At 47.4% G+C, this 55,332-nt stretch carries 59 protein-coding genes and 2 pseudogenes (1 of these 61 only partly in view); 20 read left to right on the forward strand and 41 right to left on the reverse strand.

What is annotated here, in order from left to right:
* Window positions 1-76: 76 nt before the first annotated feature.
* Window positions 77-754, reverse strand: a complete 678-nt coding sequence (locus ACIQZ3_RS02845; protein WP_397390153.1) for an MBL fold metallo-hydrolase — start codon at window positions 752-754, stop codon at window positions 77-79.
* A gap of 62 nt (window positions 755-816) precedes the next feature.
* Here ACIQZ3_RS02845 and ACIQZ3_RS02850 point away from each other — a divergent pair, with 62 nt between their 5' ends.
* Both ACIQZ3_RS02850 and ACIQZ3_RS02855 read left to right on the forward strand, forming a co-directional pair.
* A complete protein-coding gene (locus tag ACIQZ3_RS02850) occupies window positions 817-1,698 on the forward strand; it encodes an NAD(P)H-hydrate dehydratase (RefSeq protein ID WP_397390155.1) in 882 nt (293 codons plus the stop codon).
* A 6-nt stretch (window positions 1,699-1,704) separates the two neighbouring features.
* The gene (locus ACIQZ3_RS02855) at window positions 1,705-2,685 is read left to right on the forward strand and encodes a DMT family transporter (protein WP_397390157.1); all 981 of its coding nucleotides are present in this window, start codon (window positions 1,705-1,707) and stop codon (window positions 2,683-2,685) included.
* Between the two features lie 11 nt (window positions 2,686-2,696).
* Here ACIQZ3_RS02855 and ACIQZ3_RS02860 read toward each other — a convergent pair whose 3' ends face one another.
* Entirely contained in the window at window positions 2,697-2,978 is a 282-nt protein-coding gene (locus tag ACIQZ3_RS02860; RefSeq protein WP_397390159.1) for a protein tyrosine phosphatase, read from the reverse strand.
* Window positions 2,979-3,059: 81 nt separating this feature from the next.
* Here ACIQZ3_RS02860 and ACIQZ3_RS02865 point away from each other — a divergent pair.
* Window positions 3,060-3,710 (forward strand): annotated as a pseudogene (locus ACIQZ3_RS02865) (FABP family protein).
* Window positions 3,711-3,741: 31 nt separating this feature from the next.
* On the opposite strand, the pseudogene ACIQZ3_RS02870 reads toward ACIQZ3_RS02865, so the two are convergent.
* Both ACIQZ3_RS02870 and ACIQZ3_RS02875 read right to left on the reverse strand, forming a co-directional pair.
* Window positions 3,742-4,890: pseudogene (locus ACIQZ3_RS02870) on the reverse strand (aminotransferase class V-fold PLP-dependent enzyme).
* Between the two features lie 103 nt (window positions 4,891-4,993).
* Complete coding sequence (locus tag ACIQZ3_RS02875; protein ID WP_397390161.1) at window positions 4,994-5,902, reverse strand: DMT family transporter; 909 nt, start codon at window positions 5,900-5,902, stop codon at window positions 4,994-4,996.
* A gap of 147 nt (window positions 5,903-6,049) precedes the next feature.
* Here ACIQZ3_RS02875 and ACIQZ3_RS02880 point away from each other — a divergent pair, with 147 nt between their 5' ends.
* From ACIQZ3_RS02880 to ACIQZ3_RS02895, 4 genes are read left to right on the forward strand one after another with little or no spacing between them, the layout of a single operon-like run.
* Window positions 6,050-7,195 (forward strand): L-lactate dehydrogenase, encoded by a 1,146-nt coding sequence (locus ACIQZ3_RS02880; RefSeq protein ID WP_397390319.1) that lies wholly within the window; start codon window positions 6,050-6,052, stop codon window positions 7,193-7,195.
* Window positions 7,196-7,223: 28 nt separating this feature from the next.
* Entirely contained in the window at window positions 7,224-7,997 is a 774-nt protein-coding gene (locus ACIQZ3_RS02885; RefSeq protein ID WP_397390163.1) for a hypothetical protein, read from the forward strand.
* Window positions 7,994-8,185: a hypothetical protein gene (locus tag ACIQZ3_RS02890; protein ID WP_216274444.1), complete on the forward strand. Its 192-nt coding sequence runs from the start codon at window positions 7,994-7,996 to the stop codon at window positions 8,183-8,185. The genes ACIQZ3_RS02885 and ACIQZ3_RS02890 overlap by 4 nt, the downstream gene beginning before the upstream one ends.
* 21 nt (window positions 8,186-8,206) lie before the next feature.
* Window positions 8,207-8,383 carry a hypothetical protein gene (locus ACIQZ3_RS02895; protein ID WP_216180771.1) on the forward strand — a complete coding sequence of 59 codons (177 nt, stop codon included), beginning with the start codon at window positions 8,207-8,209 and terminating at the stop codon, window positions 8,381-8,383.
* Between the two features lie 43 nt (window positions 8,384-8,426).
* Here ACIQZ3_RS02895 and ACIQZ3_RS02900 read toward each other — a convergent pair whose 3' ends face one another.
* A complete protein-coding gene (locus ACIQZ3_RS02900) occupies window positions 8,427-9,527 on the reverse strand; it encodes an alkene reductase (protein WP_397390165.1) in 1,101 nt (366 codons plus the stop codon).
* A gap of 77 nt (window positions 9,528-9,604) precedes the next feature.
* Window positions 9,605-10,552: a hydrogen peroxide-inducible genes activator gene (locus ACIQZ3_RS02905; RefSeq protein WP_397390167.1), complete on the reverse strand. Its 948-nt coding sequence runs from the start codon at window positions 10,550-10,552 to the stop codon at window positions 9,605-9,607.
* 167 nt (window positions 10,553-10,719) lie between these two features.
* Here ACIQZ3_RS02905 and ACIQZ3_RS02910 point away from each other — a divergent pair, with 167 nt between their 5' ends.
* Entirely contained in the window at window positions 10,720-10,887 is a 168-nt protein-coding gene (locus ACIQZ3_RS02910; protein ID WP_216180761.1) for a rubredoxin, read from the forward strand.
* A 72-nt stretch (window positions 10,888-10,959) separates the two neighbouring features.
* A complete protein-coding gene (locus ACIQZ3_RS02915; protein WP_397390169.1) occupies window positions 10,960-12,129 on the forward strand; it encodes an NAD(P)/FAD-dependent oxidoreductase in 1,170 nt (389 codons plus the stop codon).
* Window positions 12,130-12,229: 100 nt separating this feature from the next.
* On the opposite strand, the gene ACIQZ3_RS02920 is transcribed toward ACIQZ3_RS02915, so the two are convergent.
* The 4 genes from ACIQZ3_RS02920 to ACIQZ3_RS02935 form a co-directional block, all read right to left on the reverse strand.
* The gene (locus ACIQZ3_RS02920; protein WP_397390171.1) at window positions 12,230-12,823 is read right to left on the reverse strand and encodes a urate hydroxylase PuuD; all 594 of its coding nucleotides are present in this window, start codon (window positions 12,821-12,823) and stop codon (window positions 12,230-12,232) included.
* Window positions 12,824-12,860: 37 nt separating this feature from the next.
* Window positions 12,861-13,439, reverse strand: a complete 579-nt coding sequence (gene sodB, locus ACIQZ3_RS02925) for a superoxide dismutase [Fe] (RefSeq protein WP_397390173.1) — start codon at window positions 13,437-13,439, stop codon at window positions 12,861-12,863.
* Between the two features lie 128 nt (window positions 13,440-13,567).
* Window positions 13,568-14,344 (reverse strand): 3-hydroxybutyrate dehydrogenase, encoded by a 777-nt coding sequence (locus ACIQZ3_RS02930; protein WP_397390175.1) that lies wholly within the window; start codon window positions 14,342-14,344, stop codon window positions 13,568-13,570.
* 52 nt (window positions 14,345-14,396) lie between these two features.
* The gene (locus ACIQZ3_RS02935) at window positions 14,397-14,900 is read right to left on the reverse strand and encodes a YqaA family protein (protein ID WP_397390177.1); all 504 of its coding nucleotides are present in this window, start codon (window positions 14,898-14,900) and stop codon (window positions 14,397-14,399) included.
* 228 nt (window positions 14,901-15,128) lie between these two features.
* Between ACIQZ3_RS02935 and ACIQZ3_RS02940 the strand changes: the two genes are divergently transcribed.
* Window positions 15,129-16,259, forward strand: coding sequence for an acyl-CoA dehydrogenase family protein (locus ACIQZ3_RS02940; RefSeq protein ID WP_397390321.1), 1,131 nt, complete (start codon window positions 15,129-15,131; stop codon window positions 16,257-16,259).
* A 42-nt stretch (window positions 16,260-16,301) separates the two neighbouring features.
* On the forward strand, window positions 16,302-17,486 hold the full coding sequence (locus tag ACIQZ3_RS02945) for a CaiB/BaiF CoA transferase family protein (protein WP_397390179.1): 1,185 nt from the start codon (window positions 16,302-16,304) through the stop codon (window positions 17,484-17,486).
* Here ACIQZ3_RS02945 and cls read toward each other — a convergent pair.
* From cls to ACIQZ3_RS02960, 3 genes are read right to left on the reverse strand one after another with little or no spacing between them, the layout of a single operon-like run.
* Window positions 17,483-18,958: a cardiolipin synthase gene (gene cls / locus ACIQZ3_RS02950; RefSeq protein WP_397390181.1), complete on the reverse strand. Its 1,476-nt coding sequence runs from the start codon at window positions 18,956-18,958 to the stop codon at window positions 17,483-17,485. The genes ACIQZ3_RS02945 and cls overlap by 4 nt on opposite strands.
* Window positions 18,955-19,707, reverse strand: coding sequence for an endonuclease/exonuclease/phosphatase family protein (locus ACIQZ3_RS02955; RefSeq protein WP_397390183.1), 753 nt, complete (start codon window positions 19,705-19,707; stop codon window positions 18,955-18,957). Before ACIQZ3_RS02955 ends, cls begins: the two co-directional genes overlap by 4 nt.
* Window positions 19,707-19,907 (reverse strand): hypothetical protein, encoded by a 201-nt coding sequence (locus tag ACIQZ3_RS02960; protein ID WP_397390185.1) that lies wholly within the window; start codon window positions 19,905-19,907, stop codon window positions 19,707-19,709. The genes ACIQZ3_RS02955 and ACIQZ3_RS02960 overlap by 1 nt, the downstream gene beginning before the upstream one ends.
* A 65-nt stretch (window positions 19,908-19,972) precedes the next feature.
* Between ACIQZ3_RS02960 and ACIQZ3_RS02965 the strand changes: the two genes are divergently transcribed.
* Both ACIQZ3_RS02965 and ACIQZ3_RS02970 read left to right on the forward strand, forming a co-directional pair.
* The gene (locus ACIQZ3_RS02965) at window positions 19,973-20,668 is read left to right on the forward strand and encodes an ABC transporter permease (RefSeq protein ID WP_397390187.1); all 696 of its coding nucleotides are present in this window, start codon (window positions 19,973-19,975) and stop codon (window positions 20,666-20,668) included.
* Complete coding sequence (locus ACIQZ3_RS02970) at window positions 20,661-21,371, forward strand: ATP-binding cassette domain-containing protein (RefSeq protein ID WP_397390189.1); 711 nt, start codon at window positions 20,661-20,663, stop codon at window positions 21,369-21,371. The genes ACIQZ3_RS02965 and ACIQZ3_RS02970 overlap by 8 nt, the downstream gene beginning before the upstream one ends.
* Here ACIQZ3_RS02970 and ACIQZ3_RS02975 read toward each other — a convergent pair whose 3' ends face one another.
* The 12 genes from ACIQZ3_RS02975 to ACIQZ3_RS03030 form a co-directional block, all read right to left on the reverse strand.
* The gene (locus ACIQZ3_RS02975) at window positions 21,372-21,665 is read right to left on the reverse strand and encodes a hypothetical protein (RefSeq protein WP_397390191.1); all 294 of its coding nucleotides are present in this window, start codon (window positions 21,663-21,665) and stop codon (window positions 21,372-21,374) included.
* 10 nt (window positions 21,666-21,675) lie between these two features.
* The gene (locus ACIQZ3_RS02980) at window positions 21,676-22,731 is read right to left on the reverse strand and encodes a formate dehydrogenase subunit gamma (RefSeq protein WP_397390193.1); all 1,056 of its coding nucleotides are present in this window, start codon (window positions 22,729-22,731) and stop codon (window positions 21,676-21,678) included.
* A 47-nt stretch (window positions 22,732-22,778) separates the two neighbouring features.
* Complete coding sequence (locus ACIQZ3_RS02985; protein WP_397390195.1) at window positions 22,779-23,015, reverse strand: hypothetical protein; 237 nt, start codon at window positions 23,013-23,015, stop codon at window positions 22,779-22,781.
* Complete coding sequence (gene fdh3B, locus ACIQZ3_RS02990; RefSeq protein ID WP_397390197.1) at window positions 23,012-23,671, reverse strand: formate dehydrogenase FDH3 subunit beta; 660 nt, start codon at window positions 23,669-23,671, stop codon at window positions 23,012-23,014. Before fdh3B ends, ACIQZ3_RS02985 begins: the two co-directional genes overlap by 4 nt.
* Window positions 23,672-23,698: 27 nt before the next feature.
* A complete protein-coding gene (locus ACIQZ3_RS02995; protein ID WP_397390199.1) occupies window positions 23,699-26,683 on the reverse strand; it encodes a formate dehydrogenase subunit alpha in 2,985 nt (994 codons plus the stop codon).
* Between the two features lie 62 nt (window positions 26,684-26,745).
* Complete coding sequence (locus ACIQZ3_RS03000; RefSeq protein WP_397390201.1) at window positions 26,746-26,967, reverse strand: formate dehydrogenase; 222 nt, start codon at window positions 26,965-26,967, stop codon at window positions 26,746-26,748.
* A gap of 117 nt (window positions 26,968-27,084) precedes the next feature.
* Window positions 27,085-27,729 (reverse strand): molecular chaperone, encoded by a 645-nt coding sequence (locus tag ACIQZ3_RS03005; RefSeq protein WP_397390203.1) that lies wholly within the window; start codon window positions 27,727-27,729, stop codon window positions 27,085-27,087.
* A complete protein-coding gene (locus ACIQZ3_RS03010) occupies window positions 27,726-29,816 on the reverse strand; it encodes a 4Fe-4S binding protein (protein ID WP_397390205.1) in 2,091 nt (696 codons plus the stop codon). Before ACIQZ3_RS03010 ends, ACIQZ3_RS03005 begins: the two co-directional genes overlap by 4 nt.
* Window positions 29,817-29,826: 10 nt before the next feature.
* Complete coding sequence (locus tag ACIQZ3_RS03015; protein WP_397390207.1) at window positions 29,827-30,387, reverse strand: DUF3306 domain-containing protein; 561 nt, start codon at window positions 30,385-30,387, stop codon at window positions 29,827-29,829.
* Window positions 30,387-30,908 carry a DUF3305 domain-containing protein gene (locus ACIQZ3_RS03020; RefSeq protein ID WP_397390208.1) on the reverse strand — a complete coding sequence of 174 codons (522 nt, stop codon included), beginning with the start codon at window positions 30,906-30,908 and terminating at the stop codon, window positions 30,387-30,389. Before ACIQZ3_RS03020 ends, ACIQZ3_RS03015 begins: the two co-directional genes overlap by 1 nt.
* Before the next feature lie 24 nt (window positions 30,909-30,932).
* Window positions 30,933-32,021 (reverse strand): iron-sulfur cluster carrier protein ApbC, encoded by a 1,089-nt coding sequence (gene apbC, locus ACIQZ3_RS03025; protein WP_397390210.1) that lies wholly within the window; start codon window positions 32,019-32,021, stop codon window positions 30,933-30,935.
* Between the two features lie 127 nt (window positions 32,022-32,148).
* Complete coding sequence (locus tag ACIQZ3_RS03030; protein ID WP_397390212.1) at window positions 32,149-32,343, reverse strand: heavy-metal-associated domain-containing protein; 195 nt, start codon at window positions 32,341-32,343, stop codon at window positions 32,149-32,151.
* A 73-nt stretch (window positions 32,344-32,416) separates the two neighbouring features.
* On the opposite strand from ACIQZ3_RS03030, the gene ACIQZ3_RS03035 reads away from it, so the two are divergent.
* A complete protein-coding gene (locus tag ACIQZ3_RS03035; RefSeq protein WP_397390214.1) occupies window positions 32,417-34,705 on the forward strand; it encodes a heavy metal translocating P-type ATPase in 2,289 nt (762 codons plus the stop codon).
* Between the two features lies 1 nt (window position 34,706).
* On the opposite strand, the gene ACIQZ3_RS03040 is transcribed toward ACIQZ3_RS03035, so the two are convergent.
* Window positions 34,707-35,513: a DUF3047 domain-containing protein gene (locus tag ACIQZ3_RS03040; protein ID WP_397390216.1), complete on the reverse strand. Its 807-nt coding sequence runs from the start codon at window positions 35,511-35,513 to the stop codon at window positions 34,707-34,709.
* A gap of 44 nt (window positions 35,514-35,557) precedes the next feature.
* Between ACIQZ3_RS03040 and ACIQZ3_RS03045 the strand changes: the two genes are divergently transcribed.
* Genes ACIQZ3_RS03045 through ACIQZ3_RS03065 form a run of 5 tightly spaced genes read left to right on the forward strand, consistent with a single transcriptional unit; the run spans window position 35,558 to window position 41,099 of the window.
* Window positions 35,558-37,057, forward strand: coding sequence for a glycosyltransferase family 39 protein (locus ACIQZ3_RS03045; protein ID WP_397390218.1), 1,500 nt, complete (start codon window positions 35,558-35,560; stop codon window positions 37,055-37,057).
* A 48-nt stretch (window positions 37,058-37,105) separates the two neighbouring features.
* Window positions 37,106-38,149: a lysylphosphatidylglycerol synthase transmembrane domain-containing protein gene (locus ACIQZ3_RS03050; RefSeq protein WP_397390220.1), complete on the forward strand. Its 1,044-nt coding sequence runs from the start codon at window positions 37,106-37,108 to the stop codon at window positions 38,147-38,149.
* 18 nt (window positions 38,150-38,167) lie between these two features.
* Window positions 38,168-39,427 (forward strand): glycosyltransferase family 9 protein, encoded by a 1,260-nt coding sequence (locus ACIQZ3_RS03055; protein ID WP_397390222.1) that lies wholly within the window; start codon window positions 38,168-38,170, stop codon window positions 39,425-39,427.
* Window positions 39,428-39,432: 5 nt separating this feature from the next.
* A complete protein-coding gene (locus ACIQZ3_RS03060; protein WP_397390224.1) occupies window positions 39,433-40,230 on the forward strand; it encodes a phosphatase PAP2 family protein in 798 nt (265 codons plus the stop codon).
* Between the two features lie 2 nt (window positions 40,231-40,232).
* Window positions 40,233-41,099: a 23S rRNA (adenine(2030)-N(6))-methyltransferase RlmJ gene (locus ACIQZ3_RS03065; RefSeq protein WP_397390226.1), complete on the forward strand. Its 867-nt coding sequence runs from the start codon at window positions 40,233-40,235 to the stop codon at window positions 41,097-41,099.
* On the opposite strand, the gene ACIQZ3_RS03070 is transcribed toward ACIQZ3_RS03065, so the two are convergent.
* From ACIQZ3_RS03070 to ACIQZ3_RS03135, 14 genes are read right to left on the reverse strand one after another with little or no spacing between them, the layout of a single operon-like run.
* Window positions 41,096-41,731, reverse strand: a complete 636-nt coding sequence (locus ACIQZ3_RS03070) for an SOUL family heme-binding protein (protein ID WP_397390228.1) — start codon at window positions 41,729-41,731, stop codon at window positions 41,096-41,098. The two genes, ACIQZ3_RS03065 and ACIQZ3_RS03070, sit on opposite strands and share 4 nt — an antisense overlap.
* A 24-nt stretch (window positions 41,732-41,755) precedes the next feature.
* Complete coding sequence (locus tag ACIQZ3_RS03075; protein WP_397390230.1) at window positions 41,756-42,700, reverse strand: LD-carboxypeptidase; 945 nt, start codon at window positions 42,698-42,700, stop codon at window positions 41,756-41,758.
* Complete coding sequence (tadA, locus tag ACIQZ3_RS03080) at window positions 42,697-43,152, reverse strand: tRNA adenosine(34) deaminase TadA (protein WP_397390232.1); 456 nt, start codon at window positions 43,150-43,152, stop codon at window positions 42,697-42,699. Before tadA ends, ACIQZ3_RS03075 begins: the two co-directional genes overlap by 4 nt.
* Window positions 43,153-43,160: 8 nt before the next feature.
* Entirely contained in the window at window positions 43,161-43,625 is a 465-nt protein-coding gene (queD, locus tag ACIQZ3_RS03085) for a 6-carboxytetrahydropterin synthase QueD (protein ID WP_397390234.1), read from the reverse strand.
* A gap of 41 nt (window positions 43,626-43,666) precedes the next feature.
* The gene (gene queE, locus ACIQZ3_RS03090) at window positions 43,667-44,320 is read right to left on the reverse strand and encodes a 7-carboxy-7-deazaguanine synthase (RefSeq protein WP_397390323.1); all 654 of its coding nucleotides are present in this window, start codon (window positions 44,318-44,320) and stop codon (window positions 43,667-43,669) included.
* Between the two features lie 28 nt (window positions 44,321-44,348).
* Window positions 44,349-45,077 carry a hypothetical protein gene (locus ACIQZ3_RS03095; protein WP_397390236.1) on the reverse strand — a complete coding sequence of 243 codons (729 nt, stop codon included), beginning with the start codon at window positions 45,075-45,077 and terminating at the stop codon, window positions 44,349-44,351.
* Window positions 45,053-45,325, reverse strand: a complete 273-nt coding sequence (locus tag ACIQZ3_RS03100; protein ID WP_397390238.1) for a hypothetical protein — start codon at window positions 45,323-45,325, stop codon at window positions 45,053-45,055. Before ACIQZ3_RS03100 ends, ACIQZ3_RS03095 begins: the two co-directional genes overlap by 25 nt.
* 42 nt (window positions 45,326-45,367) lie before the next feature.
* The gene (locus tag ACIQZ3_RS03105) at window positions 45,368-45,751 is read right to left on the reverse strand and encodes a hypothetical protein (protein ID WP_397390240.1); all 384 of its coding nucleotides are present in this window, start codon (window positions 45,749-45,751) and stop codon (window positions 45,368-45,370) included.
* 46 nt (window positions 45,752-45,797) lie between these two features.
* Window positions 45,798-47,693: a B12-binding domain-containing radical SAM protein gene (locus ACIQZ3_RS03110; RefSeq protein WP_397390242.1), complete on the reverse strand. Its 1,896-nt coding sequence runs from the start codon at window positions 47,691-47,693 to the stop codon at window positions 45,798-45,800.
* On the reverse strand, window positions 47,690-48,514 hold the full coding sequence (locus tag ACIQZ3_RS03115) for a ferritin-like domain-containing protein (protein ID WP_397390244.1): 825 nt from the start codon (window positions 48,512-48,514) through the stop codon (window positions 47,690-47,692). The genes ACIQZ3_RS03110 and ACIQZ3_RS03115 overlap by 4 nt, the downstream gene beginning before the upstream one ends.
* A gap of 29 nt (window positions 48,515-48,543) precedes the next feature.
* Window positions 48,544-50,151 (reverse strand): glutamine-hydrolyzing GMP synthase, encoded by a 1,608-nt coding sequence (gene guaA, locus ACIQZ3_RS03120; RefSeq protein ID WP_397390246.1) that lies wholly within the window; start codon window positions 50,149-50,151, stop codon window positions 48,544-48,546.
* A gap of 36 nt (window positions 50,152-50,187) precedes the next feature.
* Window positions 50,188-51,654 (reverse strand): IMP dehydrogenase, encoded by a 1,467-nt coding sequence (guaB, locus tag ACIQZ3_RS03125; protein ID WP_397390249.1) that lies wholly within the window; start codon window positions 51,652-51,654, stop codon window positions 50,188-50,190.
* 26 nt (window positions 51,655-51,680) lie between these two features.
* Complete coding sequence (locus ACIQZ3_RS03130) at window positions 51,681-52,031, reverse strand: RnfH family protein (RefSeq protein ID WP_397390251.1); 351 nt, start codon at window positions 52,029-52,031, stop codon at window positions 51,681-51,683.
* Entirely contained in the window at window positions 52,024-52,455 is a 432-nt protein-coding gene (locus ACIQZ3_RS03135) for a type II toxin-antitoxin system RatA family toxin (RefSeq protein ID WP_397390253.1), read from the reverse strand. The genes ACIQZ3_RS03130 and ACIQZ3_RS03135 overlap by 8 nt, the downstream gene beginning before the upstream one ends.
* A 26-nt stretch (window positions 52,456-52,481) precedes the next feature.
* Between ACIQZ3_RS03135 and smpB the strand changes: the two genes are divergently transcribed.
* Window positions 52,482-52,934 carry an SsrA-binding protein SmpB gene (gene smpB / locus ACIQZ3_RS03140; RefSeq protein WP_397390255.1) on the forward strand — a complete coding sequence of 151 codons (453 nt, stop codon included), beginning with the start codon at window positions 52,482-52,484 and terminating at the stop codon, window positions 52,932-52,934.
* A 121-nt stretch (window positions 52,935-53,055) separates the two neighbouring features.
* Here the strand turns inward: smpB and ppsA are convergent, their stop codons facing one another.
* Window positions 53,056-55,332, reverse strand: partial view of a phosphoenolpyruvate synthase gene (gene ppsA / locus ACIQZ3_RS03145; RefSeq protein WP_397390257.1) — the 3' portion only. The gene runs 126 nt beyond the window's last position; only the last 2,277 of its 2,403 coding nucleotides appear in the window; the start codon falls outside the window, past its right edge; it ends in the stop codon at window positions 53,056-53,058.

The raw sequence follows: 55,332 nt of genomic DNA on the forward strand, positions 1-55,332 counted from the left end.
TTTTAAAACCCTGCCGCCCGCATTAAAGGCGGCTTAAGCAGAGTAGAGAATCCACTTATAAATCGAGGGAAACTGTTCAAAGGAATGGGGCCACTTCTGACTCCACTACCACCACGTCTGCCTGTTCAATCCTGGAGGGATCTGGCATCAATAACTTACCCTTCATGCCAATATCCCCAGAAAATACACAGCGCTTTTTCTTGGCATGGTCTTCAGTAACATCGATCACGGCAATTGCCGACCCTAGAATATGGCCCGCATTCTGAAACTCGAGATGAATGCCTTGACCCAGCTCTAGCGTTTTTCCATAAGGGAGTATTTCGCATTGCCCAAGAGCAAGCTCAGCCTCCTCCATGGAGTACAAAGCCACTGGTAGCTCACCGCGCCACTTTCCCGCCTTTTTTCTACGCTCTGCCCGCTCTACATCGGAGCGTTGCAAATGCGCGCTATCGGGAAGCATAATTTTTAGCAATTCAAATGTCGCATCAGTGCAATAAATGGGGCCGGAAAAACCTTGTGCACAGAGTCTGGGTAATAAACCGCTATGGTCTATATGCGCATGCGTTAGTACGACGAAATCAATTTCTTTAGGGGGAAACGGTAAAGGCTCGAGATTCTTTGCGGTAGCTTCGCGCCCACCCTGAAACATGCCAAAGTCCACCATGAAGCGAATTTCACGCCCACCCACAAGAGCCTCAACAGAATGCCTCGAGCCGGTAACCTCACCTGCAGCACCAAGAAATTGTATTTTCATTCCCACAGGATACTCCCGATAAAATCCATTGTTAAGCCACTCATTAGAGCGATACTATTCAAATGAATTCCCCTATTGAACTGAGATCTCTCGAGCTCATCACGCGTCTTAAGCGAGCACCCTCAGAACACAAAGGGAATGCTGGCAAGGTGCTATTAATTGGTGGTGCGCCGGGCATGGCTGGCGCTCTGATGCTATCTGGTAGCGCGGCACTTCACTTAGGAGCCGGCTGGACTATTTTGGAGATGCTGGATCCAACAGCAGCTCATGCCATACCAGAACAGGCCGAGCTCATGGTTCGCTTAGCCAGCTTCAATGCCCAAGAACAATTAGAGGCTACCGCACCTGATGTGATTGCGATTGGACCAGGCTTAGGTTTTTCTGAGTTAGCTAGGGATTGGCTGATGGCTGCACTGCGCTATCCAAAAGTTCCACTAGTCATCGATGCCGATGCACTCAATTTAATGGCCGATACACCTGAATATTTAGATCTGCTGAAGGAGCGAAATATAGTGCTTCCTGGTATGAGTATACTGACTCCACACCCTGGTGAAGCCGCAAATCTTCTCAATACGACGGCTGCAGACGTACAAGCAAACCGCCTTGATGCACTATCTGACTTAGTGAGGCTCACCAACTCCATTGTCGTTCTCAAAGGCCAACATACGCTCATTGCCTCCCCTACTCATTTTGCAGTGCAATGCGCTGAAGGTAATCCGGGCATGGCTGTCGGCGGAATGGGCGACGTGTTAACCGGCACTATTGCAGCGATCGCTGCACAAGGGCTACATCACAATCTCAATCTGTGGGAAGCGGGCTGTATTGGGGTACAACTCCATGCATCCGCTGCAGATAGTTTAGTAGCCAAGGACATTGGTCCGATTGGACTCACTCCATCAGAGGTCATTTTGGAGATGCGGAGTCTTCTAAATAAGCTGTTATAAAACAGCATGCAATCAGCCAGCGGAATTCTCCAACATCGTCGTTACGTGTACGGCCTCTTTATGGCCGGCTTGGGCTCAGTTCTCTTTTCCGGAAAAGCCATTCTGATCAAGCTTGCATTTGCTTATGGTGCAAATGCGGAGACATTAATTGCTTTGCGGATGCTGATGGCCCTTCCCCTTTTCTGGGGGATCTATTGGTGGCAAGCACGTAGGCAGGCCATGAGCCCGCTATCCTGGAGGGATAAAGTAAAGATATTTGCCCTGGGATTTATGGGTTACTTTCTCTCAAGCTATCTAGACTTTCTAGGACTGCAATATATTTCTGTTGGCTTAGAACGAATTGTTCTTTACCTCACTCCAACTATCGTGTTGTTGATTTCTTATTTTGTATTGAATAAATCCATTAGTCGTTTGCAATGGTACGCACTGATTGTTGGGTATCTTGGTGTGATTGTGGTGTTCGTTCAGGACGCCAGTTCGACTGGTTCTTTAGCAGTGCTTGGCATGTTGCTAGTATTCGCTAGCGCATGCTCATATGCAATCTACATGATTGGTTCCGGAGAAATGGTCAAGCGTGTGGGTAGCGTACGCTTAGTGGTCTACGCCAGTTCCGCGTCTGCGCTTCTGAGCGTTATTCAAATTCTGATTTACGATCCCGCAGCTGTATTTGTACAGGTGCATCAGATCTATTGGCTCAGCCTACTCAATGCCAGTCTGTGCACTGTCATTCCGATGCTGTTAATCATGATTGCGATTAATCGCATCGGCTCACCCCTCGTTGCGCAAGCCGGAATACTGGGTCCTGTCTCAACCCTATTTATGGGCTGGATCGTATTGTCTGAACCCATTACCTGGATTCAGGTAGGCGGGATGAGTTTAGTGATGGGGGCAATGTGGCTGCTGGTGCGCAACAATGCACCAGACAAGCAAAAGGGGTTGAATTCCACAAAGCTCTTAGACCTTGAGGGATCCGACCCCCCAACTTAATTACTACGAATTTATTGTTGAGCTGATGCAGGCTCTTGCGCTGCTTTTGCTTTTTTCTTAGCTTTTTTCTTAGACTTCTTCTCTGCTTTTTTATCTTTCTTCGCCTGCTTCTTAGACTTCTTAGAAGCCTTCTCTGGCTGAGCTGCAGGTGCTGGAGTAGCAGGCACTGCTGCTGGAGCTGCCGCTGGTGCAAGAGCTGGCGCTGGATCAGCTGCCATCACAGTCAGTGGTGATAAACCAATAGAGGCGGAAATGAGTGCGGCCAAAGTGAGTTTTGCAAAACGAGTATTCATTTGAGACTCCGTAAGGTTTGTGGATAATTTAATAATACTCAATTATTTGCCATAAATGCTTCATTTAACCAAGGCGTCAGCATGAACTCTTTTCCCACTGATATTTATACAGAGCCCCAGGGATACTCAATTAACACTCTAGAAAACCTAGGACCCCTTACCCGCCTTGCTGGGATCTGGGAAGGTCAACGGGGCTTAGACATCAAGCCCAAAGCCGAAGGCCCAAAGAAGCAGGTTTACACCGAACGTATTGAGATGCAGCCAATTGATCCACAAACCAATGGACCACAGTTGTTTTATGGCTTGCGCTATCACCTCCACATCACCAAGCCCGATCAAGTCAAAACCTATCATGATCAAGTTGGCTATTGGCTATAGGAGCCTGCGACTGGTTCCATTTTTCACACCCTCACGATTCCTCGCGGCATGATCACGATGGCAACAGGCAAAGCCTCTGCTACCGCAACCCAATTTGAATGCGTTGCCAAAATTGATGATCCAACTGCTGGGATCTCTTCGAGCCCTTTTTTGGACTACGCATTTAAAACCATTGAGTACCGCATCATGGTGACCATTTTGGAAGATGGTACTTGGTCTTACGAGCAAGACACAGTGATGATGATCAAAGGCCAGGATGCACCCTTTCACCATCTTGATACCAATGTATTAACGAAGGTTGGAGAAGCAACCCCCAACCCTCTCGCGCTTGAGTCAATGAAAAAGCCGCCCTAAGACGGCTTGTTCATTTGCATCTTTCCGCTACTTAAGCTGGCTGGGCTTCAGTCTCAGTAATTTTTTCTAGAGCTGCTGCAAGATGACCAACAGCGCGGTCAACATGAGCCAACTTCTCTAAACCAAATAAACCAATTCGGAAAGTGCGGAAGTCTGGACGCTCATCACACTGCAATGGCACACCGGCAGCAGTTTGCAAGCCCAACGCAATAAATTTCTTACCTGATTGAATTTCTGGATCTTTGGTGTAGCTCACTACTACGCCAGGAGACTGAAAGCCTTTTGCTGAAACTGAGTGATAGCCATTCGATACCAATAAAGCACGAACCTTGTCACCCAACTCTTGTTGCTTCGCTTTCAGTGCGGCAAAGCCCAAGGCCTGAGTTTCTTTCATTACATTGCGCAAGATTTTGAGTGCGTCTGTTGGCATAGTGGTGTGATACACGTGACCACCCTTTTCATAGGCTTCCATAATTTGGAGCCACTTCTTGAGATCCATTGAGAAGCTGCTGCTTTGAGTAGACTCAATACGCTCGCGCGCTCTATCACCCATAGCAATCAAGGCACAGCAAGGAGAACTGCTCCAACCTTTTTGAGGTGCAGTAATCAATACGTCAACATTACAAGTCTTCATATCCACCCACATTGCGCCTGAAGCGATGCAATCGAGAACAAATAAACCATTCACCGAGCGAACCGCTTCGCCAACTGCTTTGAGGTAGTCGTCAGGCAAAATAATTCCGGCAGAAGTTTCTATGTGAGGAGCAAAAACAACTGCTGGCTTTTCTTTCTTAATGAAGGCCATCACTTCTTCAATTGGCGCCGGAGCAAAAACACCCTGCGCAGTATCTTCTAATTGCTTGCCCTTGATAACAGTAACGTCCTGAGTAATATTAGCAAGATCAAAAATCTGAGTCCAACGATAGCTAAACTAACCGTTGCGCAATACAAGACACTTCTCATTATTGGCAAATTGGCGAGCAACTGCTTCCATACCGAAAGTACCGCTACCTGGAACGATGACAGCTGAGCTAGCGTTATAAGCATCCTTCAGGACACTAGAGATATCCACCATGACTTTTTTGAATTCTTCAGACATGTGGTTCAGCGAGCGGTCTGTGTAAACAACCGAAAACTCCAATAAACCGTCTGGATCAACATTCGGGAGTAAGCCTGGCATAGTAATTTCCTAGTAAATCGTGTGATTAGCCCTAAATGATACTGATTTAGCGCTGTTTGGGTACTCAGCCTCTGAAAACGGGCTTTTTAGGCAAATGAGTGGGTTAGCTACTTTTTTTAGCCGTAGAGGAGACCAGTATTCCGACAACAATGAGGGCAAAAGCAAGGCCATGAAAAAGCTGGGGTGGATCACCCAAAATAGCCGCTGAGAATAAGGCGGTGAATAAGGGGATGAGGTTGGCAAAGAATGCCGCTACGGCTGGACCTGCACCATTGACCCCCAAGCCCCAGCATCGATAAGCAATTAATGATGGCCCAATTGCCACAAAAATGATCAATGCCCCAGTCCAGTAATTGAGATCAATAAAAGCATACCCCGTCGCAATCTCTGCACTTTCAAACAGCATCGTCCACATGAAGCCAATTAAAACCTGGGCCATTAAAAACTCCGCCCAGGGCCACTGCCGCTCCGTGCTTTCCCCTGGACGACTAATCATCCAGCTATAAAAAGCCCAAAGAATCGTAGCCAACATAATGAGCAAATCACCCATCACCACTTCCATGCTAAGTAGGCTGGTAGGCTCACCACGCGTTAGGACTACGGTAACGCCTATTAAGGAAACAACTGCGCCCACAAGCTGCAGAAGCGTTGGCCGCACCTTATAAAAGACGGCGCCGATAAATAGCATCCAGATCGGCATGCTGGCGCCGATGAGGGTGACATTAATTGCAGTTGAGGTTTGTAAGGCAAGATAGAGTAATACGTTATAGCTACCCACACCCAAAAGACCCAAGACCAAGAAGCGGCCTTTGTTTTTCCATAGAGCACTACCGGGCCTAAAGATCTTCCACCCAAAAGGTAGCAACATGAGGGCCGCCAACCCCCAACGAACTGCGCTCAAGCTGATTGGTGAAATACTCCCCACCAACACTCGCCCAGCTATCGCATTACCCGCCCAAAGAATGGTGGCTAGCGTTAAATAGAAGACGGTCGATAGGGGTAATTGAGGCATTCAGAAGGATTTAGGTAAATAAATAGGCATTTTGAGCCCCAAGAAGGGCTTTGCCTACGCATTGTAGAAACAAATGCCTGGTATTGCTAAGATAGAGCTTAAATGAGCGCCAGACGTCTGGCATTGGCAATACACAAAGGGGGTTTAGTGGCAATCATCACCAATATTGAAGATTTACGAGTTCTGCACCAAAAACGCACCCCTAAGATGTTCTATGACTATGCAGACTCTGGGTCATGGACTGAATCCACCTACCGAGCCAACGAATCCGATTTTCAGAAGATCAAACTACGCCAGCGCGTTGCTGTAGATATGACTAATCGCACCACCAAAACAACGATGGTGGGTCAAGAGGTTGCAATGCCTGTAGCGCTTGCACCAACGGGTTTAACCGGCATGCAACATGCCGACGGTGAAATTCTGGCTGCCCGTGCTGCAGAAAAGTTTGGTGCTCCCTTCTGCTTATCCACCATGAGCATTTGCTCGATTGAAGATGTGGCAGAACGCACTACGAAACCGTTTTGGTTTCAGCTCTATGTCATGAAAGACCGTGGCTTTATTGAGCGCCTCATTGAGCGCGCCAAAGCTGCCAAATGCTCTGCCCTAGTTCTCACTTTAGATTTACAAATTTTGGGACAGCGTCATAAAGATTTAAAAAATGGTTTGTCTGCGCCACCAAAGCTAACCATTGCCAACATAATCAACATGATGACCAAGCCCCGCTGGTGCATGGGCATGGCAATGACTCCCCGGAGAACCTTTCGCAATATTGTTGGTCACGCCACTGGCGTTGGCAATATGTCATCCCTCTCATCTTGGACCGCTGAGCAGTTTGATCCAGGCCTGAGTTGGGATGATGTGGAATGGATCAAAAAACTCTGGGGTGGTAAGTTAATCATTAAAGGCATCTTGGATGAAGAGGATGCTCGCTTTGCTGCTAACTCCGGCGCAGATGCCTTGATTGTTTCTAATCATGGTGGCCGTCAACTAGATGGCGCCATCTCCAGCATCAAGGCTTTGCCTGGCATCGTCAATGCGGTTGGCAAGGATATTGAAGTTTGGATGGATGGCGGTATTCGGTCTGGACAAGACGTATTGAAAGCATGGGCACTCGGTGCGCGCGGTACGATGATTGGCCGCCCTTTCCTCTATGGTTTGGGTGCCATGGGCGAAGCTGGTGTTACCAAATGCCTCGATATTATTCATAATGAATTGGATATCACTATGGCGTTTACAGGACACCGTGACATTCAGAATGTGACTAAAGATATTTTGTATCCAGGAACTTTTTAATATTTCATACTTAGCCAACTTCCCTGAATTGGTATTTGCTATTTCCGCCGTAGCCCTTTCGGGCTCAGTGTGGTTTGGCAATGCCGTATTTAGTAAGTACCGCACCAAGGATACTGAGACCTCTACGGATTTAGGAATCATTCAGACCGCTACGCTCACTCTGCTTGGCTTGATCATTGGCTTTATATTCTCCATGGCCATTGCTCGATATGACTTGAGGCAGACTTATGAAGAGGCCGAGGCAAATGCCATTGGCACGGAGTTTTTAAGGGCGGACCTTCTGCCCAGCAAAGCATCTGAGAACGTCAAAGGGCTACTGAATGAATATTTGGATCAGCGCATCTTGTTCTATTCAAAGCAAGATCATGAGACTGCTAGGCAAATTAATCAGCGCACGATTGCACTTGAAAACGCCATGTGGAATGAATTACTCCCTGTCGCGCGAACACAATCCACCCCTACTATTGCGCTAGTGATCTCTGGAATGAATGACGTGATTAACTCCCAAGGCTACACTCAGGCCGCCTGGTGGAATCGCATCCCAACAGCTGCCTGGTGGCTTATGGCAGCAATTGCAATCGGTGCCAATATATTGGTGGGCTTTGGCGCAAGAAACCTTAAGCACAATGTCGGCCTCTTTATGATTTTTCCAATGATGATTGCCATCTCCTTCTTTTTGATTGCAGACATCGATAGCCCTCGTGGTGGCGTGATTCGCATCGATCCACGAAATTTGATTGATTTAAAACACAATATGAACACCGTGCATAGCTCGGCAGTCCCCACAGGTGGTAAAAAATGAAACGTGTTGTAGATGTATATAAAGATAGAGGCCGTGAATTGGTATGGACTTACGTTATTCACCTTGGCAATATTGAATTTCATCCAGCTCAAATTGATTTTGAGCAAGAGGCTCTTAGACTTTCTCAGATCGATAAACGCGGAGCTCCAAATGAGCTAAGCGCCAAAGCTAGGCTCTCCGTTAGATAATTTTTACTTGAATTCCGATATATGAAACCCTTAACTAAAAAAGCCAAGATGGCTGTTGGCTGGACCATCCTGATGACAGTAATCGGTACTGCCATGTTGCATCAATGGCAATTCTTTGCCATGGGTTGCGCATCGATTGCATTGCTACTCGTTGCGAACCACTACGATCTATTGAAAGATCCTGAAGACAAAAAATAAGGCCCCCATCTTTCGATAGAAGCCCTATAAATGGCTGTATAGATTAGAGCGTTGGGTAGTCGGTGTACCCTACCTCTGCCCCACCGTAGAACGTTGCGCGGTTATAAGCATTGAGTGCCGCACCTTGCTCAAAGCGCTCAGCCAAATCCGGGTTAGAAATATATAAACGACCATAAGCAACTGCATCAGCTAAGCCTGCCTCAAGAACAGCCTCTCCCATGGCTTGGTCATATCCACCAGCACTAATAAATTGACCTTTATATGCATTTCGGAAAATCTCTGAAGTGATTGGCGCACCTGCGTCAATCTGATCATTGCCACCTGCAGTTGTAGATCGTGGCTCAATCATGTGCACATAGGACAACTGGCAGCCATTGAGCTTTTGAATTACGGCATTAAACAAAGCGATAGGGTCACTATCAGCCATATCGTTAAAACTACCATAAGGTGATAGGCGAACACCGATGCGCTCGCTTGAGAATACCTTAGCAACGGACTCAATCACCTCACCTAATAGGCGCACACGGTTTTCGACAGAGCCACCATACTCATCGGTACGTTGATTGGTTTTGTCTTGTAAAAATTGATCAAGTAAATAACCATTGGCAGAGTGAATTTCTACACCATCAAAACCTGCTGCTTTTGCATTAGCTGCAGCCAACTCAAAATTCTTTAACAAGCGTGCAATGTCTTCAGTCGTCATTGCCCTAGGGGTTTCATAGTCATGCAACTTCCAATCAGCGCCGTAGGTTTGACCGGTGGGCGTAATCGCGGAAGGCGCCTCAGGAACACCCTGCTCAGGATGCAATGAGGAATGAGAAATGCGACCTACATGCCAGAGTTGGGCAACCATCTTGCCACCCTTGGCGTGAACAGCATTCACGATTTCTTTCCACGCAGCAGTTTGCTCAGCAGAATAAATTCCGGGGGTTGCTGGATAACCTTTTCCAATTGGGGAAATTTGCGTTGCCTCGCTGATGATGAGGCCAGCACTTGCTCTTTGCTCATAGTATGTTTTTGCCAAAGGATGTGGCACATCCCCATCGATAGCACGCATTCTTGTTAGCGGTGCCATCACCAATCGATTCTTTAACTCAATAGAGCCAAGCTTAACGGGGGTAAACATGATTTCTTTTCCGGACATGAGACTCTTTCTTTTTTACTGATAAATTATTTAATGATCGACTGTAGCAAGAATGGTGCAATCTTGCTGAGCCCAGCTTAATCCTTGTGTAGGCCCTTCACCGCACCACGACTGCTCTTGGCGCCCTTCTTGAATCTGTCTTGGATGCAATCTGAGAATGCTTGGAACTCTTCTACGTGAGCGGTAGAGGAGCGGGCTACTAAGGCAATCACTCGCTTAGGCGCTGGGGGCGCTAATGGACGAGCTTCCAAGCTAGTGCCATTTAATAAGCCACCCCTCACCGCCATCTCTGGCAGTAATGCAATTCCCATTCCAGAGTCCACCATCTGTAACAGCGTTAGCAAGCTCGTAGCTTCCATGCCGTCGGCTTTGCGAATATCAGAGCGCCTGCAAGCCTGCAATGTGTGTTCGCGCAAACAGTGCCCCTCTTCTAAAAGCAGCAGTCTCTCAGCCATTTTTGCCGGTAGATGAATCTCCTTCCCCTTAAGGGCTGGGTCATCCTCCCTGGCAACCAACCAAAACTCGTCATCAAATAATTCTTTAACCAATAAACCTGAGGTTTCATATGGCAATGCAATCAGGATGAAATCCAGTTGATGCTCAGCCAATCTAGTTAAGAGATTTGCTGTCAGGTCCTCGCGCAATGCAATCTTCAGACTTGGAAAGCGGGTTCGAATATCTGGCATCACATTTGGGAGTAAGAATGGCGCAATGGTTGGGATTATACCAAAGCGGATAGCCCCAGCCATGGGCTTACCTGCAGCATCTGCGTATTCCACCAAATCTTGAGACGAAGCTAAGATCGACTTCGCCCTCTCCAGAATCTCGAGGCCAATGGGGGTAATTGCCACATTTTGACGGTCTCGCTCCACCAAGCGGATCCCCAAGCCATCCTCAAGCTCTTTTAAGCCTGCACTCAAGGTGGATTGGCCCACGAAACAGACTTCTGCTGCTCGGGTGAAATTAAGTTCTTGGGCAATTGCCACAAAATAGCGAAGCTGACGTAATGAAGGTAGAGCAGCCATAATTTGTAGATGTCCCTATAATCAATTTATTAGATAAATAATATCATTCCTATTCAACATATAAATCATTATTTAGCGACTTCATCCAATATAGCTTGACCCTGACTTGCAGCTATATTTGATAATAAATTTAAACTGCTCGTAATCTCTTTTAGTAAAGAACCCTTATGAAAACTTGGCAATGTATCGTGTGCGGCTTTAACTATGACGAAGCAAAAGGCTTACCTGAAGAAGGCATTCCCCCTGGCACCGCTTGGGCTGATATTCCAGATGATTGGGAGTGCCCTGACTGCGGCGTAGCTAAATCTGATTTTGAAATGGTTCAGACCTCGTAAATTACTCAAAGCTTTAGTAGCTTTGAAGTTCATCAACTAACGTAATACAGCATATCAATAGGAAACTCCGCCTTGGATCATCAGAACAATTTATCTCAATCGGGCATTGTCATCATCGGCAGTGGTTTAGCGGGGTTTACCGTTATTCGCGAGCTACGTAAGCTAGATAAAACAGTCCCTGTGACTTTGGTAACTCGGGAGCCAGGCTACTTCTATTCGAAGCCCATGCTCTCAACTGCGCTTGCCAGCAATAAATCAGCAGGGCAATTGGTTTCCACAAATGCTGAAGGCATGGCAGCCCAACTAGAAATGACGATTGTGAGTGATGCTGATGTCGCTGCAATTGATACTGTCGCCCAGACAATTACCACCTCTAAAGGAAGCATTCCTTACGGCAAGTTGGTACTGGGCTTAGGTGCAGATCAAATTCGCTTACCTTTACAAGGCAATGCGGCCAATGAAGTCATCACCGTTAACGATCTAGAGGAATATGCCCAATTTCGTAAAACGATTGAAGGTAAAAAACGCATTGCCATTTTAGGAGCGGGATTGATTGGCTGTGAGTTTGCCAACGATCTGGTCTTGGGGTCCTACGAAGTTGATGTGATTGATTTGGCACCGCAAGCTTTGGGTCGACTACTTCCCGAAGCTGCAGCACTAGCTCTACAAGAGAAGTTAAGTGATGCCGGAGTTCGCTGGCACTTTGCCACGACTGTGGCATCGATCGATCGCATTGCCGACTCCCTCACAATCACACTCGCTAATGGATCAATCATTACTAGCGATGTATTTCTATCAGCAGTTGGACTGAAGCCGCGACTGGATTTAGCTAAGGCTGCTGGAATTGCCACAGGCACGGGTATTACTGTTAATCGCCAATTAGAAACTAGCGCTAAAAATGTATTTGCTATTGGTGACTGCGCTGAAGTGGATGGTTTGGTTTTACCTTATGTCATGCCTATCATGCAGGCAGCACGGGCTTTGGCACCAAGCCTGCTTGGACAGGCAGCCGCCCTGACCTACCCTGCTATGCCAGTGATGGTGAAGACCCCTTCACTACCGACTATTGTTTCACCACCAGCAAAGGGTGCGGTTGGCGATTGGAAGATTATTCCAGTAGAAGGCGGCCTTGAAGCTCGCTTTGAGTCAAGCGATGGAAAATTACTTGGCTTTGCTTTGCTTGGAACTGCAACAGCACAACGTGGCGCCCTCACAAAAGAGCTGCCCCCAATATTGCAATAAAGACAAGTCTTCGTGGGCTATTCTCAATAATTCAAACTAGATTTAGCAATAAGAAAAGGCCCGCATCTGCGGGCCTTTTTCATCATCTACAGCGGTCTGTTTATGAAACGATAACAAACCAAGTTGAGTTATGTGATTGAGCAACCATCAAAAACAACATTGGTACAGAAAGCATTGTGTTGAAGCGTGAAGTCAACATCGCAATACGTGCTGACTTTGCTTTAACGTCCGACTCAACAGCAACAATGCCTAGAGCACGTTTTTGATTTGGCCAAATAATGAACCAAACGTTGAAGGCCATTACCAAGGCAATCCACATACCCAAACCAATAGCGCGGAATGGAGCTTGCAAGGTAAACGCTTGATGAGCGTAACCATTCAACACGGACAAGAATAAACCGCTAACAACAGTAAATAAGGCTGCCCAGCGGAACCAAAACAAAGCTGTTGGAGCAATTACCTTTCCAATTGCAGGTTTTTGCTCATCTGGAATTTTTGGCATGGAGGGAATCTGTACAAAATTGAAGTACCAAAGCAAGCCAATCCACATCACGCCAACCATCACGTGAATCCAGCGGAACAAGAATGGCAATTCAATAGAGCTGAGGTTTGCACCTAAAGCCAAAACAATTAAAACGAGGAGCACAAAACCAGCTAAAACTGTACGTCCTAATGAGGTAAAGATAGAAGACATAAATACTTTCTAATAGAAATGAATATCTCAGAGGTAATTAAGCAAAATTCTTGCTAGCAAAATCCCAGTTCACTACATTCCAGAAGTTTTCTACGTACTTTGGACGAGCATTGCGAGTATCAATGTAATAAGCGTGTTCCCAAACGTCACAAGTCATCAAAGCCTTGGCATCGGTAGTCAGTGGTGTAGCTGCATTGCTGGTTGAAACTAAATCAAGTGAGCCATCAGCCTTCTTAACCAACCAAGCCCAACCAGATCCAAAAGTACCTACTGCGCACTTTGCGAACTCTTCTTTGAACTTATCAAAAGAGCCCCACTTAGCATTAATAGCATCAGCCAATGGGCCAGTTGGAGTGCCGCCGCCATTTGGCTTCATGCTATTCCAATAAAAAGTATGGTTCCATACTTGAGCAGCATTATTGAAAACACCGCCAGCAGATTTTTTAACGATGTCTTCTAGGGAAGCATTTTCAAACTCAGTGCCTTTAACCAAATTATTTAAATTGGTTACGTATGTTTGATGATGTTTGCCATAGTGAAACTCGAGGGTTTCTTTTGAGATAAATGGTGCGAGCGCATCTAATGCGTAAGGTAACTGAGGTAATGTATGTTCCATTATTTCTTCCTTGTAAATCGAGTTAACAAATAGCTCTAGAAGCTATATTTGCACTAACTATAGACGATTCTGGCGATTTTGTTTGGGTGCTAAGCCGGGGATTGCCTTGAATCACCCCATTCCGAGGATTACTGGGCTGCCCAGCCGCCATCCATGTTCCAGGCCACTCCGCGCACTTCAGAGGCATCAGGACCGCATAGGAAAACAGCTAATGCCGCCAATTGCTCTGGAGCTACGAATTCACCTGAAGGCTGCTTCTCAGAAACCAAGGCTTTTTTAGCCTCTTCATTAGAAATCCCATCGCGTTCTGCGCGTGCATCAACTTGCTTTTGAACCAGAGGGGTAAGGACCCAGCCTGGGCATATTGCATTACAGGTAATGCCGGATTTTGCATTCTCGAGCGCGGTTACTTTTGTTAATCCAACAATGCCATGCTTAGCAGCTACATACGCAGATTTTTGGGTGGATCCAACCATACCATGAACGGAGGCAATATTAATAATGCGACCCCAATTACGCTTCTTCATTCCAGGCAAAGCATGGTGAGATGTGTAGAACGCTGAGCTTAAGTTAATCGCAATAATTGATTCCCACTTATCAACTGGAAAGTCTTCAACGTTAGCCGTGTACTGAATGCCCGCGTTGTTTACCAATATATCGAGTGAGCCAAAGCGTTTTTCAGTCTGCCCAATCAAATCTTCAATCTCAGCTGGTTTGCTCATGTCGGCACCGTGATATTCAACCTCAACACCACAAGCTTTGATAGCAGCAATAGCAGCATCTTTCTCGCCAAAGCCATTCACCATAATGTTGACGCCCTGCTTTGCCAATCCAATCGCCATTGCTAAACCAATACCGCTAGTTGAGCCAGTGACCAGGGCTGTTCTGCCTTTTAAGTGAGACATGATTGTCCTCTCGGGTTATTTACAAGAAAAATATAGGATACAACGGAAGAATTTAGATTAGATGAAGCCAATGCCCTAATTGATGCCAAACGCTTGTGGGCACCAAGGTTAACAGCCAAGTCAGCGTTAAATAGCGCAGCAACTTGCCAATAAACATATAAATCAGGCAAGGCACCCAAGGTAGCCTGAGCCATCCTGCAGCCAAACAAAGGGGGTCGCCAAAGCCAGGCAACCACGACAAAACCAGCATCCTCGGCCCGCGCTCTTCCAGCCAACGCTGCATTCTGCTATTGGAAGGTCCCTTAAGCGACTCGAAGCTATTGCGGCTAAGTAATCCAAGCCACCAGTCGAACATACCCCCTAAGGTGTTGCCAATAGTGGCCACCATGATGGCGACCCAATATAAATGGGGGTTGACTGAAACATAGCCAAAAAGTATCGGCTCAGATCCCACGGGCAGCAAGGTTGCAGAAACAAAGGCGCTGATAAATACAGCCGGCAAACCAACCGATGGCACCCCAAAGAAGTCGAAAAACTGACTCAGCATTTGCTCCATTAAGCAAAGACTCCAAGTGGGCTAGAAAGTAAGGATACGACCATTCCTCAAGTATGCCCCAATAGGCATTGAGATCAGCTATGTAGGTGAAGATAAGACCCTTCTTGAGTTGCCCACACTTTTAGATTCTTGCTTAAACTGTAGGGATTCACATATTCGATAACCCCTTTTTTATTGTTAGATCGCCAAATCAATCACCCTATCCCCAAGCCAGACCAATACCAAGATATGCGCGAAGCCTTGCGCGACCTTTGCGGCAGTTTTGACTCCGCTTATTGGCAAAAAGTAGATCATGAAAGAGGCTATCCAGAGGTCTTTGTTGATGCTATGGCACAGGCAGGTTGGCTGGCAGCCTTGATCCCAGAAGAATTCGGTGGCTCCGGCTTAGGTCTAGCTGAAGCCTCGGTCATCATGGAAGAGATTAATTTCTCGGGCGGTAATGCAGGCTCATGTCACGGCCAGATGTACAACATGGGCACCTTATTGCGCCATGGCTCCGATATTCAGAAGAGGCTTTATCTCCCCAAAATCGCCACAGGTGAATTGCGCCTTCAGGCTACGGCAGTCACCGAGCCCACTACCGGTACCGACACCACCAAACTCAAAACTACCGCTGTCAAAAAGGGTGATAAGTACGTGGTGAATGGTCAGAAGGTTTGGATCTCTCGCATTCAGCATTCGGATTTGATGATTCTGCTGGCACGCACTACCCCGCTCGCAGAGGTGAAGGAAAAATCAGAGGGTATGTCGATCTTTATCATTGATCTCAAAGATGCGATTGGCAAAGGTATGGCAATCCAGCCAATTGCCAATATGGTGAACCATGAAACCAACGAAGTCTTCTTTGATAACCTAGAAATTCCCGCCGAGAATTTAATCGGCGAAGAGGGTCAAGGATTTAAATACATTCTTGATGGGCTCAATGCTGAGCGCACGCTCATCGCCGCGGAATGTATTGGCGATGCTTACTGGTTTGTGGATAAAGCACGTCGCTATGCAAATGAGCGCGTGGTATTTGATCGTCTGATTGGCAAGAACCAAGGTATTCAGTTTCCGATTGCTGATTGTTATATTGAAACGGAAGCGGCTAACCTGATGCGCTTTAAGGCCTGTGAGCTTTTTGATGCCAAGCAAGCTTGTGGCGCTGAATCTAATATGGCTAAGTATCTAGCTGCAAAAGCTTCATGGGAGGCAGCTAACGTTTGCCTGCAAACCCATGGCGGCTTTGGCCTTGCCAATGAATACGATGTTGAGCGTAAGTTCCGAGAAACCCGCCTCTACCAAGTGGCACCCATTTCGACCAACTTAATTTATTCCTATGTGGCTGAGCATGTCCTTGGTCTCCCCCGCTCCTTCTAAGAAGCTAGGTCTTTTCATTCATTCAGTTGGGTAAGTCATTACATGAGTATTCGCCCTTTAGATGGCATCACTGTGGTTTCTCTGGAGCATGCCATTGCTGCTCCTTTTTGTACGCGCCAATTAGCAGACTTAGGTGCACGCGTGATTAAGGTTGAACGTCCTGGCGCTGGTGACTTCGCGCGTGCGTACGATGAGCGCGTTAACGGCATGTCATCCCACTTCACCTGGGTGAATCGCTCTAAAGAAAGCTTGACCTTAGATCTCAAACAAGAATCTACACTTACAGCACTCAAGACACTTCTAAAAACAGCTGACGTGCTGGTACAGAACTTGGCACCTGGTGCAGCAGCACGGATGGGGCTGACTGCAGAACTCCTGCAGAAAGACAATCCAGGCTTAATTTTGTGTGACATCTCCGGCTATGGAAATAATGGGCCTTATCGCGATAAAAAAGCATACGACTTGCTGATTCAAAGTGAGGCTGGATTCTTATCTGTTACTGGTACTCCAGAAGCCCCTAGCAAAGCAGGAAACTCTATTGCTGATATTGCCGCAGGTATGTATGCCTATACCAACGTTCTGGCAGCCCTCTTACAAAGAGGCAAGACTGGCAAGGGATCTTCGATCGACGTATCGATGCTTGAATCACTAGGTGAATGGATGAGCTACCCGCTCTACTATGCCTATGAAGGTGCCACCCCTCCTCCTCGCAATGGTGCATCTCATGCCACGATCTACCCATATGGGCCGTTTAAGGCAGGTGATGGCGGCACCGTCATGTTGGGCCTCCAAAACGACCGTGAGTGGGTTTTATTCTGTGAGGTCGTGCTTGAGAATCAGACGCTTGCCAAAGACGAGCGTTTTGATAAAAACTTCAAACGCAATGAGAAGCGAGATGAATTACTCTCGATCATTGATGCCTGTTTTAGCAAGCTGACTTCCGAACAAGTGATTGCAAAATTGGATCAAGCTCAAATTGCCAATGCTCGTCTCAATGATATGCAGGGCTTATGGACTCACGATCAACTCAAGGCGCGAGATCGTTGGGTGCAAGTTGGTTCGCCCGTAGGCCCTATTCCAGCTATGCTACCCCCAGATAGCAATAACAGCTTCGCCTACCGTATGGATGAAATCCCATCAGTAGGTCAGCACACCAATGCAATCCTTGATGAGCTTGGTATTGCTGCGAGCGAGATTGAGGCTATGCGCGCGCAAGGAGCAATCTAAAGCAAGGGTGAAGCTAAGTGCGCTGCGTTCTCTAGCAAGACACGCCAACGTGGTCGCTTAGCCCAGCTTACTGGATTCACCATATCGGATTGAGCCAAGTAGGAGTCAATCAAAGTTTCGAGTTTGGCGCAAAACTCATCGTTGTATACGATTAAGCTAATTTCAAAATTAAGACGCAAGCTGCGTTGATCAAAATTGACCGAACCGAATATCGCTACACGCTTATCAATCAATAAGCTTTTCGTATGCAATAGGCCACCATGAAATTCAGCAATATTGACACCAGCATTCATGAGGTCGCTATAGAAGCTGCGGCTACTCCAAGCGACTAATGTGGAATCGTTTAATTTGGGAACAATGAGAGTGACATTAACGCCCCGCCCCGCTGCTGCCATCAGCGCCTGAATCAACCCATCATCCGGACCAAAGTAAGGCGTAGTAACGGTCAACTCTTTGCGGGCATCCATGATGGCGGATAACAGTACTTGATACAAGATATCGTCGCGGTATACCGGACCAGAGGAAAACTCTTGGGCCAGCGCTCGACCCTCTGTCGGAGTGGCTGCTGGCGCAACATCATTGAAATGCGTAATCTTGGGATTGTCCACGCTCCAGTCAAATGAGAAGGTCAGTTCAAATTGAGATGCAACCGGCCCCTCAATTCTGACCATCGCATCAACCCATTCACCAACTCCTGAATCTTGCTTAAAGCTACGTGGATCAACCATATTCATGCTGCCAGTCCAAGCGATGGCGTTATCAATCACAAATATTTTTCGATGAAGCCGAAGATCAGCACGGCGAAATTGGAAACGGCCAATCTGAATTGGCAAGGCTTCCGTCACTTCAATTCCAGCATCTCTGAAACGATTTGGCCAAGTGGACTTAAACCAGTCTTTACTGCCTAAGGAATCTAATAGCACTTTACAAGCTACACCACGCTTAGCGGCAGCAATTAAGGCCTCGCCAACACGATCAGCATCACCACCCAGGGCCCATATATAGAATTCCAAATGAAGTGTGTTTTTCGCTTGATTAATTTCATCGATAAATAGCTGCAAAATCTTAAGAGAGCTCGTAAATAATTCAATCTTATTGCCAGCAATTACCGGAGAGCCATTATTCGACTCCGCCAACAGGCTTAGTGCCCTGCCCTCAATCGGCAGTAACTGCTTATCAGCCCGATAGCGCTGACGCATATTTTCAGTGATGGCCGCATATTCCTTATCCATGCGAATGATTTTTCGAGTCAGCTTACGACCTACAGGACGCTCACCAATCAAAATATATAAACCAACCCCAAGTAGCGGAACGAGAACCACAATCAGGAACCATGCAAGGACAACACCTACCGGTCTCCTTACAGAGATTAATCTGAACCCAAAGAGAAACACAATGACAATGTGTAGTAGTGGAACCCAGATTAAAGAGAAACCAAAGATAGTTCCCAATAGATAATTTAAAAAGCTCATACGATTTCCAGTTCCGCGGTAATACCTAGGTGATCAGATAATTTCAGCCATTCATACAAGACTTCTGCAGAATGGATTTTTAGACCTCGCACATAAATCCGATCCATCGGAAGCATTGGCTTCACGCTAGGAAAAGTTTTTGCAGGAGAGCCGGTAAGAACTTCAAATACTTCATTAAAGCCGGCAGCCTGCATTGGCGCGCTCACACGATTGCGCCAATCATTAAAGTCGCCCGCCACAATGGTTGGACCGCCACCAGCAAGAGTATCAATGTAACGAATAATCTTATCTAATTGACGCTCCCGACCTCTTTCAAATAAAGCCAGGTGCACACAAAAACAATGGATGGGTGTTGGCACGCCCTCTAATTGAGTAATGCTGTGAAGTAAACCACGCCGCTCAAATCGATAGGCTGAAATATCGTAGTTTTCACCCTTGTGCAATGGTCTCTTAGAAAGAATGGCATTGCCATGGTGACCATCGGGATACTCGACATTTTTACCGTAGTGCCAATCATGCCAAAAATCTTCCGACAGAAAATGGGTTAACTCCATTAAGGGCCATTGACCAAATCGCCTAATCCGCCCTCGATGCTCCTGTTGAAGCTCTTGCAGGAAAAGTAAATCAGGATGATGACTACGCATTTTTTGACGCAGCTCGTAGATGGTAGATTTTCTATGCAAGGGAGATAAGCCTTTATGCACATTCATCGTCATGACGCTAAAGCGACCTAAATGGAGCTGGGTCATTAAAACTGTCCTTCAGCACGTTGTCGTCTTACACGTGCCAAGTAGATTTCACCCTCAACTAAGTCCTGGCATTGCATGCACTTATTGCAAATGGAGGCCTGCTCACGCAGCTCATCAATGGAGTCGATCGGATGCTCGTTGAGATATTCACGAAGATCGACATCGAGGACCTCATTACAGAGGCAAATGACTTCAGCCATGAGTTAAAAAAGGGAAATTGTTTGCATTTATGCCATTTTGCCACCGCCTTGCTAGAATCGAGCCCATGCTTACGACCTTTCAGGATGCCTTCGGACTGCTTGTGCATTTAGATGCCGGAGTGATGGGCATCGTACTGGTCTCACTGCAGGTGAGTTTGAGCGCCCTGCTACTGGGCACCTTGCTTGGCCTGCCGATTGGTGCCCTACTAGCTACTGAAGAATTTAAGGGCAAACAGTCAATAACCGTCGGCTTAAATAGCCTCATGGGCGTACCAACAGTCATCGTTGGCGTAGTGGTCTACCTTTTACTCTCCCGAACAGGGCCATTAGGAGTGTGGGGATGGCTTTTTACACCCAAGGGCATGATCCTAGCCCAAACACTGCTGACAACCCCTCTCATTGCCGCCCTAAGCCGCCAAATCCTAGAGGATTCCTGGAGAATTCATCGGGATTCATTTAGAGCGCTTCGACTGCCCAGACTTTCTGCCCTGAAATGGTTTATTTGGGACTGCCGTTTCTCCCTGACGATTGCCATTCTGGCTGGACTAGCCCGGGCAATATCTGAGGTAGGCGCCGTCATGATCGTAGGTGGCAACATTGATCACTCAACCCGCACCATGACTACCGCAATTGCGCTGGAGACCAGCAAGGGAGACCTACCATTGGCTCTCGCCTTGGGGATTGTATTGCTCGGCATTGTGTTGCTTGCAAACCTATTTACATTCGCAGTTCGCCAAGTTGCGGAGCGTCGCTATGGTTAAGTTAGTAACTAAATTCAACCGCTACATAGAGCTTAAGGATGTCATCGTCAAAAGTGATGGGCGCATCATCTTAGACATTCCGCATGCAGTCATTCCAGCAGATCGAATTTGCGCCTGCATTGGCCCTAATGGCGCTGGAAAGACGACGCTACTAAAGCTACTTGATGGATTAATTGGGCCTGACATAGGGGCGGTAACTTATTCAACTGCAGGTGTCCGCTCATCCCTAGTGCTCCACCACACACCAATGATCAAAGCCTCTGCAAGAACCAATCTTGCCATGGTCAAAGATTCAGACTCTTCGATTGATTCAATCCAGATTGATGCAGTTATTGAGCAGATCGGCTTAAGCCATCTTGCGAACAGCCCCGCCCATAAACTATCGGCAGGTGAAAGACAAAAGCTTTGCTTGGGCAGAGCCATTTTGCAAAAGCCTAATTTGGTTTTGCTCGATGAGCCTACAGCCAATCTCGATCCCAATACAACGGAGCAAGTTGAAGAAATGATTCGTCAATTCAAGCTTCAAGGCTCAGATGTGATCTTCACATCCCATCAGCTTGCACAAGTACAAAGGCTGGCGGAGTACATCATCTTTATTGATCAGGGCCAGATAAAAGAAAAAGGACCCGTAGGTCCTTTCTTTGCTGATCCTCAAACACTAGCAGCTAAACGCTACTTACATCAAGAATTGCTCAGCGACTAATTACTTTGCTGCTGTTGGTGCCACTGGTGCTGGAGCTGCCGCTGCAGCGCCTGGAGCAACAAAGGGGGGTGGCGCTACACAGGCTGCTGGTGCCGGAGTACCAGATACCCTATATTGATCAGCCACTTTATTTTGCGCCTGGCACAACTTAAAAGCCCCAACCTTATCGCCGTAAGCTGTCTTAGCTTTTGCTAAGGTTGCAGCCTCTTGCGCTTCAGGCGTTAATGGTGGCAAGGCAGCAAATGCAACTGCAGTTGCAAATGAACAGAGTGTGAAAGCAATGATTTTTTTCATGGCCATGTCCTTATTTATTAACCTTGTCGTACCAGATCTCATGGTGCTCTTTGGCCCAGGTTGCATCTACGTAACCATTCTTCATGCCATCGATAGAGCCTTGCATACCAATCGTACCAATGTAAATGTGACCCATTGCCATAGCTGTCATCAAGATAGCTGCTGAGCTATGAATAATATTGGCTAACTGCATAGTGCCGCGAAGATACTGGACATCCATGAACGGCACGATCATATCGAGCACGAAGCCAGAAGCTGAAATGGTGAGGCCCAAAATAACCATGCCAAACCAGAACCAGATTTTCTCACCCATATTGAAGAATCCTGCAGGAGGATGCTTGCCGGTCAATGCCCCGCCAAGCGTCATCAACCAAGTCAGATCACCCTTACCTGGAATGTTACGAGTAGCAAAGAGCAGGAAGAAAATCGCAACGCTCAAAGTAAACAATGGTCCAGAGTAGTTATGGATATTCTTGCAAACCATCAAGAAAGATCCATAAGCAACGCCACCCATTAATGGGAGCGCGAAATACTTGCCCCATAAAATCAACATGCCGGTCAAAGCAAGACCAATAAAGCTGGCTGCCATTACCCAGTGTGTCAGGCGCTCAAAGCCATTAAAACGCTTGATCTTTACACCAGACATCGGGGCATGAAGTTTAATTGGGCCTTTAATTAGGAAGAGAGCAGCAATGCCAAAGAAAGCGATTGCCAACAGCCAAGCGCCGTAAACGGTGATGATGCCATTACGAATCAAGCGCCATTGCTGACCAGCACGCTGAATCAAAACGCTCGCCTCTTTATCGGGGATGCTGACAAAGTTGTAAGGGTCGCCATTAGCCGTATCCCAAATTGCACCCTCTTTAGGCGCAGTATTTGCTGGCTGAGATTCAGCCTGCGTGCCATTTGGAATGGAATTGAGATTTTTTGGAAAATCAATACCACTTGGGGATGGCAGAGGTTGCATTGGCGCGCGGTCTGCAAGACAGACACCGCTAAGCAAACTTAGCGATACGCCTAGGGCCAGAACCCATGAGCGACTAACACTAGAGAATGATCGATTCATACAAATATCCTTAAACGTTTTCGTTTTATTTATTGTTGTTTAACTGATCACTTAACGCGTGAGTATTCAGATTGCTTCTGATTGCGCTTGTTAATCGCTTCCGTCCAACTTGCCTGATCGCCTGGAGTCCAACCTTTAGTCATAAATCCATTGTCAGCTCCCATATAAGGGGCTACATCAGGACGCTTTGCAGCTTTAGCTGCAATCTCAGGAGGTTCGGAGCAAGCAGCTAGCAAAGCGCCAGCTGCTAAATACAAACCGAGAGTTTTGAAATTCAATTTCATGACTTTGCTCCTGGAATTTTGTCAGCAGGTGTTGGTGTTGGCGCTGGTGATCCTGATGGACCATAAGCAGTCGACCAACCAAAAATCTCATTGCTTGGATATCGACCATTAGCTTCGCGCACTGCAACACGCTTCGCGTAGATTGAAGAGATAACTTCACTATCACCACCAATCAATGCTTTGGTTGAGCACATTTCTGCGCACAATGGCAACTTACCTTCTGCCAAGCGATTACGGCCATACTTCTCGAACTCGGCAACACTACCATTTATCTCAGGACCGCCGCTACAGAACGTGCACTTGTCCATTTTGCTGCGGGAACCAAAAGCGCCCTTGCTTAAGAACTGAGGTGCGCCAAATGGGCATGCGAATGAACAGTAGCCGCAACCGATGCAGATGTCTTTGTCATGCAAGACAACGCCTTCATCAGTGCGATAGAAGCAATCTACTGGACATACCGCCATGCAAGGCGCATCCGAACAGTGCATACAGGCAACTGAGATTGATTTTTCTTTGCCAACAATACCGTCATTGACCGTAACTACACGGCGACGAGTAATGCCCCAAGGTACTTCGTTATCATTTTTACAGGCAGTGACACAGCCGTTGCACTCAATGCATCGCTCTGTATCACAAATAAATTTCATTCTTGCCATGGTGTTCTCCTGACTATATTTTTTAACTTAGGCAAATTTTTCGATTTGGCACATGGTGGTTTTAGTTTCTTGCATCATCGTTACCTGGTCATAGCCGTAGGTTGTTGCAGTGTTCACCGCCTCACCTAGGACTACTGGGGCTGCGCCCTCAGGATAGTATTTACGCAAGTCATTGCCCTGCCACCAGCCAGCAAAGTGGAATGGTACAAACGCAGTACCTTGATCGACGCGCTCAGTAACCATTGCACGAACTTTGATCTTAGCTCCCGTTGGGGATTTAACCCACACATAATCCCAATTCTTAATGCCACGAGCTTCTGCGGCCTTAGGATTGATCTCCACAAAGTTTTCTTGCTGTAACTCAGCCAACCATGGGTTAGAACGTGTCTCATCTCCCCCGCCCTCGTACTCAACCAAACGACCTGAAGTCAGAATGATTGGGAACTTTTCGTAGAGCTTCTCATTCAAGTTCTTATCCTGAACTGTTTTATAGAGAGTCGGCAAGCGCCAGAAATTCTTCTTGTCCGCAGATGTTGGGTACTTACGCATCATTGGCTCATTGGTACTGTAGAGCGCCTCGCGGTGAGTTGGAATAGCATCCGGGAAGTTCCAAACCACTGCACGGGCTTTGGCATTGCCAAATGGATGACAACCATTCTTCATTACCACGCGCTGGATACCGCCAGATAAGTCGGTCTTCCAGTTCTTGCCTTCAGCAAGCTTTTGCTCTTCTTCAGTTAATTGATTCCACCAACCGAGCTTCTTCACTAAGACGTGGTCAAACTCTGGGTAACCGGTCTTAATGGCGGAACCTTTGGAGTAAGAACCATCTTCGGCAAGCAAATTAACACCATCTTTTTCTACGCCAAAGTTAGCGCGGAAGTTACCACCCCCCTCCATCACACTCTTGCTAGTGTCATAGAGATTTGGTGAACCAGGGTGCTTGATGGAGGCGGTGCCGTAGCAAGGCCAAGGCAAGCCATAGTAGTCGCCTGTTGTGTCGTAACCAGTAACCGGATCAACTCCGCCACGTGACTTCAAAGTTTTCGGATCAAAGGTGCCAACCATTCTCATGTGCGCCTTCAAGCGCTCAGGAGTTTGACCGGTGTAACCAATCGTCCAGCAAGAGCGGTTGATTTCACGCAAGATGTCTTCAATCTGCGGCTCTCTCCACTGCTTGCCGGCAAACTTTGAACTCTGCATCTTGTAGTTCTTAGATAACTCTTCACCGAAGCCCAGGCGATCAGCAAATGCTTGCATGATGACGTGGTCAGGTACAGACTCAAACAAAGGATCGATGACTTTCTCACGCCACTGCAATGAGCGGTTTGAGGCAGTTGCTGAACCCGTTGTTTCAAACTGAGTTGTCGCTGGTAAGAGGTAAACATTACGGTTCTTGTTTACTACATCACCTTCGGCAGGCGGCATCGCTGCCATTGCTGCTGTAGCACTTGGATACGGATCAACAACAACCAATAAATCCAATTTATTCATCGCGCGCTTCATATCCAAGCCGCGAGTTTGTGAGTTAGGAGCATGACCCCAGAAGAACAAACCTTTTACATTGGTTTGTTGATCGATCATGTCATTTTTCTCAAGGACTGCATCGACCCAACGAGAAACCGTAGTACCCGATTTCTCCATCATGTCAGGCGCATAGCGACCTTTGATCCACTCGTAGTCAACACCCCATACTGTTGAGAAGTGTTTCCATGATCCTGCTGCCAGACCATAGTAACCAGGTAATGAATCCGGATTAGGTCCAACGTCTGTTGCCCCTTGAACGTTATCGTGACCACGGAAGATGTTTGTACCACCACCAGATTTACCAACGTTTCCTAGGGCGAGCTGCACGATACAAGATGCACGCACCATGGCATTACCAATGGTGTGTTGTGTTTGACCCATACACCAGACTAAGGTGCTTGGACGATTCTTGGCCATAGTCTCAGCCACTTTGTAAACCTGAGCTTCTGGAACACCGCAAGCCTCTTCTACATTCTTTGGAGCCCACTTTTCCATCACTTCTTTGCGGATCTCATCCATACCGTAGACGCGGTCATTGATGTACTTCTTATCTTCCCAACCATTGTTGAATATGTGATACAGAACACCAAATAGGAATGGGATATCAGAACCGGAACGAATGCGAACGTACTGATCAGACTTAGCAGCAGTACGGGTGTAGCGTGGATCAACCACGATCACTTTGCAACCGTTTTCCTTTGCATGCAACAAGCTGAGCATCGACACTGGATGGGCTTCTGCAGCATTGGAGCCAATGTACAAAGCAGCCTTGGCATTCATCATGTCGTTATAGCTATTGGTCATTGCACCATAGCCCCAGGTGTTTGCAACACCGGCTACTGTAGTGGAGTGACAGATACGAGCTTGATGGTCTGTATTGTTGGTTCCGAAGAAAGAAACCCACTTACGTAATAAATAGGCTTGCTCGTTATTGTGCTTTGATGAACCAATAAAGAACAGTGAATCTGGGCTGTACTTGCTACGCAAGTCTTTCATCTGCGCAGTAATCTCGGTTAAAGCTTGGTCCCAAGAAATACGTTGATATTTGCCGTCCACCAACTTCATTGGGTAACGCAACCGGAAGTCGCCGTGTCCGTGCTCGCGTAAGGCGGCACCTTTGGCACAGTAAGAACCCATGTTGATTGGAGAATCGAACACAGAGTCCTGACGAACCCAAACACCATTCTCAACAGTAGCGTCAGTTGCGCAACCTACGGAACAGTGGGTACAAATGGTTCTCTTGACTTCAATCTTGTCCCTCCCGTCCAACATCGCCTTGCTTGGTTCAGCAACAGCTTTTTGCACCAAGGTCAATTGGCTTGCTGCAATCCCAGCACCAACACCTACTCCAGAGCGCTTGAGGAAAGTACGACGATCCATCGTTGGCACCGCAGATTGAAGTCCGCGTGACAGGCTGCCGATGAGACGTGATGCGGGCGTAGCACGGCCGCTTTGTGGGGTATTGGATTTACGAGTCAGACTCATATGTTGTCCCTGAGAAATATTTTTATTTAATTATTTGGAAACGACTTCATTAACAACTGGGTTTAAAGCATGGTGGTTTCGTAGTACTTACGAATGTGCGCAGACAACTGATAGCCGTCATCTTTACCTTGAACAGCGCTGCCAATTTCTTGAATAACTGCTTTGCCTAGTGGCGTTTGGGAAGCTACGGCTACAGCACCAACAGTGGCACCTGCTCCGATGAAAAACTTTCTGCGTGAGGGCTTGCTTTCTTCGTTTACTGCTGTTGCGGATTTAGTAGTCATCGCATGCTCCTAGTTAGCGCAAATTTGATATTTCACAGAGTTTAGTTGGTAATTGTATTTTTTGCATATTTGAAAATTAATTCTTTTCTAGGGGTTTTCCTCTTGTGCAATGCAACATCAAATCATGTCAAAACTCTGCCCCTCGATAGCCAGGAATTCTCGAGTTAAGGCGGCTACCGGATGGTAGAGATGCATGTTTGGAATACCTTCTATTGCATCGCACAATACGTCATACCAAGGACGAATATGGTCATTGAAAAAAATCCTTTGATTTGTAAGGTTTGAAATTTCAATATCGTCCCCAGCTATGAGGTAACGCATCACCTCACAGAGTGCAGATATATGATCCTCGGTCTCCGTAACCTCTTCAGCCGACTCCAAACCAAAACCCTCTAACGAGCGACGGATTTCCACCAATGGCCTCTCATTTAAATGGCCGGCCATATAAAAGGAGCCATTCAAAATCACATTGGGACGCCCTACGCTAATGAAATTACGATCAAACTCCTCATGCCAGGCTTTGGCAGGGTTATTTTTAGCAACCTCAACTACGCTATGCCACACCTTGGCTAGCGGTGCAGCTTCTGCCTGGCCTTCCTGACCATCTGGGATGGAGGCGGCTATTTGATCCAGTAATTCTTGATCAGGCGGCTGATGAAGGAGCCTCGCAATCAAACCATATAGATCCGCCCTCGCCAAATCCTCCGGCAGACCTACATCACCCACCTCGGTTGAGGCGCCCTCTTTTATCTGCTCGCTCATATTTCTTTTTTCACCATATCGACAACACGACAATCGCCGCACATCTTGAGTCTATCTAGCGCCGCGCCAGCAAAGGCACCGTGCGCACCTAACTTGATCAACATCAAATCCACCATCTTGGCGGTTCCAAATACCTTGCCACAGCTGATGCAATGAAACGGCTTAGTCTCGTTGATCTCCACTTTTTGCTTACGCTCTTCTACGGTCTGTAAACGAGGTGCCAAAGCCAAGGCTTGCTCTGGACAAGTTTTTACACAGATGCCGCATTGAACGCACTGCTTTTCAATAAAGGAAAGCTTGGGTTCATCCAAGTTATCTAGTAAAGCGCCCTCAGGGCAACTGCCCACACAAGACATACAGAGCGTGCAGGCATCTTGATTAATATTCAATCCACCCAAGAAGGAAGATTTCGGCAAAGCCACCCCACCTGCTGGAAGCGGTGTTCTGGCTTGCTTTTCCAAATGCTCCAATACCATCTCAATGGTTTCGCGTTTTTGATTGCCTAGACCAAAGCTGGCAGACGAACAAAGCGCTGCTTGAGCACCGTGCTGTCGGAGCTTACCCATGGCAGCTGATACTGGTTGCAGCTCCTCTGGAGATTCAATTTGTATCAGAGAGAGTCTGGCATCAAATCCATAAGCTGCCAAGATGGCGTTACCTAACTCGCTTTGCGTTTCAAGTGCGGCACGATAGGCCGGATCTTCATCTCCTGCCAGCAGCAGAATTACCTCACCAAAACCATAGCTGAGTGCACCAAGCCACAAATCTAAGCCAGTGGAGGCAATGTGTTCAATACCGTAGGGCAATACAAAGGAAGGCAATCCTTCAAACTGCTTTGGTCTTAAGTGAGCTGAGCGCCCTAAAGAATCTAGAGTCTGAGTTCCAGTCTTGAGTGTATGCAATAGCAGAACAGGTGCTTGCGATTGTTTTGCCTTAGAACTCTCCGAAGTAAATACATTGGCAAGAGTTTTAATCTCTTTACCCTGATGAGTCACGCTTGGATAGTTGTAGCGCATTGCGCCCGACGGACACACTGTCGAGCAAGCTCCACAACCCATACATAAATTGGGATTTACCTCTACGGTACCCTGCCCATTTTTAAATAAGGAAGAAATTGCACCCGTTGAACACACGTCGATACAGGCATTGCAACCTACCTTACCGTTACGGCCGTGAGCACAGACCTTCTCGTTATAGACAAAGTATTTAGGCTTTTCAAATTCGCCAACTAAACCAAGCAATTGGTTTGCAACCAGTGATTGCTCAAATGGATCTCCACCAGGCGCAAAGTAACCTTTCGGCGTTTGACTCATACGCATCTGCGGATCAGCGCGCAGATCCATGATGAGATCAAATTCAGAACTGCGTTGACGCTCTATTCGATCGAAATTAATCGCACCAATACCAGCACAAGCTGTGACGCAAGCGCGATGGGATTTACATTTATCTAAATCGATCTGGAACGAATCATCAATTGCACCTTCAGGGCAAACCTCAACACAGGCGCCGCAACGAGTGCACATCTCTGGATCAATCGGGTTTTGCAAATCCCAATCCACGCTGAAGTTACCCAGATAACCGTCTAACTTAGTGACATTACCTGTATAGATCGGGAAGTTTCTTGTGATTGGCAATGTACCTGGCTCAGTACATAAAACAGAAACGTCGAGGGAGTCGCTCAGTTTTTCAGCCCAAGGCAATGCTTGATCACCAGGTCCAGCTATTAACAAGCGGCCGTGGCTTTCATAATTCACAGCAGGTACGGGCTCCGCCTCAGGCATATCAGCTAAGGCGAGTAGTGCAGCGATCTTTGGCGTGGAAGCTTTAGCCTCTTGAGTCCAGCCAGCTAGCTCACGAATATTCACAAAACGTAATGGTGCCACCAAAGGCTTTGCTGATTGCTCGGCCAGCTCACCAAATAAAGCGCGCTCTTGAGTACAAGCAATCACAATCGAGTCGCTGCCATCAAACGCTTTAATGACCGTGCCAACTTCCTGTCTACATAAAGAGGTATGGATAGTGAGGCCTAAAGCCTTTGCATCCAAAGGCATCGTTCCATTGCAATTACATACTAATTTTTGACTCATTGATTTCTTCTTAACCGGTTTTCTTATCCACAGGCACAGGGTCTTTATCCCCAGCCTCCTGAATTGGTGCTGGTGTGGATGTTAAATCAGCCTGTGAACTTAGGGGTAAAGCCTGCTCTTCCGGTTCAGATTCTGTATTGGCAGCAGTTTGGGTGCTTGGGGTTTCCTCCTCGCTATCTTTACGGAAAATGTTGAGCATGTCGGATTGCACCATGCGCTTGAGCATTTCTAGTGGAATTGGGTCCGGCTTAGAGTAATCATCAATATAGATATCGAGGCCATCCATTACATTAAAGTGCGGATCAGAGAACATCTTTTTCATGGCCGCCTGCTGAACTGCAGGATCTACATCCGGCTTCATAAAAGCGGAGAAGTCTGGAGCAAGACGATCTATCTTCTCTACATCATCCAGGGTTGCAGCTGGGGGAGCATCTTGAATGTCTGTATTGGGCTGTTTTGCCTCTGGGCTTGATGCTAATTCTTGCTTCGTTTGATCAGCCGTTTTTTGTGCGGGCTCGATCTGCTCTCCAGACTTGAGGCGCGACCAACGATTTAGAAATCCGCCAGCCATTAGTCTTCCGTCCCGCGGTTAGCGCCCTTGAATGATTCAGGGCGATGACGCTTTTTAGGCTCAGGGCGATAGTTCTCGTTAACATACTCTTGCAACCAAGAGGCATGTTCTGAAGACAGGGGGGTGTTATCCACTGACTCACCGCCATCTAATAAACGCCCTGCTTCGTTGTAGCTAACACTAATACGATGGGGAACGGCCATAGTTGATTCAGATCTGGCTAGCTCGATAGACTGAGCATCAATGTAGCGCTCGATATCTTCCTCTAAGCGCCACATCACAAACCAACAGGGTTGAGTAGCCGAGAGGTTTAGGTAATAGCCTTCACCCTCGTCAGGAAAAAGACTGAGTTCATAGCCGGTAAATAACCAAGACTCACCTTGATCATTGCGCCCCAGAAACTGACCAATAATTTTGCCCTTTTCACTGGGGGCATTATTAAATTGCCCAAAATCCGGCAACACCTCCTGCGGCGCCCACCGATATGAAATCCAGGGGCTATCAATAAACTGCTTACGCATGAGAACTGCAAAACGCATAAGGCCTTAAGTGTTCTGAACCACGATGTTAGGAAATTTACTGCTCATGTCTTTTGAAAGCGCCGCAACTTTGATAGCCACTCGCCTTGCAATCGTCTTATAAATTGCACTGATAGCGCCATCAGGATCAGCCACAACAGTTGGACGACCCGCATCTGCCTGCTCACGAATAGATAAATTCAGCGGCAAGTCACCCAAGAAATCAACACCGTATTCTTTGCACATCTTTTGGCCGCCACCGGTACCGAACACATGCTCTTCATGACCGCAACTTGGGCAGACATAGGTGCTCATATTTTCGATGATGCCCACGATCGGCACTCCAACCTTCTCAAACATTTTTAAGCCCTTGCGCGCATCCAGCAAAGCAATATCTTGCGGAGTGGTCACAATGATCGCGCCAGTAACGGGTACCTTTTGAGCTAGTGTCAACTGAATATCACCAGTGCCGGGGGGCATATCCACAACTAGGTAATCGAGATCGCGCCAACGTGTTTGACGCAGCAATTGCTCCAAAGCAGATGTCACCATAGGGCCACGCCACACCATCGGCGCATCATCATCGATCAAGAAACCGATTGAGCTTGCTTGAAGGCCGTGGCCTTCCATTGGCTCCATAGTGTTTTCTTCTATTGATTCTGGTCTGCCAGTAATGCCCAGCATCATTGGTTGACTTGGGCCGTAGATATCTGCATCCAACATACCGACTTGTGCACCTTCAGCCGCTAAAGCCAAAGCCAGGTTGACTGCAGTAGTGGATTTTCCAACACCACCTTTACCGCTAGCTACCGCAATAATATTTTTTACATTCGGCAATAGCTTGACACCGCGTTGCACAGCATGCGCAACGATTTGACTGCTGACATTGACGCTAACATTTTTCACATCAGGCAATTCGCGGAGCACAGTAATCACGGATTTACGAATGGAGTCGAACTGACTTTTTGCTGGATAACCCAGAACAATGTCCAGACTAATATCGCCGCCATCTACTTTGAGATTTTTGACGCTCTTTGCCGACACAAAGTCGATTTGTGTATTTGGGTCAATTAAACCCTTTAATGCTGCTTGCACAGCCTCTACAGTAAGTGCCACAACTTCCTCCTATGAAGAGCTACCCCGCTAGTGGGTGCTCAATCTTTTATTTAGTCTTATTGCGAAAAATGGGATAGCGGGTAGATTAACCGCACATGCAAAAAATTGCTAAAGCCGGATTTTAGGCTTATTCAGATATCGGAAATCCAGCTTCTGTTATGAGCCCAGCAGCTAATTCGGGAGAAAGGGTTGTTTCAAGCGTCACCAGCTGGGTCGCCAAGTCCGCCTGCACCTGAGCCTGGGGATCCTGGGCCTGCACAGCTCGCGTCACGGCATTAATGCAGCCACCACAAGTCATTCCTGATACCTTCAACGTATACATAGCTACCCCTTAAAAACTGTCAAAATACGGTTGATGATGGCCTTTTTTCACCATACGGTAGATTATCTTCTACATGACTCCCTCACAATCCAGTAATTCAGAATTTTTTAACCTCGATATCGGCGGAATGACCTGTGCCTCGTGCGTCAGCCGTGTAGAAAAGGCTTTGGATAAGATTCCCGGGGTTGAGGCAGCCAGCGTCAATTTGGCTACCGAGCAGGCGAGAGTTCGGATAAAAAGCGGCTCATCCAGTCTGGCTGAGATCATCGCCCTGGTTCAAAAGACGGGATACGAGGCAAAAGAGAGCTCGGCTCGAGGTAATTTAGATCAGAAGATGAGCAAGTCATTTTGGGCTACTGACGGCTTGGGTCGTGTTGTCCTGAGCTTCCTGCTTTCCGCCCCCCTCTTCTTGCCGATGTTCTTGATGCCCTTTGGCATTCATTGGTCTTTATCTGGCTGGTGGCAGCTGGCTTTGGCGACGCCAGTGCAATTTATCTTGGGATGGCGCTTTTACAAGGCAGGTTACAAATCCCTGCTGGCTGGCGCCGGCAACATGGATCTACTAGTGGCTCTCGGTACTAGTGCTGCCTATGGACTGAGTCTCTACATCTTACTCACCTCTAGTCACGCACATGAACTTTACTTTGAGGGATCGGCAGTCATTATTTGCATGGTCTTATTGGGCAAGTGGTTAGAGGCACGTGCCAAGCAACAGACCAGCGAAGCCATTCGCGCCCTGCAAAAGCTCTGGCCCGAGCATGCAAAAGTTTTAAATGCGGATGTTAATCTCGAAATTAATCAAGGTGTTGGCACTGATCAATACCGCGACTTACCTTTGGCTCAAGTACTTCCAGGCGATCGGGTTTTGATACTCCCCGGTGAACGCATTCCGGTTGATGGCGTGATTCTGTTTGGTGCTAGCCACGTAGATGAATCTCTACTTACTGGCGAGAGCGAGCCCGTTAAGAAGGCATTGGACTCAAAAGTCATTGGAGGCGCCTTAAATGGTGAAGGTGTCCTTGTTGTAAGGGCCGAAGCAGTTGGTGTTGAAAGCGTACTCTCACAAATCATTAACTTAGTAGAAGAAGCGCAAACTCAAAAGGCACCGATTCAAAAGTTAGTTGATCGGGTGAGTGCAATCTTTGTTCCTACCGTGATTATTCTTGCGCTCATCACTGGCATCGGCAACTGGCTTTACTTCGATTCCACCTCCATCGCTATCTTGCGTGCCGTATCCGTTCTGGTGATTGCCTGCCCTTGCGCACTTGGCTTGGCCACTCCAGCTGCAATCATGGCGGGCACTGGCATAGCTGCACGCTTTGGCATTCTGATTAAAGATCCGCAGGTATTGGAGTTAGCGCACCAACTCGATGTCATTGCTTTTGATAAGACCGGGACATTAACCATTGGCAAGCCACGCATGCTTGCCCTACTTACTTTTGATCAATCATTTGCCGACGAGGGTCAAATCCTTGCTACCGCTGCGGGCTTGCAATTGGGAAGTGAGCACCACTTGGCTAAAGCTCTGATTGATTCCGCCAAAGCAAAAGGTGTCCCACCCATTGCTACTTCTTTGAACAAAGGATTGCCCGGCATTGGCATTGAAGGCGTTCCAAGTGGCGGTCCTTTTGCCGGCCAGATGCTGCGCTTGCAGAGCGTAGCGTCTCTCGAGGGAAGCTCTCAGCACAATATTGTTTTACAAAAAGCCCAGGCCTGTTTCGAGCAGGGTCAGACTGTTTCGGTTTTGATGAGCTTAGGCATTAAGGATGGAGATGTGCCGACCCCAATTGCCGTCATTGCTTTTGGGGATGAGCTTAAGGCAAATGCTCAATCAGCAGTCGATGCACTTCACGCATTGCACATTCGGACAGTGATGCTATCTGGTGATAATTTGGCCGCAGCCAGCCGAGTAGGAAAAACAATCGGCATTGATGAAGTCTTTGCCCAAATCATGCCAAGCAATAAAGCGGAGATCATTCAAAAACTGCAGGGCACGGCTACTGGTAAAAAACACTTTGTAGCAATGGTTGGTGATGGTGTTAACGACGCTCCAGCCTTAGCGACGGCAGATGTTGGTATGGCGATGTCCACTGGTACCGATGTAGCAATGCAAGCTGCTGGCATTACATTAATGCGCGGCGATCCCACTTTAGTTGCAGATGCAATTGATATCTCCAAAAAGACTTGGAGCAAGATTCGTCAAAATTTATTTTGGGCGTTTGCATTTAATACGATTGGCATCCCAATGGCGGCCTTGGGTTATTTATCACCCATGTTAGCTGGCAGTGCAATGGCGCTTTCTAGCTTCTGCGTCTTGAGTAACGCCCTGCTTCTAAAGCGTTGGCGCCCTAATCACCCCTAAGTTATTTTAGGTTCTTGCGCACCAATTCAATATCGCCATAAAGGGCGCGAGTTTCTGATTTAGTGTTATCGGTATCAGTCAACAGTGCAATGCCAATGACATTGCCTGGCACCTCTCCATAAGCCAACTTGTAGTCCGCTGCTAAATCTCGCTCGTGCTTGCGCCACTCATCCAAGCTATCCCAGCCTGAGTCAACCACAATCATTTTGACGCGTGAGGTGTGAGCATTGTTTAAAACAGTGTTGACTGAATTTTTTCCCGACCAGATATACATCACCGTGGCATACGGCATTTCTTGACCGCTAATCAAGCTGGCCATCTCAAAGGTGAGCTTTTCTTTTACAGGAAGTTTGGATTTGTTGCCATCAAAGGCTACCAAGATACGAAGCGGTGCATCATCACTCCGACTATCTGCATTGTCCGCTTGCGGCATTGCACCTACCGCCTTCCATTCCCACTGAAGCCATAAGTTTTGCGCTGAGCGCGGGCGAAGCTTTACTGCCAGACCAGATGCTGATGCTTTGGAATTAGCGGCTAGTACCGTACGGCCTTGATATTTCTCAAGACGGTAAATGGTGTTCTTCTTATAAGGAGCAATGTGATAAAAGTTCCAACCATCTGGCATGCCATCTCGCGGCTTCTCCGCAGAGAATTTTGGCAAATCTTCTTGGGCGGGTAACTGATCGGCATTAAATGCTTGACCCGCCTCGTTCTCAATCGAGTTCCCAGTCAAGCCAGCACAGCCTGACAATAAGGTGGCTATAGCCGTCAATAGCAACAGGGATCGAAAGCAGTTTTTTGTAAACATCACTTGAATTGTCCCAAAGAATGAGGTCCTAAGTCTAAAATCGGATGATGCGCCATCAATCACCCTCTAGCTGGGCCGCTATCAGCATCTGTATTGCTGCAGTGGTGCATTTTGCCCTCGGCTTCTCGATTGAATTCTCAGTCGATGAAGCCCATTACGCTTTATATGCCAAACACCTTGCTTGGAGTTACTTTGATCACCCACCTCTAGTGGGTTGGATACAGTGGCCACTGGTTGCCCTGACCTCATCCGAGGGGATCATTCGCCTGATTCCGGAATTGCTATGGGCTCTTTCTGCTCTCTTGGTATATCAAGTCACACTAGAAATTCATCGCTTCATTCAGGGGTGCAATGCAGGCTATTTAACTGCTACGCTTCCCTCAGCCAACCTGTGTGGACTCATGGCCGTTTTAGCAATAATTGCAGCGCCACTACCCCATGTTTTAGCAATTGGTCTTTTGCCTGATACCCTTCTTACCCCCTTAAGCCTTGGCCTGCTATTGATGGCCTTACGTTGGACCCGCAAAGATCACTTCTCCATTGCGGACTGGGTCATCACCGGCTTGCTAGTAGGCTTAGCAGGGCTGAGCAAATACACCGCAGCATTTACTGCATTTGCTTTGCTCTTCGTTTTCTTAGCCTCTCCCAAAAAGACCTGGGTCACCAAAGCTGGTTTCTGGATAGCTGCGGTCATCGCCTTGATCGTGATTAGCCCAGTCCTGTATTGGAACTGGGTCAATAATTGGATCTCATTCAAATATCAAATTGCCCATGGCAGTGGTGGCGCTTGGGCATGGCGCAGAGTTGTAGCTTTTCTGGGTATTCAAATTGCGTGCTTTGGGCCTCTATTGCTTTTAGGTAGCTATACATTTCTGAAGAATTGCCTCCAATCACAGAAGCTAGTTCTCATGGCTTTACTCAGCTTCTTCGCGATCCCCTTCATCATTTTTACCGCACTATCCGGGGGCGGCAGCCTGCCACACTGGACTACACCAGCTTGGTTTTGTCTGGCGCCATTCGCCGGCATTGGGCTAGCGAAGGCTTGGGCTATGCAACACCGCATGGCAATTCGCATTTTGCTTATTGGGCAGATACTGGTTTGCTTGTTAGGTTTTGGGTATGTTTTGGCTGGAGGCATTAGTACTGCTGCCATCAAATCCAATCCAATTGCCGATCTTTATGGGTGGAAGCTTGCTGGTCAGAAGGCATCTGAATTGGCAGCAGCTACTAAAGTAAGTGGTATCGCAGTACAAAACTGGACGCTGGGTAGCAGAGCAGCCTGGTATGCCAGCCCACTACCCACCTTTATCTTGGACCAACGCCAAGATCAATTTGATCTCTGGTTTGGGCAATTGCCAGCTGGTGCAAGCGTCTTACTAATCAACTGGTCAGGAATGGCATTTAAGCCACCAATAGGAGGCAATCTGGCCTTTGAGGCATGTGAGCCCTTAGATAGCCTAGAAATCATCCGCTTTGGGCAGGTTTTGTCCAAATTTGACTATAGCCTTTGCCGTAATTGGCGGGATGCTGGGTTGTCGCGTTAATTCCCCAAATTCAAGACCTTAGGCCCTCAAGGCATTATCCTTACGCCTATGAGTTCACAACCCCAAACCACCCCAAAAGCCACATCTGGGTGGAAAGCAATTCTCAAGCGGGCTTGGCCCACGATTCGCATTTTGCTGTCGGTCGCCCTCCTTTGGAAAGCTACCAGCGGAATTGATTGGCACACACTCCTAGATTCTGAAATTCAGATGCAGCCTTGGTGGTTTTTGGCAGCAGGATTAACCATGGTCTTGGCATTTATTTGCGGTGGACTGCGCTGGGGATTTTTAATGCGCAAAGTGGGGTTTCAAGGAGGCTTCACCAACTTTGTAGCCCTCTACTTTGCCGGCGGACTAATTAACCAAGGATTGCCGAGCACGCTTGGTGGCGACAGCTATCGCGCTATTACCGCAACCCATTTAAATAGCAGCGGCAAGCTAACTGAAGCAAAAGAACTCGATGCAGAACTTCACCACTCTGTTGACTTGGAGCATGCCACCCCTAAGCTACGCTTGAGTTTTTCCATGGTGTTAGTAGATCGTCTGCTTGGTTTAGCAGGAAATAATTTGCTCGGTGGGCTTGGACTCATTTTGGGTGGCGCCACCTTAGCCGCCTGGGGAACAGACTTGGGTTATGCCGTCACTGGCATCATGATTTTGGCGGGCTTGTTACTTGCAGCAATTTTGGCCTGGGGGCCTAGTTGCAATCTCTTGCAAAAGTTATTGGATCGCCTGCAAATGAATCACGCTCTGCCCGGAATTAAGCTTGCTTTTTCTTGGCCCATGAATGTGGCTCAAGCCGCATTTGCGATCGGCATTCATTCCCTCACCATTTTGACTTTACTCTTCTGCCTAAAGGCCTATGGAATAGATGCACCGATTGAAGCCCTCATGATTGGCCTACCTGCATTGAGTCTCTTATTAATGTTACCAATCAGCATCTCTGGCTGGGGCTTGCGCGAGGCCACACTTTCTTCTGTGCTGGCACTGTGGGGCGTAAGTCCTTCCATGACAGTATTAGCATCGATTAGCTATGGCGCCATTACTGTCTTATCGGTATTACCCGGTGCTTACTTTTTATTAAAACGGAAATAATTCTTTTCAGAGTCCACTATGAGTATTAGCGTCAACACCATGCGCGCCATCGACCACTGGGTTGGTGTCCCACTCTGCGCAGTAGCAAGTCCAATAGTCGCCCTGATTGATGGCGTTAAAAATATCTTCAGTCGTGGTCCAGATGCGCCACGCAAACTGCTCTTTATTGAGCTATCAGAAATGGGTAGCGCAATCTTGGTAGATCCAGCCATGCGAAATGCGCAGGCTCGAGGCGCTGAATTATTTTTCCTGATCTTTAAGAGTAATCGTGCCAGCCTTACCCTATTAAATACCGTTAAGCCTGAAAATATTTTCACAATTGACTCTTCAAGCTTGGGCGGCTTAATTAAAGACACACTCAAATTCTTGCTGGTGGCACGTAAGCATCGCATCGACAGTGTTATTGATTTGGAATTGTTCTCCCGCTTCACCGCCCTGCTAACTGGCCTCTGTGGTGCGCGTCGCCGCGTGGGTTATCACATCTTTCATGGTGAAGGCTTGTGGCGCGGCTTTATGCTGACTCGCAAAGTGCATTACAACCCACATATCCACATTACCAAGAATTTTCTTTCCCTTATCCATGCGGCATTTGCCAAAGAGATTGAAGTGCCATTTAGCAAAATTCATATTGCAGATTCGGAAGTTCGTTTAGAGCAGGCAGTGATTAATCCCGGGACACTAAACAAAGTGCGTGAACGTATTGAAAAGCTCACCGCAGATGCTGGCATTGAATTTAAGCAAGGTCAGCAACGCCTGATTTTGGTAAATCCTAATGCAAGTGATTTGTTACCGCAAAGACGTTGGGCACAGCAGCGTTTTTCCGAGCTCATTCAGGGATTAAACCAACGCTATCCAAATGACCTCATTCTGATTACTGGTTCCCCATCTGAATTTAAGTATGTTGAAAAAGTACGTTCAGTTGCAAACGTAAAAAATGCCCTGAACTTTGCTGGTCAAGTTAGCTTCGCAGAATTACCACCCCTCTACACACTGTCTGATGTGATGGTGACTAATGATTCTGGACCGGGCCACTTCTCTGCTGTTACTCCATTGCGTACCGTTGTCCTTTTTGGACCAGAGACTCCAGCGCTCTACGGTTCTGTTGGTAAGTCAATTTCGATTACAGCTAACCTGGCATGCTCTCCCTGCGTCAGCGCGGCCAATCATCGCAAGACACCTTGCCATGACAATGTCTGCATGCAAGCAATTACCGTACCTCAGGTACTAGAGAAAATGGTGCATCAATTGAACGAAGCTGATCAAGAGCGAGCACGTTAATTCGCATGACTGAGCAGCGCAAATCAGCTTTAGCAGTTGCCTCTCTTTGGGTGTGGTTTATCCCTCTTCTACCACTTGGTCTAGCAATTGCCATTTACTTTGGTGAACTACAAACTCCGACGTTTTTATTCATCAATCGCCACACCCAGATTCTGCCCGACACCTTATGGACTTGGCTCACCTTCGTGGGTAATGGCTGGGGAATCTTTGCTCTGTGCTTTCCGCTTTTAGTACTAGCACCTAGATTGCTGAGCGCCGGTCTTTTGGCATCTCTAATTGGCGGCGCGATTAGTCAGATTATCAAACCCTTTTTAGCCTTCCCTCGTCCCGCTGGAGTACTAGCCTTAGAAGATTTTTATCGCATCGGCGAGCCTTTATTGCATAGGGCGATGCCATCAGGGCACACACTGACTGCTTTTGCAGTAGTTTCTGGAATCTACTTTGCTAGCGATCGAGAAAAAAGAAGCTCTTTATGGTGGACCTTCATCATTGCAAGCTTTGCCGGCATCTCTCGCAATGCCCTTGGTGCTCACTGGCTTACCGATGTTTTAGCTGGTTCCGCCATTGGAGTTTGGTCTGGCATGCTTGGGGCAATATTGGCCGAATTAATTCCAGATGCGCAACTAGCACCCAATAAGATTGGGTCTCGCTTGCTTGCTCTCGGCGGCCTTGCGACGATCTATGTACTTCTGACCCAAACTCTAGACTCAGAGCTCAATCAATCTTTGCAATATGCCTGTGCGGTATTAATTAGCATCACCCTGGCTTTATTTGTTAAAGCACAAAAAACTAGAGGCATATAAAGATGTTTAGTTATCGCCATGCTTTTCATGCTGGCAGTCACGCCGATATTCTGAAGCATCTTGTGATGATTCATTTAGTCGAATACCTGCAAGAAAAACCAGGCGCCCTCACAATTGTTGATACGCATGCGGGCGCTGGTATTTACAGCCTAATAGATGGCTTTGCTACGGTTAGCAAAGAAGCGGATCAAGGTATTTATCGCTTAGCTAAATTTGCAGAGGCCAATCCCATCAGCCCGGGTATTGCCAATTATCTCGAGTACATTCACGCCGAGAATGCCGCAGATGAAATCACCATCTATCCCGGATCCCCATTTATTTTGGCGCGATTACTAAGATCGCAAGACCGTTTGAAACTCTTTGAGCTACATCCCAAAGAGATTGATATTTTGCGCCACAATATTGGTGAGCTAAAGCAATCAAAACAAATCGATATCTATGCAGAAGATAGCTTTACAAGATTAAAAGGATTGATGCCACCACCTAGTAGGCGTGGGCTTGTTTTAATTGATCCTTCTTATGAAGATAAGCAAGACTACCGTTATCTTGAAACTGCGATGGAGGAAGCTCTGCACCGCTTCGCTACTGGTTGTTATCCAATTTGGTACCCATGCCTCTCTAGAAGAGAGTCAGCATCCCTACCTGATCACATGAAAAAGATTGCTGCAACTCATAATCGCTCTTGGTTGCAGGTTGAGTTGCGGGTTGAGAATGCCCCTAAGGAACGCCGTCTTCAGGCTAGCGGCATGTTCATCATCAATCCACCTTGGACGCTGGAAAAGCAATTAGCCGAAAGCTTGCCTATTCTTGTCAAAGCGCTTGGCCAAGACAGTGGCGCCCGGTTTGTACTAAAGAATTTTGAGGTTTAATCCAAGACCTGGATCATGACTTCATTGCGACGCATGAAGGGCAATGTCCAAGGTGGGTTGTAGCGTGCAAACTGGGGCTCGCCGACTGGCTTTAAATTCTTGATCTTGATCCAATCGCGTAGTGCCTGGGTTTTTTCCTGAACCCTCTCTTCGCTATAGAAACCAGAAAAAGTAATCACCGCCCTTTTTTCTGCAGGCACTTCTCTTATTTTGACTTGCGGATTTAATGGCTTTGGCAAGCTAGCTAAGGTGTACTCTGCAGGCATCACAAACGATACCGTCCATTGGTTGCCCGCATTCTCTGAAGACTTGCTACTCTCGATCCCTACGGGAGCAGTCATGGCAATCTTGGCACTCTTATTTTGATCGGTAGCTTCAATCCCAACAGGTGCAGTCATGGAGATCTTTTCGGATACCTGATTTTTCCCAAAGATATACGCTGCAATCAAGCGAAAGCCTTGATTAGAGGCAGCATCTAAGCCCCCATCCACCTTTACTTCTGCAACTATGAGAGGAGTATAGGCACGTAATTCAAATGGCTCGGCTTTCTCTAAGAGGACATACTTCGGTTCTTCTGCTGCCATTGCAGCGCTCGCAATCAATATGCAGGTTAGAAATACTAAAACTCGCATGGAGAAATCCTTCATAATGGTTTACTACCACTGAGACTGAATACTAAATCCCGATTCATCATATTGAATGTTCGCCTGCGCACATACCGGCAGCGTCAGTTTCTCAGCTTGGTGACCAAATGGCAATCCGGTTAATAAGGGGATGTTGCCAGGAAGACGTTTACTGACGGCCTCAATAGCACTTTCTAAGGTGTAACCGCGATCATTGCCATAAAGACGATAGGCTGAAAATCCACCCAAAAGAATGGCACTTTGATTTTTCAATATCCCAACATCCAGCAATTGCATGAGCATGCGCTCGATTCGATAGGGATGCTCATTGACATCCTCTAGAAACAGAATTCCGCCATGGATTTGTTCCTTTGTTGGGAAGTATGGCGTGCCAACTAGTCCCGCTAGCACAGTGAGGTTTCCGCCCCAGAGCATTCCCGATGCTTTACCTGCGGCAGACTTACTTAAGAAGGGCTGCGTTGCCTGAATAGTGCAATCTAATTTGCGCTCGTTGATGGCTTGTTGAAAATGTGCCCACATAAATGCATTGGGAGTAACGTTTTTACTTTGATCACCCTGACATGCAAAATCAAAATTGAGCATGGGGCCAGCTAAAGTTACTGCACCAGTCTTTGCCAATAAACCCATCTGAAAGACTGTGAAATCACTATGCCCACAAATCTGTAGACCATTCTGAATCGCCTTAGAAATAGCGCTCCACTGAATATCCAGGAGTAAGCGATGCAATCCATAGCCACCACGCATAGCAACAACAGCAATCTCGGGTGGGAGTTTAGCGATTTGATTAATTTCAGCCAATCGCACAGCGTCGGAACCGGCAAAACGTTGTTCAACTCGGTTTACGCATTCTGTATTGAGAACTTCAATACCCTGTTTCTGAAGCCACTCGATTCCAGCCAATGGGCTACTAGCATCTAAGCTCGCTCCTGAAGGAGCAATCAAATGAATTTTCTTCAACGCCGTTCCTTAAAAAAATCACGCAGTACCTGACCGCACTCTTCGCCCATGATGCCACCCTCAACCTGAGTCTGGTGATTAATCTGTTTTTCTGAGAATACATTGAGCACGCTACCGGCGGCGCCTGTTTTAGGGTCAGCTGCACCAAACACTACGCGCTCCACCCTTGCATGCAGCATTGCTCCAGCACACATAGTGCAAGGCTCTAATGTGACATACAGAGTGGTGCCTGGTAGGCGGTAATTGGATTCGCCATGAGCTGCAGCACGCAATGCCATCATTTCAGCATGGGCGCTAGGATCGCTATTGGTAATTGGCTGGTTAAAACCAGTTGAAATAATTTGACCATCTCGAACTAATACAGCGCCCACAGGCACCTCACCAGCAGCGGCAGCAAGCTTAGCTTGACTCAAAGCTTGCTGCATAAATTGGCGATCAAGCTCTGCTTGCATATTACTTCTTAGGAATGTGAAACGTCAGCCCAACAATTGGGTGTTTCATAAAGACGAATAGATGCGAGCTTGAGTCGGCCATCAAAGGCTTTTTCAAAAATAGGCTGCAACACTCTAAAGGCTGCGCTAGCTAAGTTCTCAACAGTCGGAACATGCTCCATCACTACCGTCTTGTGATTCGGAATAGAGTTTAAATACTCAACTAATCCAGCATCTTCTTTGGCTACCAAAAACGCATGGTCCCAAGGCTCCACTACATATTGATTGGTGAGGCGCTTGATATCTCCAAAATCTAAGACCATGCCATCGTCTGCCTTACCAGGATGATCCGCGATCACACCAGTTAGCGTGACTTCAATCGCATAGCGATGGCCATGCAAATGACGGCACTGTCCATCATGGTTAGGAATACGATGGCCTGAGTCAAATTCCAGGCGGCGGGTAATTGAAATGGCTTCTTGCTTGGTGGTCATGATTGCTTTTCTAAATACTTAAATATTGCTTCGTAATACTACTACCGAATACCGATCATTTTATGGGCCTGAACACTCAAACGCCATAAAGGCCGCTTTTGACATAGGCGAACGGCTAATGCGAGATTTTCTTGAAGGTCTGGGCCGTCCATAGCCTGCAAGAAGCGATTGCGGTAATCCATCTTCTCAAATCTGGCCAATAAGGCCTCTAAGGAGTTATGGCCTGCTTGGGGAATCACCAACTTAATCTCATCGGCCTGAAGCACAATCAGATCGGAACCAGCCTTAGGGCTGACACATACCCAGTCAACACCCTTGGGAACTTTAATCGTCCCGTTAGTCTCGATAGCAATAGCGAAGCCTTTAGCATGCAAAGCTTCGATTAAAGCAGTATCGAGTTGCAACAATGGTTCGCCACCAGTGAAAACAACATAGCGCTGCTGAGGCCCAGCAGAGGTGCTATTCCAAACCTCCTCTATGGTGTCAGCTAATAGTGAAGCAGTTTCAAACTTGCCACCACCAGCACCATCAGTACCAACAAAGTCAGTATCGCAAAATTGACATACTGCAGTAGCGCGATCTTCTTCCCGGCCACTCCACAGATTGCAACCAGCAAAGCGACAAAACACGGCCGCACGACCAGCGTGGGCGCCCTCACCTTGGAGAGTTGGAAAGAGTTCTTTTACGGTATACATAGCCATGTCGTGATTTTAAGCGGTTTGCTTACTTCCAGGACGCAAGCTCCCATTCTAGGTGGTCTTCCCACAGGGCGTCATTCCAAAACATGCCGGCCCATAAATAACGTCCGTAACCTCGCCGAATAACCCAACGACCAATTTCCGGGGAAAACCAAACGTCCTCCTGACGGTAGTTGGCCACACGAGAAAAGTCATTACTTGTAAAGAAAGGTGCTTCGTTTTGATACTTCAAGACCGGAAATTGACCGGCAGGCGCACTGATGCCCTCCCACCCTAAAGCAGCTATGTTTAAACCCCAGTAATAGTCGTTGTCAGGATAGTCAACCACTTGATAGCGATCGCGATAGAAACCAGACCATCCAGGGACAAGTTGCTCAGGCCACAAGGGGATTGGCTGCAAAAATTTTTGAGGAGGGTTCCAGTGTGGATCCTGCAAGACATAACCCCAGGGTTGCTGAATTTCATCGGGAAGTTGACCTGCCTTTAGTCCGCTTCGCTCAATCCGAATCTGAGGTCCAACGGATACCACCTTCTCCGTAACAACATCTACCAATTCTTGGTTAAATACATTACGAACGTTGTAGACCCACTGCTGCCCTACTTGTGGCGCCCTCACCTTTGGGGGATTGATAGGTTGCGGAAGTGGTGTTGAAGCCGGATAAGGCTGTGATGAGATACAGGCTACCAATACTGCTGGCGACAACAGCAAAAGAAATCTGCGTAAGGTACTTATTTGTAAGAGCTGAGTTGCCATTGGTAGCTACCCTCTAAAATTGCTACCCCAATTTGCCCCTGAATTTGATAAGAACCAGAAGCTTCACGAGCAACCCAGCGACCAATTTGCGGAGCAAACCAAGCTGTTTCTTTACGAATGCACTCAACTTTGTTGGGATCTTCGCTCTCGTAATTAATCAGAGTCTGAAAGCGCAGTGCCACGAATTCTCCAGCAGGAACCGTAATTTTTTCCCAGCCCTGAACACTCATATACTCCTGCCAATTCATTCTTAAATCTGAATAGCCCGCAATACTGTATTTAGTGTTGAATTACTTAGCCCAAGTAGTGGATAGTTGCTCAGGCCAAAGTGGCAGAGATGGACTGAAGTTGAGTAAACGTGACCACTGCGTATCTGTAGAAACCATTCCCCATGAAGTCTGGATCTCACTAGGCAAGCGAGCGCCGTCAGCAGTCATGCGATCAATCACAATGTTTGAGCCAATATTAGAAACGCGCTCAGTAATCACATCCAAAGTTTTGCCGTCAAAGATATTTTTCTTGATGTAGGTCCACTCTTGACCAATTTGTGGAGGACGAACCACAGGCAGTGGTTTTGGCTGGGCAACCGGAATGCCATGCTCGTAGGAAAGGCCGCCACAAGCTACCGGAGCTAAAGCGGCTGATGCAATGAAGGTGCGGCGACTTAGATTCATATTGCTACCCATAGTGAATTGATGAAGCAAGTTAGATTGCTCAAGTTTATACATGCCTCAATACTTTGGCTATTTTATTCCGCCCTACCGAGGTTTTTGGAATACCTTGAATATCGAACCACTTGTGGGCATCCTCCTCAAAGCCAACACCATGCATAAAGTTGTAAATTGCCTTCTTAAGACCAACGCCGAGTAGATCGTGATCCACTCCGGTAGGGTCGATGAAGGCAACGTCATTCTTAGCAAAACTGATGGGGGGTAATGGCACAAGTTCAATTCCATAGGCTGCTGGATCAAGTCCTACGGGAGAATGTGCAGTGCAAGTAAATCGATGAAAGAAACCACTCTGGATGCAGCCGTTTTCAAAGAGCTGACGAACATACTCTAGGGAGTCGACAGTCTCTTGAAGAGTTTGCGTTGGGAAACCGTACATGAGATAGGCATGCACCAAGATGCCGGCATCCGAGAACCCTTTTGTCACTTGGGCCACCTGCTCAACTGAAACACCCTTTTTCATCAGATCAAGAAGTCTGTCAGAGGCTACTTCTAGGCCGCCGGACATTGCAATGCAACCGCTTTGCGCCAACAACTCGCATAACTCAGGGGTGAATGTCTTTTCAAAGCGAATATTGCCCCACCAAGAAATTACTACCTTGCGACGTATTAATTCCTCAGCAAGGGCTTTTAGGATTTTGGGTGGCGCTGCCTCATCTACAAAATGAAATCCGGTCTGACCAGTCTCGGCAACGATTGCTTCGATGCGATTAACCAATAGGCTGGCTGAAGCAGTTTCATAACGAGAGATGTAATCCAAGCTGACATCGCAGAAACTACACTTTTTCCAATAGCAACCGTGAGCAACGGTAAGCTTATTCCAACGCCCATCGCTCCATAGGCGATGCATCGGATTAAGCATATCCAGCAAAGATAAATAGGAGTTGAGCGGCAAGCCATCCCAGGTGGCTATTCCGACTTCCTCAAATGGAATATCCGGCTCTTGCCAATTAATGTAACGAACCTCATTACTATCATTCCGGATAAAGCTACGCACCAATCTTTCTGAGGAGCGCTTGCCATTCAAATGCTCAAGCAGAGCAAGTAATGGTCTCTCACCCGAGTCTAGGGTGATGTAGTCTACAAAATCAAATATGCGTGGATCGGTGAGCTCACGTAACTCAGTATTGACGTAGCCGCCACCAAGACCAATCTTGATATTGGGGTAATGTTGCTTGATGGTTTGGGCAATTCGTAATGCGGCGTACATTGCCCCGGGGAATGGCACTGAGAGCAACACCAAGCTAGGCTGATGCTTTTCGATGGAAGACTTTGTTAGCCCCTGTAAATGCAAATCCATTAATGTGGGAATTGCTGCCAAGGCATCCGCTAAGGGTGTGAAGGTAGGCTGACTGCCTGCCAAGGATTCTGCGTAGCGAACAAACTCAAAGCGCTCATCTACTGCATCACGCAAGACATCGGATAGATCATTGAGATACAGGGTAGCTAAATGACGCGCCCGATCCTGAGAGCCCAGCGCGCCAAATGCCCATGCCAATGAGTCAGCGCCTTCTTCTTCATCGTAAGAATCCAAGGATGTGAAACGTGGTCCTTCAGGTAGCAAAGTACGGCTATTGATGCGATGAGCGAGGGTGCTATCACGTCCTTGTAAAAATGCAATCGCCAAGGCGATGGTGCTTTGATAGTCTGAAAAATAATCTAGAAAGAAGTTGACGCTAACACTGCGATTTTCTTCGGGGAGCTTTAATGCGTGCTCTTGAATCTCCAGCAAACCCTGCGGAGTAAAGAAGCCCAGGACCAAGGCCAGCGCCAAATCCTCTTGAACAGCATCAAAACCACGTGAGCGTAGAAAGCCAGTGAGGTAGGCCGTTGATGGATACGGCGTATTAAGTTGCGTCATCGGCGGAATGAGGCTCAGAATCTTCATGCCACTTGCGCCCGTTTATCGCCAAGGGATTCCAGCAATTCCAATTCCTCAGTAGTAAAGCCAGCTTGTTCACGGGCATCCAAATTAAACGGCCCTCTCAAGGTGGGCGCACGGTACTTCTCGGCCAGCTCTCGATAAGTCGTAATTGGAGATAAGCCGTCATTAGCGCACAAGAAATTAAACCAGCGATTGCCAACAATCACATGTCCAATCTCATCATGGAGAATGATTTCTAAAATCTCTACGGCGCGATCATCCTTGATTTGCTTAAACCGATCCCGAATCTCCGGAACCGCATCAAGACCTCTAGCCTCCATTGTTCTTGGGACTAATGCCATACGCGCAATCACTGAATCAGTTGTTCTCTCAACCATCTCCCACAAACTATTGTGTGCCGGGAAATCACCATAACTAAATCCAAAGGACTGTAAATGGGCGTTGATCAAGCTGAAGTGGTATGACTCCTCTTTAGCAACCCTAAGCCAGTCTTCGTAATACGCCTTAGGCATATTTGGAAAACGCCAAATTGCATCTAAAGCGAGGTTCATGGCATTAAATTCAATATGGGCTAAGGAATGCCAAAGAATGGCTCTACCCTCAACCGTATCCATTTTTCTTTTGGGAACAAACTTCGGCGCCACTAACTCTGGTTTAGCGGGTCGCCCAGGGAGGCAATTATTTTGACCATCAAGGTTGCCAGCAAGATTTACATCAATGCGCCCGGCTTGATACTCATCGAACAAGTTAGCTAACTGGCTAACCTTGGATTGCACATCGGTATTTGCCAGTATTGCGAGGGAGGTTTCTCGTAACTCAAGCATGGTCATGGGTAAAGGCGAACTTAAGTCGCCTATTCCCACTCGATAGTTGCTGGAGGTTTTCCGCTAATGTCGTAGACCACGCGATTGATGCCACGAACTTCATTAATGATGCGATTGGATACCTTGCCTAGTAAATCATGGGGCAAGTGAGCCCAATGTGCAGTCATAAAGTCTTGCGTTTGAACTGCTCTTAGAGCAACAACATATTCATAGGTTCTTCCATCGCCCATAACGCCTACAGATTTCACTGGCAAGAACACTGCAAAGGCTTGACTAGTGAGGTCATACCAAGATTTTTGACTGGCTTCATCAATCGTATTGCGCAACTCTTCAATAAAGATCGCATCAGCACGTTGCAAAAGACTTGCAAACTCATCCTTGACTTCACCCAAGATGCGAACTCCAAGACCAGGGCCTGGGAATGGATGGCGATACACCATCTCGCGTGGCAAACCTAAGGCTACGCCGAGTTCGCGCACTTCATCTTTAAATAATTCACGTAATGGCTCAAGCAACTTGAGGTGCATATCTTCAGGCAAGCCACCCACATTGTGATGACTCTTAATCGTATGCGCGCCCTTTTTACCCTTACCGGCAGACTCAATGACGTCTGGATAAATAGTTCCTTGAGCAAGCCACTTGGCATTTTCAATCTTGCCAGACTCAGCTTGGAAGATCTCAACAAATTCTTTACCAATAATTTTGCGCTTGGCTTCTGGGTCAGCAACGCCAGCAAGCTCAGACATAAACTTTGCTTTGGCATCCACTCGAATGACTTTGACGCCGAGGTTGCGGGCAAACATTTCCATCACCATGTCGCCTTCGTTCAAACGAAGCAACCCATGATCAACAAATACGCAGGTGAGTTGCTCGCCAATCGCGCGATGGATTAATGCGGCCGCTACGCTAGAGTCAACGCCGCCGGATAAACCAAGAATGACCTCTTCATCACCAACTTGCTTACGAATATGCCCAACCGCTTCGCTAATGTAGTCGCCCATTACCCAGTCTGGCTTGCATTTACAGATCTCATGCACAAAGCGAGCTAAGATGGCCTCACCTTGCAAGGTGTGAGTTACTTCAGGGTGAAATTGGAATGCATAGAAGCAGCGATCTTCGTCAGCCATGCCGGCAATTGGACAAGAATCCGTTGAAGCCATTAACTTAAATGCGGGTGGCAAAGTCGTTACGGAGTCGCCGTGACTCATCCATACTTTCAGGATGCCGTGGCCTTCACTGGTAGAAAAATCCTGGATGCCTTTCAGCAAATTAGTATGGCCATGGGCACGCACTTCAGAGTAGCCAAACTCACGAGCTTTACCCAAGGATTCAGCAGAAGCAACAGCTCCGCCAAGTTGGGTTGCCATGGTTTGCATGCCATAGCAAATACCCAAAACAGGAACACCTAATTCAAAAACGATTTGTGGCGCGCGAGGACTTCCCTCTTCGGTAACGGAGCTCGGTCCACCGGAAAGAATGATTCCCTTACCACCCTGCTCTTGAATGAATTTTCGAATGAACTCTGGATCGCAATCGTAGGGATGGATTTCAGAGTAGACGCGGGCATCACGCACGCGTCTAGCAATTAATTGGGTGACTTGTGAACCAAAGTCGAGAATCAGTATTTTGTCGTGCACGAAAGGATTGCCTTAATTTCAGTCTACTTTTACTTCTTAGTCAATATGGTAATTCGGGGCTTCCTTAGTGATCTTCACATCATGAACGTGTGACTCGCGCACACCAGCTGAAGTGATTTCCACAAAATTCGCTTTCTCATGAAGTTCATCAATCGTCTTGCATCCAAGATAGCCCATTGAAGAACGAATACCACCAGTCAGTTGATGCAAGATGGCAAGGACGCTACCTTTGTAAGGTACCTGACCTTCAATACCTTCGGGCACAAGCTTCTCTGCATTTGCAGCACTGATATCACTCTGGAAATAACGATCAGCAGAACCATCCGCCATCGCGCCCAAAGAACCCATACCGCGATAGCTCTTATATGAACGACCTTGATATAAGAACACTTCACCTGGAGCTTCTTCAGTACCAGCAAACATACCGCCCATCATGACGGAGCTTGCGCCAGCAGCCAAAGCTTTAGCAACGTCACCGGAGTAACGTACGCCGCCGTCAGCAATTAATGGAATACCTGTGCCTTTAAGTGCGGCAGCTACATTCACAATCGCACTAATTTGAGGAACGCCTACACCCGCAACAATTCGGGTTGTACAAATGGAGCCAGGGCCAATACCGACTTTCACACCGTCAGCGCCATGGTCAGCCAGTGCTCTGGCAGCATCACCAGTAGCAATGTTGCCGCCAATAACCTGAACTTGTGGATAGTTTTTCTTAACCCACTTCACACGATCTAATACGCCTTGACTATGGCCATGAGCGGTATCCACTACAATCACATCGACGCCAGCGCGGACTAGAAGCTCAATGCGCTCATCGTTATCGGGGCCTACACCAACGGCAGCACCAACGCGCAACTTACCTTCGCTATCTTTACAAGCATTTGGATGCTCGGTAGCTTTCAAAATATCTTTAACGGTGATTAAGCCGCGCAATTCAAACTTGTCGTTAACAACCAGCACACGCTCCAAGCGATGCTGACTCATCAAACGCTTTGCCTCCTCTAGGGAGCAACCCTCTTTAACTGTAATCAAGCGCTCACGCGGAGTCATTTTTGTTTTCACTGGCGCATCCAAGTCTTCTTCAAAGCGCAAGTCGCGGTTGGTAATAATGCCCACCACTTCTTTGCCAGTAAGAACTGGGAAACCAGAAAAGCCATGCTCACGGGAAAGTTGAATAACTTGACGTAGCGTGACATCGGGACCAACCGTAATAGGGTCCCGCAAAATACCGGACTCGTAACGTTTGACCTTGGCTACTTCCCTAGACTGCTCGGCAGGCTTGAGATTTTTATGAACAATACCAATGCCACCTTCACTGGCCATGGCAATTGCCAGTCGGCCTTCAGTGACGGTATCCATAGCTGCAGACACCAACGGCGTGTTTAGTGAAATATCTCGAGTTAACTTACTTGCCAAGCTGGCATCTCGAGGGAGTACCGAAGAATAAGCCGGTACGAGGAGCACATCGTCAAAAGTGAGTGCTTTTTGAATGAGTCGCATGCAAAACCCCTAGTCGCAAAAACCGATTATAGCCTCCTAGCCTTTCTTTTAGCTGCGGCAGCCTGGAATTTGGCATCTTGGTTCTGGTTGGCCTTCTTGCGGCGGACGGCTTTAGGGTCCACAAGGAGTGGTGAATAGAGCTCCAGACGATCACCCTCATAAATAGGGCTATCCCAGTCCTTGCGCTTGCCAAAGACGCCAAAACAGCCTTTTCTGGCCAAGACGGGATCATCGGAGCCCTGAGCGATTCCGGCTTTAACCAGGGCTAGGCCCACTGTTGGAGCTTCGGATGCTGATAAATGGAGTGTGAAGGGGTTTAATTTGGGCTCACCTAAGCGGGCATCACAAATCAGAATCTCCATAGACTGATTAGCCATAGAGGTCTTCGGCTCGCTTTACGAAGCAATCTACAAAGGTGCCAGCGATATGGCCAAATACCGGGCCAATGATCTTATCCAGGATGACACTCTTAAACTCCCAATGGAGCTTGAACTCCACCTTGCAGGCATCTTCCTTGAGGGGAATGAAGTTCCACTGCCCAGAAAAATGCTTAAATGGCCCATCCACAAAGACCATGTCAATGGTTTCAGGGCGGTGATTGATGTTTCGGGTATGAAAGTACTGATTAATACCCTTGAAGTGAATATTGATTTTGGCATCCAAAACAGTCTCGGTTTGCTCAAAAATTTCCACCCCACCACACCAGGGCAGGAACTCGGGGTAGCGCGCAACGTCGGTTACCAAGCCATACATGCGGTCGGCTGATTGGCCAATTAAAACGGTCTTGTGGACGTCTGCCATAATCGATCTTGAGAAGCTAAATAAATATGAGTATCGTCGATAACAAAAAAGCCTTCTTCGATTATTTTGTCGAGGAACGGTTCGAGGCAGGACTGGTTCTGGAAGGCTGGGAAGTAAAAGCCATTCGAGCTGGTCGAGTCCACGTCAAAGAAGCGTATGTCGTCATCCGTCAGGCGGAGCTATTCCTGATCGGTTGTCACATCACCCCACTGCTATCAGCTTCTACCCATATCGTTCCCGACAGTACCCGCACCCGCAAACTTCTCCTCAACGCGACTGAAATTAAAAAGCTCATCGGCAAAGTTGAGCAAAAGGGCTACACCCTCGTTCCATTGAATCTGCACTTCTCCAAAGGTAATGTGAAATGCGAGATTGGGTTAGCCCGAGGCAAGAAGCAGCACGATAAGCGTGCGGCCACTAAAGAGCGTGAATGGGAAGTTCAAAAGGGTCGAATTGCTCGAGGTGACCTCAACGCGTAATTTGCACCAATTAAGTGCATCACACTAGATTTAGAATAAGCAATTCCAGTCCAAAGCAAAAGACCTAGATACATGTGATCTAGGTCTTTTTTATTTCCTGCCAACAATTGGCAAATGAGAGTTACGCCTCTTTCTTGCCCAGCATTTCCCAAGTAGCAACTACGCTATCTGGATTAAGGGAGATTGAAGTAATACCCTTGGCAACCAACCAACGAGCAAAGTCTGGGTGATCTGAAGGGCCTTGACCACAAATACCAACGTATTTGTTTTGCTTGCGGCAAGCCTCAATAGAGCGGGCAATCATGAACTCAACCGCAGGGTCGCGTTCATCAAAGTCAATAGCCAACAATTCCATACCGGAGTCACGATCTAGACCTAGTGTTAACTGAGTCATATCATTTGAGCCGATTGAGAATCCATCAAAATGCTCAAGGAATTGGTCAGCCAAAATTGCATTGGAGGGGATCTCGCACATCATGATCAGACGCAAGCCATTGACGCCACGCTTGAGACCAAAATTCGCCATCATATCGATCACGCGCTCAGCTTGTTTGATGGTGCGAACAAACGGAACCATGATCTCAACGTTGTCCAAGCCCATATCTTCACGAACACGCTTCATCGCAGCGCACTCTAAGGCAAAGGCTTCGCCGAAATCCGCTGATACGTAGCGGGATGCGCCACGGAAACCGAGCATTGGATTCTCTTCATCCGGCTCATAACGTGAACCACCGATGAGCTTCTTGTATTCGTTTGACTTAAAGTCAGACAAACGAACGATTACTGGTTTTGGATAGAAAGCAGCCGCAATCGTTGCCACACCCTCAACCAATTTATCTTCGTAGAATTGACGTGGGCTTGCATAACCGCGAGCAACGCTTTCTACAGCACGTTTGAGATCAGGATCAATGTTTGGGTACTCCAGCACAGCACGTGGATGCACGCCAATGTAGTTATTGATAATGAACTCGAGACGAGCCAAGCCGACACCAGCATTGGGGATTTGACAGAAATCAAATGCCAACTGAGGATTACCAATATTCATGGTGATCTTCACTGGTATCTCTGGCAATACGCCACGAGAAACTTCAGTCGCTTCAGTCTCAATCAAGCCATCATAAATATGGCCTTCATCGCCTTCTGCGCAAGATACAGTAACCATCATGCCGTCTTGCAAATGCTCAGTTGCATCGCCGCAACCAACCACCGCAGGAACGCCCAACTCTCGGGCAATAATGGCTGCATGGCAAGTACGTCCACCACGATTAGTCACAATCGCAGAAGCGCGCTTCATTACTGGCTCCCAGTTAGGGTCAGTCATATCAGCAACTAATACGTCGCCTGGCTGTACCCGATCCATCTCGCTTGGGTCACGAATTACACGAACTGGGCCTGCACCAATCTTTTGACCAATCGCACGACCTTTAGCAAGAACCTTAGACGTGCCCTTGAGCTTGTAACGCATTTCCACTTGGCCAGCAGCTTGGCTCTTTACTGTCTCTGGACGTGCTTGCAGGATATAAATACGGCCATCTTGACCATCTTTACCCCACTCGATATCCATTGGACGACCGTAGTGCTTCTCAATAATGACGGCATACTTTGCTAATTCAGTAATGTCTGCATCTTCCAATGAAAAACGATTACGTTTCTCTGGAACCACATCCACTGTCATTACTTTTTCAGCAGAACCTGCTGGGGCGAATTGCATCTGGATCAACTTGGAGCCCAAGGAGCGACGAATAATCGCTTTCTTATCTTGGGCCAAAGTTGTTTTGAATACATAGAACTCATCTGGGTTCACGGCACCCTGCACTACTGTCTCGCCCAAGCCGTAGCTAGATGTGATGAACACCACATCTTCAAATCCAGACTCTGTGTCTAAAGTAAACATTACGCCAGCTGCACCAAGATCAGAGCGAACCATGCGCTGGATACCAGCAGATAAAGCTACTTCAGCATGGGCGAAACCCTTATGAACGCGGTAAGAAATCGCACGGTCGTTATACAAAGAAGCAAAAACTTCACGAATCTTCTTCAGAACATCATCAATACCCTCAACGTTCAAGAAGGTTTCTTGTTGTCCGGCAAATGAAGCATCAGGCAAATCTTCCGCGGTTGCAGAAGAGCGCACTGCAAAAGCACCTTTGCCAGAGTCGTCTAATTTTTTAAACGCTGTACGAATTTCTTCATCAAGGCGCGCTTGAAATGGCGCAGTTTCAATCCAGCTGCGAATCTCTTTACCGGCTTCAGCCAGAGCACGCACATCATCAATATTGAGATTCTCCAAACGCTTCTGAATGCGTTCGGTCAAATTGTTGTGCTCTAAGAAATCACGAAACGCTAGTGAAGTAGTTGCAAACCCCGTCGGTACACGAACACCCGTGGAAGACAACTG

It is taken from the genome of Polynucleobacter sp. (assembly GCF_044342855.1).
Taxonomy (GTDB): Bacteria; Pseudomonadota; Gammaproteobacteria; order Burkholderiales; family Burkholderiaceae; genus Polynucleobacter.

What these genes read in the sequence shown, in the direction of transcription:
- ACIQZ3_RS02845 (WP_397390153.1), bottom strand. Translation starts at nt 754, where the DNA reads ATGAAAATACAATTTCTTGGTGCTGCAGGTGAGGTTACCGGCTCGAGG.
- ACIQZ3_RS02850 (WP_397390155.1), top strand. Translation starts at nt 817, where the DNA reads ATGAATTCCCCTATTGAACTGAGATCTCTCGAGCTCATCACGCGTCTT.
- ACIQZ3_RS02855 (WP_397390157.1), top strand. Translation starts at nt 1,705, where the DNA reads ATGCAATCAGCCAGCGGAATTCTCCAACATCGTCGTTACGTGTACGGC.
- ACIQZ3_RS02860 (WP_397390159.1), bottom strand. Translation starts at nt 2,978, where the DNA reads ATGAATACTCGTTTTGCAAAACTCACTTTGGCCGCACTCATTTCCGCC.
- ACIQZ3_RS02875 (WP_397390161.1), bottom strand. Translation starts at nt 5,902, where the DNA reads ATGCCTCAATTACCCCTATCGACCGTCTTCTATTTAACGCTAGCCACC.
- ACIQZ3_RS02890 (WP_216274444.1), top strand. Translation starts at nt 7,994, where the DNA reads ATGAAACGTGTTGTAGATGTATATAAAGATAGAGGCCGTGAATTGGTA.
- ACIQZ3_RS02895 (WP_216180771.1), top strand. Translation starts at nt 8,207, where the DNA reads ATGAAACCCTTAACTAAAAAAGCCAAGATGGCTGTTGGCTGGACCATC.
- ACIQZ3_RS02900 (WP_397390165.1), bottom strand. Translation starts at nt 9,527, where the DNA reads ATGTCCGGAAAAGAAATCATGTTTACCCCCGTTAAGCTTGGCTCTATT.
- ACIQZ3_RS02905 (WP_397390167.1), bottom strand. Translation starts at nt 10,552, where the DNA reads ATGGCTGCTCTACCTTCATTACGTCAGCTTCGCTATTTTGTGGCAATT.
- ACIQZ3_RS02910 (WP_216180761.1), top strand. Translation starts at nt 10,720, where the DNA reads ATGAAAACTTGGCAATGTATCGTGTGCGGCTTTAACTATGACGAAGCA.
- ACIQZ3_RS02920 (WP_397390171.1), bottom strand. Translation starts at nt 12,823, where the DNA reads ATGTCTTCTATCTTTACCTCATTAGGACGTACAGTTTTAGCTGGTTTT.
- sodB (WP_397390173.1), bottom strand. Translation starts at nt 13,439, where the DNA reads ATGGAACATACATTACCTCAGTTACCTTACGCATTAGATGCGCTCGCA.
- ACIQZ3_RS02930 (WP_397390175.1), bottom strand. Translation starts at nt 14,344, where the DNA reads ATGTCTCACTTAAAAGGCAGAACAGCCCTGGTCACTGGCTCAACTAGC.
- ACIQZ3_RS02935 (WP_397390177.1), bottom strand. Translation starts at nt 14,900, where the DNA reads ATGGAGCAAATGCTGAGTCAGTTTTTCGACTTCTTTGGGGTGCCATCG.
- ACIQZ3_RS02940 (WP_397390321.1), top strand. Translation starts at nt 15,129, where the DNA reads ATGCGCGAAGCCTTGCGCGACCTTTGCGGCAGTTTTGACTCCGCTTAT.
- ACIQZ3_RS02945 (WP_397390179.1), top strand. Translation starts at nt 16,302, where the DNA reads ATGAGTATTCGCCCTTTAGATGGCATCACTGTGGTTTCTCTGGAGCAT.
- cls (WP_397390181.1), bottom strand. Translation starts at nt 18,958, where the DNA reads ATGAGCTTTTTAAATTATCTATTGGGAACTATCTTTGGTTTCTCTTTA.
- ACIQZ3_RS02955 (WP_397390183.1), bottom strand. Translation starts at nt 19,707, where the DNA reads ATGACCCAGCTCCATTTAGGTCGCTTTAGCGTCATGACGATGAATGTG.
- ACIQZ3_RS02960 (WP_397390185.1), bottom strand. Translation starts at nt 19,907, where the DNA reads ATGGCTGAAGTCATTTGCCTCTGTAATGAGGTCCTCGATGTCGATCTT.
- ACIQZ3_RS02965 (WP_397390187.1), top strand. Translation starts at nt 19,973, where the DNA reads ATGCTTACGACCTTTCAGGATGCCTTCGGACTGCTTGTGCATTTAGAT.
- ACIQZ3_RS02970 (WP_397390189.1), top strand. Translation starts at nt 20,661, where the DNA reads ATGGTTAAGTTAGTAACTAAATTCAACCGCTACATAGAGCTTAAGGAT.
- ACIQZ3_RS02975 (WP_397390191.1), bottom strand. Translation starts at nt 21,665, where the DNA reads ATGAAAAAAATCATTGCTTTCACACTCTGTTCATTTGCAACTGCAGTT.
- ACIQZ3_RS02980 (WP_397390193.1), bottom strand. Translation starts at nt 22,731, where the DNA reads ATGAATCGATCATTCTCTAGTGTTAGTCGCTCATGGGTTCTGGCCCTA.
- ACIQZ3_RS02985 (WP_397390195.1), bottom strand. Translation starts at nt 23,015, where the DNA reads ATGAAATTGAATTTCAAAACTCTCGGTTTGTATTTAGCAGCTGGCGCT.
- fdh3B (WP_397390197.1), bottom strand. Translation starts at nt 23,671, where the DNA reads ATGGCAAGAATGAAATTTATTTGTGATACAGAGCGATGCATTGAGTGC.
- ACIQZ3_RS02995 (WP_397390199.1), bottom strand. Translation starts at nt 26,683, where the DNA reads ATGAGTCTGACTCGTAAATCCAATACCCCACAAAGCGGCCGTGCTACG.
- ACIQZ3_RS03000 (WP_397390201.1), bottom strand. Translation starts at nt 26,967, where the DNA reads ATGACTACTAAATCCGCAACAGCAGTAAACGAAGAAAGCAAGCCCTCA.
- ACIQZ3_RS03005 (WP_397390203.1), bottom strand. Translation starts at nt 27,729, where the DNA reads ATGAGCGAGCAGATAAAAGAGGGCGCCTCAACCGAGGTGGGTGATGTA.
- ACIQZ3_RS03010 (WP_397390205.1), bottom strand. Translation starts at nt 29,816, where the DNA reads ATGAGTCAAAAATTAGTATGTAATTGCAATGGAACGATGCCTTTGGAT.
- ACIQZ3_RS03015 (WP_397390207.1), bottom strand. Translation starts at nt 30,387, where the DNA reads ATGGCTGGCGGATTTCTAAATCGTTGGTCGCGCCTCAAGTCTGGAGAG.
- ACIQZ3_RS03020 (WP_397390208.1), bottom strand. Translation starts at nt 30,908, where the DNA reads ATGCGTAAGCAGTTTATTGATAGCCCCTGGATTTCATATCGGTGGGCG.
- ACIQZ3_RS03030 (WP_397390212.1), bottom strand. Translation starts at nt 32,343, where the DNA reads ATGTATACGTTGAAGGTATCAGGAATGACTTGTGGTGGCTGCATTAAT.
- ACIQZ3_RS03035 (WP_397390214.1), top strand. Translation starts at nt 32,417, where the DNA reads ATGACTCCCTCACAATCCAGTAATTCAGAATTTTTTAACCTCGATATC.
- ACIQZ3_RS03040 (WP_397390216.1), bottom strand. Translation starts at nt 35,513, where the DNA reads ATGTTTACAAAAAACTGCTTTCGATCCCTGTTGCTATTGACGGCTATA.
- ACIQZ3_RS03045 (WP_397390218.1), top strand. Translation starts at nt 35,558, where the DNA reads ATGATGCGCCATCAATCACCCTCTAGCTGGGCCGCTATCAGCATCTGT.
- ACIQZ3_RS03050 (WP_397390220.1), top strand. Translation starts at nt 37,106, where the DNA reads ATGAGTTCACAACCCCAAACCACCCCAAAAGCCACATCTGGGTGGAAA.
- ACIQZ3_RS03055 (WP_397390222.1), top strand. Translation starts at nt 38,168, where the DNA reads ATGAGTATTAGCGTCAACACCATGCGCGCCATCGACCACTGGGTTGGT.
- ACIQZ3_RS03060 (WP_397390224.1), top strand. Translation starts at nt 39,433, where the DNA reads ATGACTGAGCAGCGCAAATCAGCTTTAGCAGTTGCCTCTCTTTGGGTG.
- ACIQZ3_RS03065 (WP_397390226.1), top strand. Translation starts at nt 40,233, where the DNA reads ATGTTTAGTTATCGCCATGCTTTTCATGCTGGCAGTCACGCCGATATT.
- ACIQZ3_RS03070 (WP_397390228.1), bottom strand. Translation starts at nt 41,731, where the DNA reads ATGCGAGTTTTAGTATTTCTAACCTGCATATTGATTGCGAGCGCTGCA.
- tadA (WP_397390232.1), bottom strand. Translation starts at nt 43,152, where the DNA reads ATGCAAGCAGAGCTTGATCGCCAATTTATGCAGCAAGCTTTGAGTCAA.
- queD (WP_397390234.1), bottom strand. Translation starts at nt 43,625, where the DNA reads ATGACCACCAAGCAAGAAGCCATTTCAATTACCCGCCGCCTGGAATTT.
- queE (WP_397390323.1), bottom strand. Translation starts at nt 44,320, where the DNA reads ATGTATACCGTAAAAGAACTCTTTCCAACTCTCCAAGGTGAGGGCGCC.
- ACIQZ3_RS03095 (WP_397390236.1), bottom strand. Translation starts at nt 45,077, where the DNA reads ATGGCAACTCAGCTCTTACAAATAAGTACCTTACGCAGATTTCTTTTG.
- ACIQZ3_RS03100 (WP_397390238.1), bottom strand. Translation starts at nt 45,325, where the DNA reads ATGAATTGGCAGGAGTATATGAGTGTTCAGGGCTGGGAAAAAATTACG.
- ACIQZ3_RS03105 (WP_397390240.1), bottom strand. Translation starts at nt 45,751, where the DNA reads ATGAATCTAAGTCGCCGCACCTTCATTGCATCAGCCGCTTTAGCTCCG.
- ACIQZ3_RS03110 (WP_397390242.1), bottom strand. Translation starts at nt 47,693, where the DNA reads ATGAAGATTCTGAGCCTCATTCCGCCGATGACGCAACTTAATACGCCG.
- ACIQZ3_RS03115 (WP_397390244.1), bottom strand. Translation starts at nt 48,514, where the DNA reads ATGCTTGAGTTACGAGAAACCTCCCTCGCAATACTGGCAAATACCGAT.
- guaB (WP_397390249.1), bottom strand. Translation starts at nt 51,654, where the DNA reads ATGCGACTCATTCAAAAAGCACTCACTTTTGACGATGTGCTCCTCGTA.
- ACIQZ3_RS03130 (WP_397390251.1), bottom strand. Translation starts at nt 52,031, where the DNA reads ATGGCTAATCAGTCTATGGAGATTCTGATTTGTGATGCCCGCTTAGGT.
- ACIQZ3_RS03135 (WP_397390253.1), bottom strand. Translation starts at nt 52,455, where the DNA reads ATGGCAGACGTCCACAAGACCGTTTTAATTGGCCAATCAGCCGACCGC.
- smpB (WP_397390255.1), top strand. Translation starts at nt 52,482, where the DNA reads ATGAGTATCGTCGATAACAAAAAAGCCTTCTTCGATTATTTTGTCGAG.